This window comes from Massilia agri (assembly GCF_024753255.1).
Taxonomy (GTDB): domain Bacteria; phylum Pseudomonadota; class Gammaproteobacteria; order Burkholderiales; family Burkholderiaceae_D; genus Telluria; species Telluria agri.
In genome coordinates this window covers 1-49,400 of sequence record NZ_JANUHA010000027.1, presented here as the reverse complement: position 1 = coordinate 49,400, position 49,400 = coordinate 1, and the positions used below count along the sequence as shown (strand labels likewise).

The window sequence follows — 49,400 nt, the reverse complement described above, 5'->3', positions numbered from 1 at the left end:
TGGCGTGCGCCGCCACACTGCATCCGTGAATTGAACGCGCGGACGTTTGTAAATCCGGGCATTGCCCGGATTTACCCCGTCCACCCTACAAAATCACGTCCCGCGCTTGCCGCGCATCGCTTCCTCGGCCTTCAGGGCCGCCTTCTCTTCGGCGATGCGCGCCTTCTCCGCCATCTCGGCCGCATGCTGCGCCAGGGCCGCCGCGCGGGTCTCCGGCGTCTCCAGGCTGATCCTGCCCAGCGCCCCGGTGCGGTAGTCGTGCAGCAGCACGTGGGCCGCCTTCTCGTAGTCGAAGTCGCCGCCGCGCACGCGGAAGCCCCGGCGCGCCGCCACGTTCTCGATCACGGCGATGCCGTCCAGCCCCTCGGTCTTGAAGCCGTAGCGGGCCGTGAGCAGGTGGGGATAACGCTCCAGGAGCAGGTTGCCCAGGAACTCGGCCACCTCCTCCTCGATCAGCGCATTCGAGCCCACCGCGTGGCTGGCCGCCAGCATCAGGCCGTCGCTGGCCATGGCGATCTTCGGCCACAGCATGCCCGGGGTGTCGACCAGCACGATGTGCTTGCCGAGGTAGAGCTTCTGCTGGGTCTTCGTCACGGCCGGTTCGTCGCCGACCTTGGCCACGCGTTTCTTCAGCAGCGCGTTCATCAAGGTCGACTTTCCGACGTTCGGGATGCCCATGATCATGATGCGCAGCGGCTTGGTCGGCACGCCGCGGTGCGGGGCCAGCGACTGGCAGATCTCGGGGATGCGCGCCACGTCCGCCGGCTTCTTGGTCGTCATCGGGTAGGCGGTCACGCCGTCCTGGGCCTCGTAGTAGGCTTTCCAGGCGGCGGTCGCGACCGGGTCGGCCAGGTCGATCTTGTTCAGGATTTTCAGGCTGGGACGCTGGCGGAACTTGCGCAGTTCATCGACCAGGGGGTTGCAGCTCGCCTCGGGCAGGCGGGCGTCGAGCACTTCGATCACCAGGTCGGTGTTCTCCATCTGCTCGGCGGCTTCCTTCTTGGCCGCGTTCATGTGCCCCGGGAACCATTGAATGGACATGCTGTGCTTTCGTAATCTTCAATTCAAGGCGCTATTTTACGCTGCCGTCCGCCGCTGCAAGAAACCGCATGGCCGCATGGCGGCCAAAGCGACCCATCTCGCACTGGTCTGTTGATCCTCTGCAACGCATCCTGCGCCCGATGGCCCGACAATGGACTTTTCGCCCATTTCACGGAGAACTGTCATGCACCAGGCACCCAAGACTGCGTTGACGCGCTGGATCGTGTTCGGCACCCTGTGCGGACTGATCGCCGTCGCCTGCCTCTTCCAGCGCTTCCCTGTCCTGCCGCTCTGAGAACCTCTAAGCGTAGAACACGTCCAGCGTCGGGAATTGCGGCCTGGCGCGGATGCAGTCCCACAGGTAGATGGCAAGGCCGAGGTCGCCAGTCCACAGGGAATAGCGCAGCTGGCCGTACTCCCCGGCGTCGCGCTCGAACTGCTTCAAGGCGTGCATCGCAAAAGCGCGTGCGCGCTCGAGCCAGGCCGGCTCACCCGTGCGCCGGTACAGCACCAGGAAGGCGTAGCCGTTTCCGGCCGTCCCGTGGCACAGGTTGGAGCCCTTGCGCAGCGGGCCCGCCGCCCAGGTGGCTTCGCCGGCGCCGGCCAGGAGGTCGTCGAGTTCGCCCCCTGGAAAATCCGCCAGGGTGATGACGAAGCCCGGCGCGCCATGGCAGAACTGCAGCAGCTTCTTGGCGTTTTCCCGCTCCGTCCCGAAGAGCTGCGGGCGCCAGCTCACCCGTCCGCCTTCGATCGTCGCGCTCTTGCGCACCGTGTTGGCGATGCAGTCCTGCCAGCGCTGCCAATCGGCTGCGTCAAGCAGGTGGCGGCCCTTGACGAGGGGCGCCGCGGTCGCGACGAAGCCGTGGACGGCGTCCAGGTAGCTGCTCTCGCGGCCGTACAGGTCCTGGACCCAGTAGGCGCAGCCATGCTGCTCCGACCAGGCGAGCTGCTCCCATAGGATGGCCGCCGTCTCGCGGTACAAAGCGGCCCAGCGCGCTTCTCCGGTCCGTTCGTGCAGGAAGAGCGCGGCCAGCAGCGTGCCGGGGGCGCCCCACATCAGTTCGCGCGCCGGGTGGCTCCGGTTGGCGGCGACCAGCCGCGCCAGCTCGCCGGCCAGTTCGGGGTGGCGCGGCAGGGCCATCATCAGGATCGGCGTGTCGCCCATCAGCCAGGATGCCTGTTCGCCGGGCGCATTCGCCGCCAGCCAGGCGCGGTTGGCTGCCAGGAGATCTCGCCAGCCACCCAGCCAGTCCTGCGCGAGCGTCGCGGCGCCGCAATCCTCCAGGTACTGCAGCGCCCAGGCGACCCCGGCCGCCCCGTGGTACAGCGGCGTTTCGATGGGGTCGGGATCCTCCCCTTCGCGGTCCAGCGGGTGGACCGGCCAGTAGCGTCCGTCCCGGCACGCGGCCTCGGTCCGGGCCACGATGTGGCGGATCGCGGCGCGCGCGGCTTCTTCGTTCCAGGCCAGGGGTGTCAGGGTTTCGTGGCGTGCGGGATCATGCAGCATGTGCGTGCTCGACAGGATGCGGGATAAAAGCGCAAGTGTCGCACACTTCCTAAGGCTTGCTGCCGCAGGCGCTGGGGGGCAAGGGCTGGCCCGGATCGAAGGCGGCCAGCGCGGCGCGCGCGGCATTGCGGTCCTTCGCGTACTCGTTCAGGTAGCGGCTGCGCTCCTCGCTCTGCCATTCGGCATCCGGCCCCGGTCGCCGTTGATTTTGCTGTCATGGATGAAGACCACCGAGTGGTAGCTGCTATCGAGAACGTTGACGACAATGCGCATCGTTCTCTTCCTGCCCCGAACCGTCCTGCTGACCGTGCTCGTACCTGACAGGCGTGACTTTCCCGCCTCCCGCCGGCGCCAGGCCGGCGGCAGTGCCCAGCGTTACCGCCAGGCTCGCCACGGGTAGCGCCGTTGCAGCCCCAAGGGCGTTGGTGGCGAGCCGTTGCAGATTTTTCGCCGCGTTCACGTCGCGGTCGTGCTCGGTGCCACACACGCCGCAAGTCCAGTTGCGTTCCGCAAGGGCGAGATCTTCGTTTTTCGTGCCACACTTCGAGCACAACTTGCTGGACGGGTACCAGCGGTCCGCCAGTACCAGATCGGTGCCGTAGCGAAGCGCCTTGTATTGCAATTGACGCCGGATCTCGTAAAACCCGATATCGGCGATCACGCGCGATAGGCGGGCATTGGTCAACATACCCTTCACGTGCAGGTCCTCGATCACTATCGCTTGGTTTTCGCGACAGAGACGAGTAGTCACTTTGTGGATAAAATCGCGGCGCACCCGCGCGATGCGCGCTTGCTGGCGTGATAGCGCGTTGGCTACCTTGCCTCGATTTTTCGATACCGGCAACCGGGTGTTCTTGGGGATCCGGCCCACGACTCCGACCGCCATCTTGGCCATCTGCAGCTTGCGCGAGAGGCGGCGACTGCGGATGTGCACGCGTCGCAGCGCCGCCTCGAATGGGCGTGGCGCCGCGATCTTTTCGCCGGTCGACAGGGTTGCGGCGCTAGTCACCCCCAGGTCAACGCCGACGACCCCATCCCGGGTGCGGGACCGGCGCGCATCTTGCTCCGGCACATCGACCTGGATCGCAAGAAACCATTCCCCAGCTTCGCGCGACACGCTCGCGCCGAGTATCCTCCCCGGCCAGCGCAGCGCCTCGCGCAGCTTCACCCTGCCGACTTTGGGAAGCACCGCGCTCATTCCCTCCAAACGGAACCTGTCATTCGCAATATAGAAACTGTCGGCACAGCGGCCCTTCTTCTTGAATCGAGGTGGGCGAGCGGGACGGCCATCATGGCACTGGTCGAAGTAACGCGACCAAGCTTTGGCCAGATTCAAGAAAGGCTGCGAATGGGCGTCGCGGTGGATGCTACGCAGCCAGGGCTTTCCGTCGCCATCGAGCCAGGCGGGATCGCTGTATTTGATGCGGTTGAATTGCTTCTTGAGCGCCATCGCGTTCGGTCTCAAACCCAGCGCGGCCTGGCGCTGCCATTCGCCAAGGGCCCAGTTCCAAACGCGACGGGCAGTACCGGCCGCGCGCGAGAAATAGTCACGCTCGGCCGCACTCGCGTCAATCCTGATCCGGTGCGCCAGCAACATGTTCACTTTCCAATGCCAAGCTCAGTTGGTGACGGTTGTTGCGCTTCCGGCAAAGGCGGGCCGAGGACCCTTATTCTTCATTGTCAGCGCCGCATGTTCAGCCCGTGTACTGTAAATCGTTAGACGAGAGACGGCCGGCTGAGTTCCGTGACTAGGCAAGCGATAAGCGCGGGCTTATTCGAGCTCGGCCAGCACTTTCAGGTGGGCCACCACGCTGCGCCCCAGCGCCGACAGGGCGTAACCACCCTCGAGGCAGCTGACGATGCGGCCGTGCGCGTACTGCTTCGCCACCGCCATGACCTGGCGCGTGATCCAGGCGTAGTCGGCTTCCACCAGTCCGATGCCGCCCATGTCGTCCTCGCGGTGGCCGTCGAAGCCGGCGGAAACGAAGATCATCTGCGGCTGGTGGGCGTGCAGGGCCGGCAGCCAGAGGTCCGTCACCAGCTTGCGCACGGTGTCGCCGTCGGCAAGCGCCGGCACCGGCACGTTGACGCTGGTGGCCGTGATCGGTTCCGGGTCCGAGTAGGGATAGAAGGGATGCTGGAACAGGCTCACCATCAGCACCCTGGGATCGTTGCGGAAGGCGTCGGCGGTGCCGTTGCCGTGGTGGACGTCGAAGTCGACGATCGCCACCCGCTCGAGACCGTGCACCTCCATCGCATGGCGCGCCGCGATGGCGACGTTATTGAAAAAGCAAAAGCCCATCGCTTCGGTGGGCGTGGCGTGGTGGCCGGGCGGGCGCACCGAGCAGAAGGCGTTGTCGACCTCGCCCGCGATCACGGCGTCGGTCGCGGCCACCGCCGCGCCGGCCGCGCGCAGGGCCGCGCGGTAGCTGTCGTGGCAGAGGATGGTGTCGCCGTCGAGCGGATAATAGTCGCCGGCGGCCGGCACGTTGTCGCGCACCAGCGCCACCGCGCCCGGCGTGTGGTTGCGCAGGACGTCCTCGAGCTCGGCCAGCGGCGCGCTGCGCTGCTCGAGCAGGCCATCCAGGCGCGCCAGGATCAGCTGGTCGTCGATCGCGCGCAGGCGCTCGGGACACTCGGGGTGCCAGTCGCCCATCTCGTGCCGCAGGCAGTCGGGGTGGCTGTAGATTGCTGTGCTCATGTTCTGGGGTCTCCGTGCCTGCTCATCCATAGCGCACCCTCGTCGCCGATCTCGCATAGAATCGGTGCGAAGGCTTGTTGCCGACGGAGTACAAAGCTTGCCAATGGCGCTAATCTACCATGATGCCGCGCCGGCCTGCTCGGCACTGCGCACCGAACGGATCACTGGAACCCATCTATGTTCAACCAATTACATGCGGCCGCACGCCAGGTGGGTCAGGTCATCATCGGCAAGGACCAGCAGGTCCGGCTGGCCCTGACCTGCCTGCTGGCGGGCGGCCACCTGCTGCTCGAAGACCTGCCCGGCGTGGGCAAGACCACCCTCGCCCACGCGCTGGCGATCTCGCTCGGCCTGAAGTTCAACCGGGTCCAGTTCACCAGCGACCTGCTGCCCGCCGACGTGGCCGGCATCTCGGTCTACGAGCGCGAGACCAACGGCTTCGTGTTCCACCCCGGCCCGATCTTCACCCAGGTGCTGCTGGCCGACGAGATCAACCGCGCCACGCCCAAGACCCAGTCCGGCCTTCTGGAGGCGATGGAAGAACGCCAGGTCAGCGCCGAGGGCGTCACCCACGCCCTGCCCGAGCCCTTCTTCGTCATCGCGACCCAGAACCCGGCCAACCAGGTCGGCACCTTCCCGCTGCCCGAGTCGCAGCTGGACCGTTTCCTGATGTGCCTGTCGCTGGGTTACCCGGACGCCGCCGCCGAACGCGCCCTGCTGATGGGCGAAGACCGCCGCGCCATGCTGCGGCACCTGGCGCCGGCAATGCAGCCGTCCGAGCTGGCCCAGGCCCAGCGCGCGCTGAAGGAGATCCACGCCTCGCCCTCGCTGGTCACCTATGTGCAGGCGCTGGCCCAGGCCTCGCGCCAGAACGGCCTGTTCGCCGAAGGCCTGTCGCCGCGCGCCGCGCTCGCGCTGCTGCAGGCCGGCCGCGCCTGGGCCGCGCTGGAAGGACGCGACCACGTCATCCCCGAGGACATCCAGGCCGTGCTGGTGCCGGTCTGCGCCCACCGCCTGCGTCCCCTGCGCTCGGCGCAGGGCATGGCCGTGGCCAGCCGCGACCTCGTCCTGCAGCTGCAGAAATCGGTGCCGGTCTAATGGCGGTCGCGGGGCGCGCGGGTCGGGCCGGCTTTCGGGGCTGGCTGAGGCGCAGCACCGGCAAGTGGCTGCCGCGCCGCGGTGCCCTGGACGCGGGCGAGGTGGTGCTGAGCCAGCGCCGGGTCTTCATCCTGCCCACCCGCGCCGGCATCGGCTTCGCGGTGCTGCTGCTGGTCCTGCTCATCGGTTCGATCAACTACCAGCTGGGCCTGGGCTTCGCCCTGACCTTCCTGGCGCTGTCCTGCGCCCTGGTCGACATGGTCTTCACCTACCGCAACCTGGCCCACCTGGCCTTGCAGCAGGGCCGCATGCCCCAGGTCTTCGCCGGCCAGGAAGCGCAGTTCGAACTCCACCTGAGCAACCGCACGAAGCTGGCGCGCTACGGCATCTGGATCGACTTCGACGACGTGAAGGAGCCGCGCCATGTGGTCGACGTCAAGCCTGACGGCAGCGCGGCGGTGCTGCTGGCCGTGCCGACCACGCAACGCGGCTGGCTGCAGCCGGCGCGCGTGGTGCTGTCCACCCGCTTCCCGCTGGGCCTTTACCGCGCCTGGAGCTACTGGCGTCCGGCCGCGCGCGCCCTGGTCTATCCGCGTCCCGAAGAAGGCGCGCCGCCGCTGCCGATGTCGGGCAGCGCAAGCGGCAGCGGGCGCGCGGGCCCGACCTTGGACAATCGCGACGACTTCGCCGGCGTGCGCAGCTACCAGGCCGGCGACTCGCCGCGCCAGCTCGCCTGGCGCCAGATCGCGCGGCTCGACCCCAGCCTGGGCGGCCAGCTCGTGACCAAGCATTTCGAAGGCGCGACGGGCGACGAACTGGTGCTCGACTTCGCCACCCTGCCCGCCCATCTCGACCTGGAACTGCGCCTGTCGCGCATGACGCGCTGGGTGCTGGACGCCGAACAGCGCGCCCTGCCCTACGCCTTCCGCCTGGGCGCGCTGCACTACGATGCCGCCAATGGCGCGGCCCACCAGGCGGCCTGCCTGCGCGCGCTGGCCCTGTACGGCCTGGAGGCGGCATGAAAAACGCCGTCAAGCCGCCGCTGTTCGCGCTGCCGCTCCCGCGCGACAAGGCCGATACCCTGCTGCTGCTCGGAAGCGCGGTGCTGGTGCTGGCGCCGCACACCGCCCACCTGCCGCTGTGGGTCTCGCTGCTGTGCGCCGCGACCCTGGCCTGGCGCGGCTACATCACCCTGCGCGGCAAGCGCATGCCGTCAAGCCTGGTGCTGCTGCCGATCGCGGCCGGCGCGATGGCGGGGGTGCAGTTCAGCTATCACACCCTGCTCGGGCGCGATGCCGGCGTGGCCATGCTGGTGCTGCTGGTCGCCTTCAAGATGCTGGAGATGCACGCGCGCCGCGATCTGTATGTCGTGATCTTCCTGTGCTTCTTCCTGGTGCTGACCAACTTCTTCTACGCCCAGGGCATCGGCACCGCGGTCCTGACAGTGGCGGCGGTGCTGGCCCTGCTCACCACCCAGATCTCCTTCCAGTTCACCGGCGCCGTGCCGCCCCTGCGCGCGCGCCTGGCGATGAGCGGCAAGATGCTGCTATTCGCCGCGCCGGTCGCAGTCGCCATGTTCTTCGTCTTCCCGCGCCTGGGCGGCCCGCTGTGGAGCATGCCGGGTTCCGGCGGAAGCGGCAGCGGCAAGTCGGGGCTGTCGGAACGCATGGCGCCGGGCCAGATGTCGAACCTGGCCATGTCGGACGACCCAGCCTTCCGGGTGCGCTTCGACGGCCCCGTGCCGGACAAGTCGAAACTCTACTGGCGCGGCCTGGTGCTGGACGCATTCGACGGCACCGCGTGGACGCGCGGCGGTTCGCGGCCCGACCTCGACAATATCTCGCTGCGCGTGCGCGGCGAAGCGGTGCGCTACGAACTGACCCTCGAGCCTTCCGACACCCGCTGGCTGTTCACGCTCGACATGCCCGGCCACCTGCCCGAGATCGACGGCTACCGCAGCCAGGTCTCGCACCAGATCGAGCTGACCAGCGACCGCGCCCTGGAACAGCGCGTGCGCTATGCGATGACCTCCTACCCGGACTACACGCTCGACGGCGGCGACGCCCTGCCGGGAGCGAACCAGTGGCTGCTGCTCCCCTATGGCTACAACCCGCGGGCGCTGGCTGCGGGCCTGGCCCTGCGCAAGCTCGCCGATCCGAGGGATCGCGTCAATGCCGTGCTGCGCCAGTTCCGCGAGCAGCCCTACAGCTACACGCTGGAGCCGCCGCTGCTGGGCCGCCACTCGGTCGACGAGTTCCTGTACGGGACCCGGGCCGGCTTTTGCGAGCACTACTCGGGCGCCTTCGTGTTCCTGATGCGCGCGGCCGGCATTCCGGCGCGCGTGGTCACCGGCTACCAGGGGGGCGAACCCAATCCCATCGACGGTTTCGTCACGGTGCGCCAGTCCGACGCCCATGCCTGGGCCGAGGTCTGGATGCACGGCCGCGGCTGGGTGCGCGTGGACCCGACGGCCGCCGTGGCGCCCGAGCGGGTGCGCCGCAACCTGGCCTCCGCGGTCCAGCCGCCGGCGCCCTTCGGCATCGATGCGCTGCGCGGACTGTCGCTGTTCCGCGCCGGCGAAGACTCCCTGCTGGTCAAGCTGCGCAATGCGATCGGCGCGGTCAACAACGGCTGGAACCAGTGGGTGCTGAACTACACGCCGGAACGCCAGGCCGGGGTGATGCAAAGCCTGCAATCCCTGCTTTCGGACTGGCGCTTTGCCGGACTGGCAAGCATTAGCGTATTGATGTTGCTGCTGGCCAGAATTTTCTATCGCCGCAAGGCAATTGACCCTATCGAGGCGGTATACTCCGTCCTATGCAAGCGCCTCGCCCACCTGGGCCTGGCACGCGCAGCGGACGAAGGGCCCACCGCCTACGCGGCCCGGATCGCGGCCTCGCAACAGCTGGCGCCGCCATCACGCGAAGCCGCCGTCGAGTTCTTGCGCCGCTATAGCGCCTGGCGCTATGCGCCGCCCCAGCCGCAGGCTTCCGCGCAGCTGGCCGCCACCTTGAAGAGTCTATTGTCACAGCTTAGATGAAATCGTTTGTTCCCCTGCTTGCCGCGCTGGCCATGGCGTTTTCCCCGATCGGAAGCGCCGCAGCGAGCGCGAAGGATGTTCCCGCCCACAGCAAGACCAAGGCCTCGAAAGCCAAGGCCGGCAAGACCAAGGCCAAGGCCAAACCAGGCAAGCGCATCGCCATCAAGTCCACCCGCGTGATCAAGGCCGCCCCGGCGGCGGCCGTGATCGACTACGACGGCGAGCACAGCAACTTCCTCGAATGGCAGGCGGTGCGAGAGTTCATCGAGGAGATGGTCGCCCAGCACGGCTTCGAGCGCAGCGAGCTGGAATCGCTGTTCGGCCAGGCCCGCTTCATCGACTCGGCGGTGCAGCTCATGAAGCCTGCGCCGCCGGGCAAGCCGAAGAATTGGCAAGCCTACCGCGACCGCTTCATCGAGCCGATCCGCATCCGCGCCGGCGTGCGCTTCTGGAACGAGAACGCCCAGGCCCTGGCGCGCGCCGAGGCAGCCTATGGCGTGCCGGCCGAGATCATCGTCGGCATCATCGGCATCGAGACCATCTATGGCCGCGATACCGGCAAGTTCCGGGTGCCGGACACCCTGGCCACCCTCGCCTTCGCCTATCCGGAGACCCCGAACCGCGCGAGCCGCATGGCCTTCTTCCGCAGCGAACTGGCCAACACCCTGCTGTTCGCGCGCGAGCACAAGCTCGACCCGTTCTCGCTGCTGGGCTCCTTCGCCGGCGCGGTCGGCATGCCGCAGTTCATGCCCGGGAATATCCTGAAATTCGGCGTCGACTTCGACAAGGACGGCCAGATCGACTTGCGCAATTCTTCCGAGGATGCGATCGGCAGCGTGGCCAACTTCCTGATCCAGCACGGCTGGAACCCGGAACACCGCGGCAGCCCGGTGTTCGCCGCCGACGTGTCGCCGAACCAGGCCTGGGAACCGCTGTTGGAGCGCGGCCTGGCCGCCACCCTGCGCCCCGAGGAACTGCGCGCGGCAGGCGTGACGACAGCGACCAGCCTCCCAAGCGAGCGCCTCTATGGCCTGGTCGATCTGCAGAACGGCGCCGAGGCGACCGAGTACTGGGTCGCCAACGATAACTTCTTTGCCATCACCAAATACAACCGCAGTTACTTCTATGCCATGTCGGTGATCGAACTCGGCCGTGCAGCGGGTGCGGCGCGGGCTGAGTAAGCATTGCCGGACGGGAAAGTTTGTATCGATTTGTAACTGACTGCCCCGTCCTCCCCTGTCGTAAAGCTACCACTTCTTCTGCATACCCCCCAGGTGTATGCATCCTTATCCCGTAGATTCTCCATAGAAACATCTGCGCGGCCCTTATACCCCCTGTTTTCTTATTATTCTGTCAGCGGTTTTCATACCGTGCGGCATCAAAGCCGCGTTCACACTACACTTTTGATTGACCAAAAAATAATAACCATTTCCGTGAGTTTGTGAGAGAATTGCATTGCGGCTATTGTTGCGATGAGACAACAATTCTGAAGGGAAGACCCTGATTCTTATTACCATTAAGTATCAGATAAGAAATTAGTTGTACAATTGAATAGAAAATTACGAAATTACCAGTCTGGAGCCGGGCGCCGCATGGGGCTCCGTCCAACCCAAAAATAGGATATTGAATCATGACAAACCAAGTCGGCATCGACATGAACAGCGATTCGGAGTCCGATGAACTCCTGCAGTACAACCCGAATCGCCTGCTCGACACCCTGATCGAGAACCTCCGCCTGAAGAACGACGCAGCACTGTCGCGCGCCCTGGAAGTGGCGCCGCCGGTGATCTCGAAGATCCGCCACCACCGCCTGCCGGTCGGCGCTTCGCTGCTGATCCGCATGCATGAAGTCAGCGACCTGTCGATCCGCGACCTGCGCTATCTCATGGGCGACCGCCGCGCCAAGTTCCGCATCAGCGACAAGCAGTTCAAGCCGAAAGAAGGCGCCGCACCGAAAGAGGCGTAATCGCCCTTCGCTGCGCCGCAGGGCCCGGCGCCCTGCTGTCTGTGATGTTGTTACCGGGACATTGTTTCGATCCGGGCGTCGCCGCACCAGCAAAAAAGCCATCCCTCGGGATGGCTTTTTCGTTTGCGCATTCGCCGCCCGCGACGCCGCTTGCGGATCAGGCCGGGAATACCCCGGTCGACAGGTAGCGGTCGCCCCGGTCGCACACGATGAAGACGATGGTTGCGTTCTCCACGGTCTGCGAGATGCGCAGCGCCACTTCGCAGGCGCCGGCCGCCGAGATGCCGCAGAAGATGCCCTCCTCCGCCGCCAGCCGGCGCGCCATCTGTTCGGCCGCGGCCTGGCTCACCTGTTCGACCTGGTCCACGCGCGCCTTCTCGTAGATCTTCGGCAGGTAGGCTTCCGGCCACTTGCGGATGCCGGGGATCGAGGAACCTTCCTCCGGCTGGGCGCCGATGATGCGGACCGACTCGTTCTGTTCCTTCAGGTAGCGCGACACGCCCATGATGGTGCCGGTGGTGCCCATGGCGCTGACAAAATGCGTCACGCGCCCATCGGTGTCGCGCCAGATCTCGGGACCCGTGGTCTCGTAGTGGGCGCGCGGATTGTCGCCATTGGCAAACTGGTCGAGGATGATGCCCTGGCCGTCCTTCTGCATCTGGTCGGCCATGTCGCGCGCGTACTCCATGCCGCCCGACTTCGGGGTCAGGATGATCTGGGCCCCATAGGCCGCCATGCTCTGGCGGCGCTCGATGGACAGGTTGTCCGGCATCAGGAGGACCATCTTGTAGCCGCGGATCGCCGCCGCCATCGCCAGCGCGATGCCGGTGTTGCCGCTGGTGGCTTCGATCAGGGTGTCGCCCGGCTTGATCTGGCCGCGCTCCTCGGCGCCGCGCAGCATCGACATGGCGGCGCGGTCCTTCACCGAGCCGGCCGGGTTGTTGCCCTCGAGCTTGGCGAGGATGACGTTGTTGCGGGCGGCCGCATCCGCACCGGGAAGGCGCACCAGGCGCACCAGCGGGGTGTTGCCGATTGTGTCTTCGATGGTCTTGTAAGCCATTCCTTGCTCTTTCGCGATTTTCTAAACCGCTATTCTAATCCGGTCCGCAAGGTGGCGTACGGGACCGGCCTCGAGGCGAGGCCGGTCCGTGCTGCTGCCGGATCAGCGCTGCGGCATCGGATAGGTGGCGACGCTGACGTTGCCGTCCTTGTCCACCGCCTGCACGCCGAAGAACACATTGTCCTTCGACAGGTCGACCGTGGCCTCGGTGACGTTGCCGACCCACTTCGACCCCTGCCAGTTGGCGGCGGTGGTCTCGCGCCAGACGATGCGGTAACCGGCCACGTCCGGTTCGGGATTCGCCTGCCATACCAGGGTCGAATCGTTGGTCAGCTTGTCGGTGCGCAGCTTGACCTGCTGCGGCGCCGCCGGGGCCAGGGCCAGCGAGGCCAGCGCCGCGGCGTTCACCCGGGTCACCTTGGCGATGTAGTCAACATCATTGAACTCGATCAGGTCGCCATAGACCTTGCCATTTTCGGTACGCAGGTCCTGGTGCTGGTGCGAGAAGTCTTCCGCCGGCTCCGTGAAGCGCAGCGCGGCATAGCCCTGCTCCAGGAACGGCATGTGGTCGCCGCCGCGCAGGTAGCGGTCGGCGCGGTGGATGACGGACACCTTGAAGTCCTTCACGTAGCGCTCGCCCTGCTCCTTGGTGTGGCGGGCCAGCTGGCGCGAGAGCGAATCGCTGTCGCCGCCGGTCGCCACCAGCTGGCGCACGGCCTCGCTCATTTCCTTGGTCGCCGGAATGCTTTGCGAGAACAGGCGCACCTGCTTGTTGTCCACCTTGCCATTGTCGGCGCGCGAGCTGCCGATGATGTCGTTGGTGAACATGCCGGCGATGTTCAGATTCTTCTGGCGCGCCTGGGTCGCCCAGTGGCGGGCGCCCAGCAGCCCCTGCTCTTCCGCGGCCACGGCCATGAACACCAGGGTCGCGTCGAACTTGTATTTCGACATCACGCACGCCAGTTCCATGACGGCCGCCGTGCCCGAGGCGTCGTCATTGGCGCCGGGGGCGTCGGCGGTGTAGTTCATCACGTCGGACACGCGCGAATCGTAGTGGCCGCTGGTGACGTAGATGCGGTCCTTCGAGGCATCCTGGCTGCCCGGCAGGGTGGCGACCACGTTGACGATCTCGGTCGGACGCGAGATGCGCGCCGAGACCGGGGCAATGTGGCTGTCGAAGGACACCTGCAGATTGCTGCCGGCGCCGCAGCGCTCCAGCTCGGCCTTGATCCAGCGACGCGCCGCGCCGATGCCGCGGGTGTCGGATTCCGTTTCCGACATCGTGTGGCGGGTGCCGAAGCTCACCAGCTTGGCGACGTAGCCTTCGATGCGCTTGGGCGAGATTTCGGCGAGGATTTTCTTGATTTGCGGCTGCTGGCGGGTCAGGTCCGGCGCGGCCGGCGCGGCGCTTGCGGACGCGGCGGTGGCGAGCAAGGCGGCCAGCAGTGAGGAAGAGATGCGGGCGTGAGGCATGCGTACCTTTCTAGTCATGGTGTGCAATGTGACATGCACATCTTCTCATGCGGCTTGCTTAATGTCAGTCAATACACAAATGCAAAGCGACGCGTAGCATGTCTGTCGCAAAGTTTCTTTACATCACCTAAATTTGATCCAGGTCAACCACGCGCCGGTACACGCCTTGCTAGACTGATTTCGTAGCCAGCCCTGCTTCAACCACCGTTCCACGAGTCGTCCATCCCACCTCTCCCGGTCAGCAAGCTTGTCCACGGCAGGAATGTCCTGCTGCCGGCTGTGCACATCTCAGCAACAACCTTGAACAAGACATGAATATGAAATTGGCAAATTTTTCCATCGGTAAGCGCCTCGCGGTGGCTTTCGGCATCATCGGCGCGCTGCTCGTCCTCATGGCCCTCGTCGGCAGCATCATGCTCGACCGTATGAAGGCCAGCAGCGACACCATCGTCGAGGAGCGCATGCCGCGCATCGAAGCGGCGCAGGCGCTGCTCTCCGACGTGAACGACATCGCGATCGCCCTGCGCAACGTGATGCTGTCCGCCGATCCGGCCGACCGCGCCCAACAGGTGCAGCGGGTACTGGAGGCCCGCGCCAGCGTCGACAAGACGCTGGCCTATTTCGACCGGACGCTGGACCGGCCCAAAGGCCGCGCCCTGCTGGCGCAGATGCAGCAGGAAAATGCCCTGTACGTCGCAGGCCAGGACAAGATCGTCAAGTTCGTCAACGACGGCGACCTCGAGAGTGCGCGCGCCTTCCTCTCCAATGAGCTGCGTCCCATCCTCGGCCGCCTGAAAGGCGCGGCCAAGGAGCTGATCGGCTTCCAGAAGACCCTGACCGGCCAGGCTGCAGACGATGCCGCCACGGCCTACACCCAGTCGCGCTTGCTTACCTGGTCGCTCGGCGCCTTCGCCCTCATGTTTGCCGGCGTCGTCGCCTGGGCCATTACCGGCTCGATCGTGAAGCCGGTACGGCGCGCACTGGAAGTGGCCAACACCGTGGCGGCCGGCGACCTGACCAGCACGATCGACGTCGACACCCGCGACGAGACCGGCCAGCTGCTCGCCGCCCTGAAGGCCATGAACGAAAGCCTGGCCCGCACCGTTGGCATGGTCCGCGCGGGTACCGAGACCATCGCGACCGCGGCCAATGAAGTGGCGGCCGGTAGCCAGGATCTCTCGAGCCGCACCGAGCAGCAGGCCAGCGCGCTGGAAGAGACCGCCTCCTCGATGGAAGAAATGACCTCGACCGTGCGCCAGAGCGCCGACCACGCGCGCCAGGCCAACGAACTGGCCCATAACGCCTCCAGTATCGCGCGCCAGGGCGGCGCCGTGATCGGCCAGGTGGTGGCAACGATGGATGAAATCCGCAGCTCGGCCGACAAGATCGGCGAGATCACTGGCGTCATTGACGGCATCGCCTTCCAAACCAATATCCTGGCGCTCAACGCGGCCGTCGAAGCGGCCCGTGCCGGCGAACAAGGACGCGGCTTCGCGGTCGTGGCCACCGAGGTGCGCAACCTGGCGCAGCGTTCGGCCCTTGCTGCCAAGGAGATCAAGGAATTGATCGGCAACTCCTCGGCCAAGGTCCAGGGCGGCAGCGCCCTGGTGGCGCAAGCGGGCAGCACCATGGCCGATATCGTCGCCAGCGTCGAGAAGGTGACGGGCATCATGGGGGAGATCAGCACCGCGGCGATCGAACAGACCGCCGGGATCGAACAGATCAGCCAGGCCGTCGGCCAGATGGATGCGGTCACGCAGCAGAACGCCGCCCTGGTGGAAGAGTCTGCAGCGGCCTCGGAGACCATGCGCGAACAGGCGGTGACCCTGGCCGCCTCGGTGGCGGTGTTCCGCCTCGCCTCCCAGCCGGCCGGGGCGGCGCTCGGCCACGAAGCGAGCGGACGCCTGCGTCTAGCTGCCTGAGCGCTGCGGCGCTCTCAGCTGGCGCTGCAGTTCCTGCCCGCCTCCTTGGCGCGATAGAGTGCCGCGTCAGCCTGGGCCACCAGGTCTGCCCCGCCCTCGGCGCTCGCCGGCACCGCGGCGCACATGCCAATGCTGACGGTGACCACGCCAAGGGGAGAATCCGCGTGCGGGATGGCGCGGGACTGCAGCGCGACGCGGATGGTTTCCGCGACTTCGCGCGCGCCGGCGAGGTCGGTATCGGGCAGGATCACGACGAACTCCTCGCCGCCGTAGCGGGCCGCCAGGTCCCCGCTGCGGCGCAGGCCGCGCTGGATCGACTGGGCCACCGCCTTCAGGGTGGAGTCGCCAGCCTGGTGGCCATAACGGTCGTTGTATTTCTTGAAGAAGTCGACGTCCAGCATCAGCACGGCGAGCGAGGCGCCATTGCGGCTGGCGCGCCCCGCCTCGCGCGCCAGGGCCAGTTCGTAGTAGCGGCGGTTGAAGAGTTCCGTCAGGCCGTCGATGTAGGCCATGGTCGAGAGGGCCGTATTGGCTGTCTCGAGATGGGCCTTGGTCGACAGCAGCTCGCCCTCCAGCTGCTCGCGCAGGTTCACCTGGCGCACCACGCGGCGGCCGAGCAGCAGCAGGCCCGCGATCAGGAGCAGCAGGGCCGTGCCGGCGAACATGGCCGAATGGCGCCAGCCCGCCAGCACGGCATCCTGGTCCTGCAGCAGCGTTATTCCGACCGGATAGGCGCCGATGCGGGCGTGGCTAACGATATGCGCCTCGCCGTCGTGCTCGGCCACGGAGGTGCGCGTCGCGAAGCCCTGCCTGGCCTGCTGCAGGAAGACCGGGCTCGATGCGATATTGCGCCCGAGTTCGCGCGCGTCGAAGGGCGAACGCAGCAGCAGCGTGCCGTCGTTCAGGGTCATCAGGACCTCGCCGTCGGGGCCCAGGTCGAGGCGCTCGTAGATCTTGCGGTAGAAGTCGATCCGGATCGTGGCCAGCGCCACGCCGGCGAAGCTGCCGTTCGGATGCTCGATACGGCGCGACACCGGCAACACCCAGGCGCCGCTGGTGCGGCCGATGATCGGGCTGCCGATGTGCACGCCGCGGTCGCGCGAATGCTTGTGATACTGGAAATAGGCGCGGTCGGAGTTGTTGCGGCCGTCGAACTTGCGTCCCGAGGAATTGGCGATCCAGCGCCCGGTGTCATCGTAGACGAACAGGCCCTGCAGCGCCGGCAGATGAGCCATCTGCTTGGCCATCAGGGTGCGCAGGCGGTCGACGTTCAGCTCGGACCAGCCTTCCGCCTCGATCTTGTCGACCAGGGACACCAGCACGGTATCGGCCACGTTGAAGGAGGAGTTGGCCTGGGTGGCCAGGGTCAGCGAGGTATTCGAGGCAGCGATCCTGGCGTTGGCCAGTTCCAGCGCGCGTGCGTGAAGCAGGCTCCAGACCAGGATCACGGCTGCCGCCAGGCAGGCCAGCAGGACCAGGCTGATAGTGGCAGCCTTCACAGGGCGGCGCTTGCCGTAGAGACGGCCAAAACGGGCATTCTCTTTCCGCCCCAACTCCTTGCGCAGCAGCGCAACCGCTCCATCCCGCTTCATTGTCCACCTACCGAACCTGTACAAGCTCGCTAGTGTATTCCATATAGGCAACGAATTAACGCAGAGCGGTAGATGCGATACATATAAAACAATGACCGTATCCTGTTCGCTACAAAACAGGCGTGGAAACACAAAACCCGCGTTTCCGCGGGTTCCTCCTGCTGTCGATTACATGGCCGCTTTCTGCTCGGCCGGCTTGTCCTTCGCCTCTTTCTTGGCGGCCGCCTTCTCCGCCTTCGCCGGCTTGGCCATGCCAGCCTCCATCGGCTTGCCGTTCACCACGAGCCCCGCATCGGACAGCTTCATGGCCTTCTTGCCCTTCATGCCCTTGATGCGGTCCTGGAAATCGCCCCAGTCCTTGAACTCGCCCTTGGCGCGCTCTTCCAGGATCATCTTTGACATGCTCGGCCCCACGCCCTTGACGCCGTCCAGCGCGGCCGCGTCGGCCTTGTTAACGTCCACCTGGGCGAAGGCGAAGCCGGTCGAGGCGACCAGCGCGGCAACAGCAAATACCAGTTTCTTGATCATGTGCTTGTTCTCCGTGATTTTAGGACGATGACCAGCGAGCGCCGGCCATCCTTGCCCTAACGGAGAAGCCGGGCCGCCGTTGACGGCCCGGGCTTGAGCGAGCTCAAGCGGGGAACAGTTCCTCGCGGGTGACGGTCGCCGTGCCGAGTTTGCCGACCACGATGCCGCCCGCGCGGTTGGCGGTGGCCAGGGCTTCGTCGAGCGGCGCGCCCGCGCCCAGCATGGCGGCCAGGGTCGCGATCACGGTGTCGCCCGCGCCCGAGACGTCGAACACCTCGCGCGCGTCGGCATGCACGTGCAGCACTTCCTTCTCGCTGTACAGGCTCATGCCCTCTTCCGAACGCGTCACCAGGAGGGCCATCAGGCCCAGCTCGGCGCGCAGGCGCTGGGCCTTTTCCGTCAGTTGCTCTTCCGTCTTCCAGCCGCCAACCACGCGCTGCAGTTCCGAGCGGTTCGGGGTCAGGATGCTGGCGCCCGTATAGGGAGCGAAATCGTCGCCCTTCGGGTCGACCAGCACGATCTTGCCGGCCGCGCGCGCGGCCTTGACCATCTCGGCCACGTTCACCAGCGCGCCCTTGTTGTAGTCGGACAGGATCACGACGTCGTAGTCGGGCAGCAGGGCCTTGAACTGATCCAGCTTGTCGCGCAGCACGGTCTCGCTCGGCGCGTCCTCGAAGTCGATGCGCACCATCTGCTGCTGGCGGCCGATGACGCGCAGCTTGATGATGGTCGAGTTCGCCTCGTCGCGCTTCATATAGCTGTGGATCTTGCTTTCCGCCAGGAGCTTCTCGACTTCGTCGCCCGCCTCGTCCTGGCCGGTCACGCCCAGCAGGCCCGTGTGGGCGCCGAGGGCGGCGGCATTCCTCGCCACGTTGGCGGCGCCGCCCAGGCGTTCTTCGCGGCGCTCGATGCGCACCACGGGCACCGGGGCTTCCGGCGAGATGCGGGAAACGTCGCCGAACCAATAGCGGTCGAGCATCACGTCGCCCACGACGAGCAGGCGCACACTGGCGAGGTTGGGAGCCGCCTCGCGGCGGAAGCTGTCTGCCGCCAGCAGGCGGCTCGGGGTCAGGTTGCTCATCTTGCTCAGTTCATCACATTCAGTTCTTCGGTACGGCGCGGCGGATAGGTTTCCCAGCGGCTGCAACCCGGGCATTGCCAGTAGAACTGGCGCGCCTTGAAGCCGCAGTGGCTGCACTGGTAGCGGGCCAGCTTCTGGGTATAGCGCTGCACCAGGTTCTTCACCATCGACAGCTCTTCCCAGACGTGGGTCGGGGCGTCCATCAGGCGCGCTTCCAGCAATTTATCCAGACCCAGCAGGGTCGGGTTGCGGCGCAGCTCTTCGATCACCAGCTGTTTGGCAGCTTCCACGCCGTCGAGTTCGATGACGGCCTTGAACACGACCTCGATCAGGTCGATCGAGGACGCTTCGGCCAGGTAGGCGCGCAGCAGGTTCACGCCTTCCTGGGGGCGGCCGACCTTGCGGTAGCCGTCCATCAGGCGTCCGGCCACCAGGGCCACGTGCGGCACGCTCTGCTGCTCGACGCGGCGCCAGGTGATCAGGGCGGCCTCGGTGTCGCCCTGGGCCAGCTGCGCGTCGCCGTAGAGGATGGTGGCGCGCACGCTGGAGCGGTCGGCCTGCAGGGCCTTGTCCAGCAGGGCCATGGCCTCAACCGGCGGCAGGTGCACCAAAGCGTCCTGGGCCAGCTCGCAGTAGAACTGGGCGATTTCCTTCTGGCGTGCGCCGGCGCCGGATTCCTGCAGGCCGACGGCCACGTCGATGGCGCGGCGCCATTCTTTTTCGCGTTGGTAGATTTCCAGCAGGGCCTTGCGGGCCTGCACGGCGTAGGTGGTGTCGACCAGCAGGTTGAAGGTTTCCTCGGCGCGGTCCAGCAGGCCCGCCTTCAGGTAGTCCATGCCGAGCTCGTACCTGGCATGGGCCTTCTGCTCGCCGGGCAGGTCGGGACGCGCCAGCAGGTTCTGGTGGACGCGGATGGCGCGCTCGGTCTCGCCGCGGCGGCGGAACAGGTTGCCGAGGGCGAAGTGCATGTCGGCCGATTCCGGGTCGAGCTTGAGGATCTCGATGAAGGCGTCGATGGCCTTGTCCGGCTGGTCGTTGAGCAGGTGGTTCAGGCCCTTGAAGTAGCCGCGCGGCAGGGAGCGCGATTCGGAGACCAGTTCATTGATGTCGACGCGGGCCGCGATCCAGCCCAGGCCGAAGAAAAAGGGGATGCCGAGCAGCATCCAGATTTCGAATTCCATGTGTTCTTGTTCTGTATGTGGCGCCGCGGGGTCAGCGGGCCGGGTTCACGGCGTCCGGCGTCGGCTGGGCGTTGCCGGTGCCGGCGGCGCTCTGCAGGGCCTGGATGGTGTTCTTGTGCTGCGAGGTCTGGCGGCGCTGGCGGAACACGGTCGGGGTCAGGGCCAGGATGCCGAGGGCGGCGCCGGCGATGAAGAAGGCCAGCAGCATCAGCACCAGGGGGCCGCGCAGTTCGTAGTTGAGGAAGAAGTGCAGGTCGACTTCCTGGGTGTTCTTCAGGGCGAAGCCGAAGAACAGGACAAAAAGGATGATGCCGGCGATGGTCGAAACAAATTTCATCAGCAGTGCCCGCTGGTTGGATAGGCAAATGAGTGCACAAAGGCGAAGTGTCGCATATCCAACATGATATATGCAAAAGCCGAGGTGGCGCTGAAGCATGCATGGACGAAAAAAAAACGGCGGCCCCGAGGGGACGCCGTTTTTGTCCGCTTGCGCAGACGACTTCAGTCTTCAATGATTGGTTGCCCAACCATCGCATCCACCCGCTCGCGCAACTGCTTGCCCGGCTTGAAGTGGGGCACCCGTTTTTCGGGCACCATCACCTTGTCGCCGGACTTCGGGTTGCGGCCGATGCGCGGGGGCCGGCTGTTCAGCGCAAAGCTGCCGAAACCGCGGATCTCGATGCGCTGGCCCGTCGCCAGGGCGTTGGTCATTGCATCGAGAATGGTCTTGACGGCAAACTCGGCATCTTTCGCCACCAGCTGAGAATAACGCTCAGCCAGGCGGTTGATCAGCTCGGACTTGGTCATCTGGTCGCCTCGAAAAGGTGATTAGCCCTTGTTGTCGAATTTGGCCTTCAGCAGTGCGCCCAGGCTGGTGGTGCCCGAAGCGGCGCTGTTGTCGGCTGCCAGCTTGCTCATTGCTTCCTGGGTCTCGACATTGTCTTTCGCCTTGATCGACAGCTGGATGCTGCGAGCCTTGCGATCGATGTTGATGACCAGGGCTTCGACCTTGTCGCCCACTTTCAGGTGGGTGCCGGCGTCTTCCACGCGGTCGCGCGAGATTTCCGAAGCGCGCAGGTAGCCTTCGACTTCTTCGTTCAGCGCGATCACGGCGCCTTTCGGCTCAACCGATTTCACGGTGCCGGTGACCAGGGTGCCCTTGTCGTTCAGCGAAGCGAAGTTGTTGAACGGGTCGCCTTCCAGCTGCTTGACGCCCAGCGAGACACGCTCGCGCTCGACGTCGATTGCCAGCACGACGGCTTCCAGCTCGTCGCCCTTCTTGAACTTGCGCACGGCTTCTTCGCCGGCTTCGGTCCAGGACAGGTCCGATAGGTGCACCAGGCCGTCGATGTTGCCCGGCAGGCCGATGAACACGCCGAAGTCGGTGATCGACTTGATCGAACCCTTGACCTTGTCGCCCTTCTTGTGGGTCATGCCGAAGTCGTCCCACGGATTCGCCTTGCACTGCTTCATGCCCAGCGAGATACGGCGACGCTCTTCGTCGATTTCCAGGACCATGACTTCGACTTCGTCGCCCAGCTGGACAACCTTGTTCGGAGCCACGTTCTTGTTGGTCCAGTCCATTTCCGAGACGTGCACCAGGCCTTCGATGCCCTGCTCGACTTCCACGAACGCGCCGTAGTCGGTCAGGTTGGTGACCTTGCCGAACAGACGGGTGCCCTGCGGGTAGCGACGCGACAGACCGGTCCACGGATCGTCGCCCAGTTGCTTGACGCCCAGCGAGACGCGGTTCTTTTCCTGATCGTACTTGAGGACCTTGGCGGTGATCTCTTGACCAACCGACAGGACTTCCGACGGGTGACGCACACGACGCCATGCCAGGTCGGTGATGTGCAGCAGGCCGTCGATGCCGCCCAGGTCGACGAACGCGCCGTAGTCGGTGATGTTCTTGACGACGCCGGTGACCACGGTGCCTTCTTTCAGGGTTTCCATCAGCTTGGCGCGCTCTTCGCCCATCGATGCTTCGATGACGGCGCGACGCGACAGGACGACGTTGTTACGCTTGCGGTCCAGCTTGATGACCTTGAATTCCAGGGTCTTGCCTTCGAACGGGGTGGTGTCCTTGACCGGACGGGTGTCGACCAGCGAACCCGGCAGGAATGCGCGGATGCCGTTGGTCAGGACGGTCAGGCCGCCTTTGACCTTGCCGTTCACGGTGCCGGTGACGATCTCGCCCGACTCCATTGCTTTTTCCAGAGCCAGCCACGATGCCAGGCGCTTGGCCTTGTCGCGCGACAGGATGGTATCGCCGAAACCGTTTTCCAGCGATTCGATGGCCACGGAAACGAAGTCACCGATCTGGACTTCCAGTTCGCCCTGGTCATTCTTGAATTCGTCGACAGGAATGAAAGCTTCCGACTTCAGGCCGGCGTTGACGATCACGAAGTTGTGATCCAGGCGCACGACTTCAGCCGAAATGACTTCGCCCGAACGCATGTCCTGACGCGACAGCGACTCCTCGAACAGGGCGGCAAAGCTTTCCATACCGGTATCTTGATTGGTTGCAGTAGACATAAAGGTTATTACTCAGGTTAGCCCAGCAGGCCGGCAATGGTGCGGACTGAACTGGGGTTAGGTTGAAACACACCTGCGAAAGCGGAATTGCTTTTGCAGGCACCAACAAGGACGCCGCGCAGTGAGAATGTCATTCTGCCCACTCTCCCCTGCACGTCGTCCCGGCGAAGGCCGGGACCAAGTTTCTCAACGCAGTCGCTGCGGCGATGACTCGAGCCAACGGCGACTCATCGGACTTGGAGCAAATCATGCCAGTGGCATGGTTTGCGCCTTCGCCGGAAGTCTTCACTGCCAGTGGCAGAGAAGACGATTTGCGAAAGTATTAGTACCCTTCAAAACTCACGGATGCGCATACCACGCCAACACCTGTTCGACCGCTTCCGCAGCCGTCATGTTCGAGGTATCGAGCAGGTGCGCATCCTCTGCCGGGACCAGGGGAGCGATCGCGCGCTTGGTGTCGCGCTCGTCTCGTTCCTTCAAATCCTTCAGCAGATCGTCCATATTAGCAGAAAATCCTTTGTCAATCAATTGCTTATATCGCCGCTGAGCCCGTGCCTCGACGCTTGCCGTCAAGAACACCTTCAGTTTCGCGCCGGGAAAGATCACGGTGCCCATATCGCGCCCGTCGGCCACCAGGCCGGGGGTCTCGCGGAAGCCCAGTTGCAGGCCGTACAGGGCCTGGCGGACGGTCGGCAGGGCGGCGATCTTCGATGCCATATTGCCGACCTCCTCCGCCCGGATCGCCGCGGTGACGTTCTCGTTGTTCAGGAAGATGTCATCGCCATTGAACCGTGCCGGCAGGTGCTCGGCCAGCTTGGCGATGCCGTGCTCGTCGCGCAACTCAAGGCCGCGGCGCAGCGCCTGCAGCGCCGTCAGGCGGTACAGGGCGCCCGAGTCGAGCAGGTGGAAGCCCAGGCGCTCGGCGACCTTTGACGCGACCGTGCCCTTGCCGGACGCGGTCGGGCCGTCGATGGCGATCACGGGGATGGGATTGTTTGGCATATTGCTCTTTTTAAAACAGTTCGTTCTTGGCGATGCCCGCGAAGGCCTCGAAGTATTCCGGGAAGGTCTTGGCGACGCATTTCGGATCGTTGATCCGCATGGCGTTGCCGCGCCGCGCCTTGCCATCCAGCGAGGCCAGCGAGAAGCACATCGCCATCCGGTGGTCGTCGTAGGTGTCGATGGTAGCCGGTTTCAACTGTTCCGGCGGCGTGATACGGATGTAGTCCGGCCCCTCCTCCACTTCGGCGCCGACCTTGCGCAGTTCCGTCGCCATCGCGGACAGGCGGTCGGTCTCCTTCACGCGCCAGCTGGCGATGTTGCGCAGGGTGCTCGGGCCGTCCGCATACAGCGCGGCCACCGCGATAGTCATGGCCGCATCGGGAATGTGGTTGAAGTCCGCATCGATGGCTTTCAACACGCCGTTCGAACGCGCCTCGATCCAGTTCTCGCCGCGGGTCACGATGGCGCCCATGCGCTCGAGCGCATCGGCGAAGCGCACGTCGCCCTGGATGCTGTTCTCGCCCACGCCTTCCACGCGCACCGGGCCGCCGGCAATCGCGCCCGCCGCCAGGAAGTAGGACGCCGAGGAGGCGTCGCCCTCGACGTGGATGCTGCCCGGGGACCGGTAGCGCTGGCCCGGCTGCACGGTGAAGGAGGACCAGCCGTTCTGCTCGACCGTCACGCCGAAGCGGCGCATCAGGTTCAGGGTGATCTCGATATAGGGCTTGGAGATCAGCTCGCCGACCACGTCGATCGACACGGCATGGGTGGTGGCCATCAGCGGCGCCGACATCAGGAGCGCCGTCAGGAACTGGCTCGACACATTGCCGCGCACCGAAATACGGTTGGCTGCAATGTGGCCGCGGCGGATGCGCAGCGGCGGGAAGCCCTGTTCGCCCGTGTACTCGATCTGGGCGCCGACTTCGTTCAGCGCGTCGACCAGGTCGCCGATCGGGCGCTCGTGCATGCGCGAGACGCCGTGCAGCGTATAGTCGCCGCCGATCACGGCCAGCGCGGCCGTCAGCGGACGGATCGCGGTGCCGGCATTGCCCATGAAGAGGTCGGCCTCATGGTTCGGCAGCACGCCGCCGTTGCCGTGCACGACGACGGTGCGCTCGTCGACTTCGTCCCACCGGATGCCGAGCGAGCGCAGCGCGCCCAGCATCACCATGGTGTCGTCCGAGGCCAGCAGGTCGTGGATCGTGGTCCTCCCTTCGGACAGCGCGGCCAGCAGCAGGGTGCGGTTCGAGATGCTCTTGGAGCCAGGCAGGCGCACCGAGCCTTCCACGTGGATCACGGGTTCGAGGTCGATGTGCTGGGGGTAGTGTTTGGACTGGGTCATTCGGTATCCTGGGGTTGCGTCTGCGGCGGGGAACCGGCCTCGATGGCCTCCAACCAGGCACGGCGCGCGCGCTGCGCGTTCGCGTACACGGCTTCGAGCGCGGGCCCGTCGGCGGCGGCGAGCCGCGCGCGCAATGTAGTCAATTGTGCCAGATATGCATCCAGCTCGGTAAGCAGGGCCGCCCGGTTGGCCAGGCTGATGTCGCGCCACATCTCCGGCGAGGAGCCGGCGATGCGGGTGAAATCGCGGAAGCCGCTGGCGGCGTACTGGAACAGCAGGCTGGCGTGAGGCTTGGCGGCGATGTCGTCCACCAGCGCATAGGCCAGCAGGTGCGGCAGGTGGCTGACGGCGGCGAACACGCGGTCATGGTCTTCCGGGCTCAGGGTGTGGATGAGCGAACCGCATTCGCGCCAGGCCTTGGCGACCTGCTCGACGGCGAGCGGATCGTTTTCCGGCAGCGGCGTGAGCACGGTCTTCTTGCCCCGGTAGAGGCCGGCCATGGCCGCCTCGGGACCATTCGATTCGCTGCCCGCGATCGGGTGGCCCGGCACGAACTGGCCGAGCTTCCCGCCCAGCGCCTCGCGGGCAGCAAGCACCACGTCGCACTTGGTGCTGCCGGCGTCGGTGACGATGGTCTGCGGCTCCAGGTATGGCAGCAGCGAAGCCAGGATGGGACCGGTCTGGCCCACCGGCGCGGCAAGCAGCACCATGTCGGCGCCGCGCATCGCCTCTTCCACCGTCGTGCAGACTTCGTCGACGATGCCCAGCTCCAGCGCGCGCGCCATCGCCTGCGGATCGCGCCCGACGCCGGCCACGCTGCGTACCGCGCCGGCCGCTTTCAGCGCCAGCGCGAAGGACCCGCCGATCAGGCCGACGCCGATAACGACGAGCCGCTCGATCATCAAGCCAGGACCTTCCTGAGGGCCGCGATGAAGGTCGCGTTCTCGTCAGGCAGGCCGATCGAGATGCGCAGCCATTGCGGCAGGCCGTAGTTGCCGACCGGGCGCACGATCACGCCCTGCTTGAGCAGCGCCAGGTTCACGCGCGCGCCGGCCTGCTCGTCGTCACCGACTTTCACCAGCACGAAGTTGCCGAAGGACGGCACGAACTGCAGACCCAGCTCCTCGAATGCCGCGGTCATCTGCCGGTAGCCCTCGGCGTTGTTGCGGGCGCCCTTGTCCAGGAATTCCTTGTCGTTCAGCGCGGCGATCGCGGCCGCCTGGGCCAGCGAGTTCACGTTGAAAGGCTGGCGGATGCGGTTCATCAGGTCCGTCACCAAAGGCTGGGCGATGGCGAAGCCGACGCGCAGGCCGGCAAGGCCGTAGGCCTTGGAGAAGGTGCGCGAGACGATCAGGTTCGGGTACTTGCGCACCCACTGGCTCGATTCGAACTGGTGTTCCGGCGCCAGGTATTCGTTATAGGCCTCGTCCAGCACCACGACCACGTTGGCCGGGACCTTCTGCAGGAAGGCTTCGATTTGCGCGGCCGGGATGAAGGTGCCGGTCGGGTTGTTCGGATTGGCCACAAAGACCAGGCGGGTATCGCTTTGGATGGCGGCGGCCATGGCGTCGAGATCATGACCATAGTCCTTGGCCGGGACGACGATGGCGCGGCCGCCGACGCCCTGGGTCGCCAGCGCGTACACGGCGAAGGAATACTGCGCGTACACCACCGACTCGCCCTTCTGCACGAAGGCGTGGGCGGCGATTTCCAGGATGTCGTTGCTGCCGTTGCCCAGGGTGATCCAGTCGGCCGGCACGTCGTAGCGCGCCGAGAGCGCCGCCTTCAGTTCGAAGCCGTTGGCATCCGGGTAGCGGCCCAGGTCGGCGGCGGCCTGCGCCATCGCGGCGCGGCTCGATTCCGGCACGCCGAAGGGGTTTTCGTTCGAGGCGAGCTTGACGATCTTGGCTTCATCCAAGCCGAACTCGCGGGCGACTTCAGCGATGGGTTTGCCGGCCTGGTAGGGGGCGATGGCGCGGACGTAATCTGGACCGAATTGCGACATGATGTACTCGAATAGAAGTGGAAAGAATCAGAGACTTTGCGGGTAGGAACCCAGCACCTTGAAGAAGGCGGCGTTGTCCTTCAGCTCGGCAAGCGCGCGGGCGACGGCGGCGTCATGCACGTGGCCCTCGACGTCGACATAGAAGTAGTACTCCCAGGTGCCGATGCGCGCCGGGCGCGACTCGAAGCGCGTCATCGACACGCCGTGCCTGGCGAGCGGCGCCAGCAGGTTGTAGACGGCGCCTGCCTTGTTCGGCACGGCCAGCACGATGGCGGTGCGGTCGCGCCCCGAGGGCCCGGTTTCCAGGCTGCCGATCACGGCGAAACGGGTGCGGTTGTGCGGGTCGTCCTGGATGTGGGCCTGCACCACGCCGAGCTGGTACTGCTCGCCCGCCATCTCGCTGGCGATGGCGGCGACCGTCGGGTCCTGGCTGGCCAGGATCGCGGCTTCCGCGTTCGAGGCCACGGCGCGGCGCTCGATGCCGGGATGGTGCTGGTTGAGCCAGACCTGGCACTGCGCCAGGGCCTGCGAATGCGCGCACACGACGGTCACGCCATCCATGCTGCCGGTCTTGCTCATCAGGCTGTGGTGGACCGGGATCGAGATCTCGCCGCTGATCACGGTGGTGGTGGCGAGCAGCAGGTCGAGGGTGCGGTTGATCGCGCCCTCGGACGAGTTCTCGACCGGGACCACGCCGAAGTCGGCGGTGCCGGCCTCCGTCGCACGGAACACCTCGTCGATCGACACGCAGGGCAGCGTCTCGATGGCGCTGCCGAACTGCTGGTAGACGGCCTGCTCGCTGAAGGTGCCGGACGGTCCGAGGTAGGCGACCGTCACGCGCTTTTCCAGCGCGCGGCAGGAGGACATGATCTCGCGGAAGATGGTCTGGACGTCGCGGTCCTTCAGGGGACCCGGATTGCGTTCGGCCACGCCGCGCAGCACCTGGGCTTCGCGCTCGGGGCGGAAGACGGGGGCGTTGGTCTCGGCCTTGACGTGGCCGACCTGCTGGGCGACCTTGCCGCGCCTGCTCAGCAGATCAAGGATTTGCGCGTCGATCGCATCGATCTGTTCGCGCAGGGGGAGGAGTTTGTCGTTCATCGTTCGGTCGTTATCTATGTCGCGGGCTATTCACGCGTGCGTTGAACGCGTGGGCGGAGTGATTCAGTCCAGTGGACTGAATCACAAACGCCCACCCTACGAACAACGGACACTGCGGGCTTAACGCCCCGCGAATTCGTTCAAATAATCGACGAGGGCCTGTACGCCCTCGAGCGGCATCGCGTTGTAGATGGATGCCCGCATGCCGCCGACGGACTTGTGGCCCTTCAGTTGCAGCAGCCCGCGCGCCTTCGCGCCGGCCAGGAATTTCTCGTTCAGGGATTCGTCGCGCAGGTAGAACGGCACGTTCATGCGCGAGCGGAATTCGTGCGAGACGCGATTCTGGTAGAAGTCGTCCGCATCCAGCGCCGCATACAAGAGGCGCGCTTTTTCGATATTGATTTTCTCCATGGCCGCTACCCCGCCCAGCCTCTTCAGGTGGGCGAACACCAGCCCCGCGATATAGATCGCGTAGGTCGGCGGCGTATTGAACATGGACTCGTGCTCGGCCACGGTCTTGAAGTTGAAGGCCGAGGGGCAGATCGGCAGCGCGTCTTCCAGGAGGTCGTCGCGCACGATCACGAGCGTCAGGCCCGCCGGGCCGATGTTCTTCTGGGCGCCGGCGAAGATCACGCCGTACTTCGACACGTCGATTCTCCGCGACAGGATGTGCGAGGACATGTCGGCCACGATGGGCACCTTCGGATCGATCTCGGGCACGAAGTTGTACTCGACGCCGTCGATGGTCTCGTTGGTGCAGATGTGCAGGTAGGCCGCGCCCGGGCTGAGATTCCACGACGCCTGGGGCGGCACCCCGGTGAAGCCGCTCGCCTCGCTGCTGGCCGCCACGTTGACATGGGCGTAGCGCTTCGCTTCCTTGATCGACTTGCCCGACCACGAACCCGTGTGGACGAAGTCGATCGTCGCCGGCTGGGCGCAGCAGCCCACCAGGTTCATCGGGATGATGGCGTTCTGGCCGAGGCCCCCACCCTGCATGAACAGGATCTTGTAATTGGCCGGGACCGCCAGCAGCTCGCGCAGGTCGGCTTCCGCCTGCCTGTAGATCGAGATGAATTCCGGACCGCGGTGGCTCATCTCCATGACCGACATGCCGCTGCCGTGCCAGTCCAGCATCTCGCTGGCCGCCTGCTGCAGCACTTCCTTCGGGAGGACGGCCGGGCCGGCCGAGAAGTTGTAAACCTGGGTCGTCATGCGGTCCTTTCGTTCTTACTGTTTCTTCACTTCCTGCTGCATCTGCTGCATGCTGTCCTGCATCAGCTTGCCGAGGCGCGGATTCATGACGCGCTGGCCGATGGCCATGCCTTCGGCCGCCAGCTTCGGCGTCAGGGTCATCATCTTGCGGCCGACCGGGCTCTGGTAAAAAGCGGTCAGCTGCTTGATCTCGGCGACCGTGTAGTTGTTCGCGTACAGCGGCACCATTTCGTTGATCATATCGTCGATCATTGTCTCGTCGTTGAAGATCGCGGCGATCGATTGCGACAGGCCAGGCAGCTTCTCTTCGAACTTCGCCAGCGCTTCCTTCTTCTGCTCGTCGTTCATGCTCGTATCGGCCTGGATCATGCTGGCGACCTGCTGGCGCATCATGCCCGGCATAGCCTTCTGCATCTCCGAATACATCGCCACCATGTTCTTGCGGATCTGCATGGCGTCGAACATGGCTTTCACGGCGACGGTGGTTTGCTGCTCGGCGCCCTGCGCAGCCAAGGCAAACGAGGGGAAGGCCGCGAAGGTCGCGGCGGCGCTCAGGGCGAGGACGAATTTTTTCATGGTCTTCCTGCAGGCCGATAGGCCGGTACGGTACGAAAAAAACGGGCCGCGTCGATGCGGCCCGTCTGAAGCTTGTTTACTCCGGCGCCTGTTCGAGCTCGACCTCTTCGAGATCGGTCTCGACGATGCGCTGCAGGCCCGACAGCTTGGTGCCGTCTTCGACCGCGATCAGGGTCACGCCCTGGGTCGCGCGGCCCATCTCGCGGATCTCGGCCACGCGGGTGCGGATCAGGACGCCGCCGGTGGTGATCAGCATGATCTCGTCAGTCGCATCGACCAGGGTCGCGGCCACCACCTTGCCGTTGCGTTCCGACTGCTGGATCGCGATCATGCCCTTGGTGCCGCGGCCGTGGCGGGTGTACTCCGTGATCGGGGTACGCTTGCCGAAGCCGTTCTCGGTTGCCGTGAGCACCGACTGCTGCTCGTTCTCGGCCACCAGCAGGGCGATCACGTTCTGGCCCTCTTCCAGGTTCATGCCGCGCACGCCGCGCGCGGTACGGCCCATCGGACGCACGTCGTTCTCGTCGAAGCGCACCGCCTTGCCGCCGTCCGAGAACAGCATCACGTCGTGCTGGCCGTCGGTCAGCGCGGCGCCCACCAGCACGTCGCCCTCGTCGAGGTCGACCGCGATGATGCCGGCCTTGCGCGGGTTGCTGAAGTCCTTCAGCGGGGTCTTCTTGACGGTGCCCAGCGAGGTCGCCATGAACACGTAGTGGTCTTCCGGGAAGGTCCGGTTCTCGCCCGACAGCGGCAGGATCACGGTGATCTTCTCGCCGTCCTGCAGCGGGAACATGTTGACGATCGGCTTGCCACGCGAGTTGCGCGAGCCCTGCGGCACTTCCCACACCTTCAGCCAGTACATCCGGCCGCGGTTCGAGAAGCACAGGATGTAGTCGTGGGTGTTGGCGATGAAGAGCTGGTCGATCCAGTCTTCGTCCTTCGTCGCCGCCGCCTGCTTGCCGCGTCCGCCGCGCTTCTGGGCGCGGTATTCGGAGATCGGCTGCGACTTCATGTAGCCCGAGTGCGACAGCGTGACCACCATGTCCTGCGGGGTGATCAGGTCTTCGGTTTCCAGGTCGCTGGCGTTGTGCTCGATGGCCGAGCGGCGCTGGTCCTTGCCGTTCTCCGTGTACTCCGACTTGATGTGCGCCATCTCGTCGCTGATGATCGTCGTCACGCGCTCCGGCTTGGCCAGGATGTCGAGCAGGTCGGCGATGTGGTCCATCACTTCCTTGTACTCGTTGACGATCTTGTCCTGCTCCAGGCCGGTCAGGCGCTGCAGGCGCATCTGCAGGATTTCCTGGGCCTGCTCGTCGGACAGCTTGTACAGGCCGTCCTGCTGCATGCCGTAGTGCTTCGGCAGGTGCTCGGGACGGAAGGCTTCGATGCCACCGGCGCCGGCCAGCTCGGTACGGTTCAGCATTTCGCGCACCAGGGACGAGTCCCAGGCGCGCTGCATCAGTTCCATCTTCGCGATCGGCGGCGTCGGCGCGGCCTTGATGATCGCGATGAAGTCGTCGATGTTCGCCAGGGCGACGGCCAGGCCTTCCAGCATGTGGCCGCGCTCGCGCGCCTTGCGCAGCTCGAACACGGTGCGGCGGGTGACCACTTCGCGGCGGTGCGACAGGAAGCACTCGAGCATCTGCTTGAGGTTCAGCAGCTTCGGCTGGCCGTTGACCAGGGCCACCATGTTCATGCCGAAGGTGTCTTGCAGCTGGGTCTGCTTGTACAGGTTGTTCAGCACCACTTCCGGCACTTCACCGCGCTTCAGTTCGATGACCACGCGCATGCCCGACTTGTCGGACTCGTCGCGGATGTCGCTGATGCCTTCCAGCTTCTTGTCGCGCACGTTCTCGGCGATGCGCTCGAGCAGCGACTTCTTGTTGACCTGGTAGGGCAACTCGTCGACGATGATCGCAATGCGGCCGCCGTCCTTGCCGTATTCCTCGAAGTGGGTCTTGGCGCGCATTACCACGCGGCCGCGGCCGGTGCGGTAACCGTCGCGCACGCCCGAGACGCCGTAGATGATGCCGGCGGTCGGGAAGTCCGGCGCCGGGATCAGCTCGATCAGCTCGTCGATCGTGCACTCCGGGTTCTTCAGCAGGTGCTGGGCGCCGTTGATCACTTCCGACAGGTTGTGCGGCGGGATGTTGGTGGCCATGCCGACCGCGATACCCGAGGAACCGTTGATCAACAGGTTGGGGATACGGGTCGGCAGGACGGTCGGTTCTTTTTCCTTGCCGTCATAGTTCGGCTGGAAGTCGACGGTGTCCTTGTCGATGTCGGCCAGCAGCTCGCTCGAGATCTTGTCGAGGCGGCACTCGGTGTAACGCATTGCCGCGGCGGAGTCGCCGTCGATCGAGCCGAAATTGCCCTGCCCGTCGACCAGGGTGTAGCGCAGCGAGAAGTCCTGGGCCATGCGGACCAGGGTGTCGTAGATCGAAGCGTCGCCGTGCGGGTGGTATTTACCCATGGTGTCGCCGACCACGCGTGCGCACTTGACGTACGGACGGCTATGCGTCGTATTGCTCTCGTGCATGGAGTACAGCACGCGGCGGTGCACCGGCTTCAGGCCGTCGCGCACGTCCGGCAGAGCACGGCCCACGATCACGCTCATCGCGTAATCGAGGTAGCTCTTGCGCATTTCTTCTTCTAGGGAAATGGGAACTGTTTCTTTTGCGAATTGATCCATTGGGCGGGTCGACTGCTTTCAGGCTAATGGTTATTGAGGGAATCTCGAAAACCGTCGCGAGCGGCAGCAGTGTCGGCCGAGAAGCGCAGCTGTACGAGGAGTACAGCGAGCATCGCAAGCCGACAATGCAACGCGCAGTAGGTTTTCGAGGTTCCCTTTGACTGCAACGGATGATTCTACCATGGGGGCGTTAGTGGCAGCACAATTCCTCGGCAAAGCCCCTTTGTGGTGGGGACGGTTCCAGCATTGTCGATGTCAGCCCAGTCCGCTTGAGGTAACGTTGCAACAAAACAACATTAGTAAAATATGCTTTGTGTTTGATTTAGGTGCAGTCGTGCGTTTTTGGTGCATGTGGCAAAATGGACAGGAAATTAATTGTTTGTTTCACAATGCGAAACTGGCCCCTTCCCGAGGCATGTTATTCTCTTGACCACAACGCCCACCGCTGAGTTTCGCAAGGCATTTACCCGAAAGGAAAAAAGAACATGAATAAACTGGCAACCCTCATGCTCGCAGCTTCGGCCGCGTTCGCAGGCAATGCATTTGCCCAGAGCGATGCGCCGTATGCACCGCTGGCCACCGACATCAAGGCGCGCACCCCGTACAGCGCCTATGTGCAGGACAGCCGCGGCGTGATCGCCCGCAATCCTTTCGGCCTGTGCTGGCGTACCGGCTACTGGACCCCGGCCGACGCGGTCCCGGGCTGCGACGCGCCGCTGTGCGTCGAGCCTGAGAAACTGGAAAACGGCAAGTGCGTCGCTCCGCCGCCACCGCCGGCCCCTGCCCCGGCTCCGGTTGCAGAACCGGCACCTGCCCCGGCTCCGGCGCCGGTCCCGACCTCGGAAAAAGTGTCCTACTCGGCTGACGCTTTCTTCGATTTCGACAAGGCCGTCCTGAAGCCGGCCGGCAAGGCAGCGCTCGACGACCTGACCTCGAAGCTGGGCGACATGAACTTGGAAGTCATCATCGCCGTCGGCCACACCGACTCGATCGGCACCGATGCCTACAACCAGAAGCTGTCGATCCGCCGCGCCGAAGCCGTCAAGACCTACCTGAAGGGCAAGGGCGTCGAAGAAAACCGCATCTACACCGAAGGCAAGGGTGAGAAGCAGCCGGAAGCCGACAACAAAACGTCAAGCGGCCGCGCGAAGAACCGCCGCGTCGAAATCGAAGTCGTCGGTACCCGTACCGTCAACAAGTAATCCTTCGGGATTGCCATCCAACCCCGCCGCGGCGGGGTTTTTTTTCGTGTGCCGCAGCCCCCCTGGCCGGCTGCTGTCACAGCTGCGGACATATTTTCCGTGCGGCACTCCGTCAGCAGGCGCATTTCCAGTATTATCCAAGCTATGACTACGACTACGAACGCAGACCCGTTAGAAATCCAGAAATTCAGCGAACTGGCCCACCGCTGGTGGGACCCGACGTCGGAATTTCGTCCGCTGCATGAAATCAACCCGCTGCGCCTGGAGTGGATCAACGCGCGCGCCCCGCTGCTGGGCAAGAACGTGATCGACATCGGCTGCGGCGGCGGCGTGCTGTCCGAGGCGATGGCGCGCAAGGGCGCCAAGGTGACCGGCATCGACCTGTCCAAGAAGGCCCTGAAAGTGGCCGACCTGCACAGCCTGGAATCGGGCGTCGAGGTGCGCTACAAGCACATCGCGGCCGAAGAGATGGCGGCGGCCGAACCCGGCCAGTTCGACGTGGTCACCTGCATGGAAATGCTCGAGCACGTGCCGGACCCGGCCGCGATCGTGCAAGCCGCGGCCACGCTCGTGAAACCGGGCGGCCACGTGTTCTTCTCGACCCTGAACCGCAATCCGAAGTCCTATCTGTTCGCCGTCATCGGCGCGGAGTACGTGCTGCGCATGCTGCCGCGCGGGACACACGATTATGCAAAATTCATCACCCCGGCCGAACTGTCGCAATTCGCGCGCCTCGCCGGCCTGCAGGTCGACGGCATGAAGGGCCTGACCTACAATCCGCTGACCAGGATCTACTCGCTCAACAACGACACCGATGTGAACTACATGGTGGCGTGCAGCAAACCGCTTTAACCTCCGCCCGACCGCATCTCATTCACTCATGACTCTCCCGACCGTCCTGCCGGCACCGCGTGCCATCCTGTTCGACCTCGATGGCACGCTGGCCGACACCGCGCCCGACCTCGCGGCCGCCGTCAACTGGCTGCGCACCGAGCGCGGCCTGCCGCCGACCCCATACTCGGTGCTGCGCCCCACCGCCTCCGCCGGCGCACGCGGCATGATCGGCGCCGCCTTCGGCCTGGCGCCGGGCGACGATGGGTATGAAGAGCTGCGCCTGCAGTGGTTCGACCGCTACCAGGAGACCATGGCCGTGCACAGCTCACTGTTCGGCGGCGTGACCGAACTCCTGCTCGGCATCGAGCAGGCCGGCATGGCCTGGGGCATCGTCACCAACAAGCCGGCCCGCTTCACCGACCCGCTGATCCCGCAGATCGGCCTGTCGCACGCGGGCTGCGTGGTGTCGGGCGACACCACCGGCTTCTCCAAGCCGCATCCGGCCCCGCTGCTGGAAGGTGCGCGCCGCCTCGGCATCGATCCGACCCACTGCTGGTACGTGGGCGACGACAAGCGCGACGTCGAAGCCGGCGTCGCTGCGGGCATGGTGACGGTGGCCTGCAACTGGGGCTATTGCGGCGCCATCGAACCGTCGACCTGGGGCGCCGACTACCTGCTCGACACCCCGACCGACCTGCTGCAGACCCTGCGCAGCGTGGTGGAAGCGGCACGCGAAGCCGAACGCGCGGCCTGAATTCCCTGGAGCGGCCCTGCCCCAGCCGGGCCGCTTACATCTCTTTACGACTGATACAGCCTTCCGTCTAGGATTGGGACGGGCTCGCCATTAATCTACTCCTGCACGACAACACAACGTCAAACGGAGCAGAACATGGAAACCACCGCACGCACCACCACCCGCATCCACCCCCTGATGGCCGCAGCCGCCGCCTCAGTCGTCATCGTCAGCCTGACCGGCGCCGCCGCCATTACCGGCCTGCTGCCGACCTCGAAGAGCGCCCCGGAAGCGCAGGCCGCCCTCGCCGCCTCGCCCTACGCCGGCATGGTGCCGATGACGAATGCGCAAGGCCAGGTGGTGATGGTGCCGGCAGCCGCCGTGCAGGCCGCGCCGGTGGCGCCAAGCGCACTGGCCGCCACCCCGGTGACGCCGCAACTGGCCACCCAGCTGGCCGCCGGTACCGCGCCGATCGCAGCCCAGCCGGTCGCCTACGCCCAGCCCGCACCGCAGCCGGCGCCGGTGGTGATCAAGGAAGTCATCAAGGAAAAGCCGGTCGTGAAGGTGGTCGAGAAGACCCGCGTGGTGCACGCGAAGCCGGCCGAACCGCGCTACTACCCGCAGCAGGCTCCGGCTCCCGCACCGGCCCAGCCGAACTATGTCGGCATCGGTACCGGCGCCGTGATCGGCGGCCTGATCGGCAACCAGATCGGCGGCGGCAACGGCAAGAAACTGGCGACGGTCGCCGGCATCATCGGCGGCGGCATGATCGGTAACGAGATCGCCAACCGCAACCGCTGATCCCTTTCGTCCCTACTGGAAACCGCAGGCGCTTGTTCAGCCTGCGGTTTTTTTACGGAAGATGCAGACGATGATGTCGCTCGGGAAGATCTTGAGCACGGGGATCGCGCATATGATCGCGATGTACTGCACCCACAGCGACAGCAGCGGCACCTTGCCGACACAGCTCAGGCGCTCGCGCAGGCCCTTGGCGCGCAGGGCCGGCAGCTCGGCGCTGTCGACCAGATCGAAGCCGCGTCCGGCAACCAGCTTCGACAGGTTGTCCGGGCTGAAATAGTGCACGTGCGGCGACGGCAGGTCTTTCTGCCACAGGCGCTCGAAGGGCGTGCGCCAGCCGAAGCGGGCGATGACCTTGGACAGGCGGTAGAAGAAACCGCGGCTGCTGGGCAGGTTGAGGATCAGGATGCCCTCCGGATTCAGGCGCTGCCTGCAGTCGTCGAGGGCGCTGCGGATATCCGGGATGTGTTCGATGACGTCGTTGAAGACGATGACGTCGAAGCGCTCGTCCTCGCGCAACACGTCGGGGAAGAAGCCGGCCCGCACCGGCAGGCCACGCGCCGCGGCACGTGAACCGACTACCGCATCCGGCTCGACCCCGAGCACGTCGAAATCGTCGCGCGCACTTTCCAGGAACCAGCCGTGGGCGCTGCCCACGTCGAGCAGGGTGCGCCTTCCCGGCCGCACGTGCCGCTTGGCGAACTGGACAATGGCGCGGAAGTTCTCGAGGCGCAGCGCCTTCAGCCCGGCTTCGCGTTCGGCTTCGTTGAGTTCGAGACCGGTGTGCTGGTTGATAGCGACGGACAGATCCGCGCTTTCGTAATGACACGCCGGACAGGTCGCATGCCATGACGCGAGCCCAGCCATCTTGGTGTTACCACAGACGATACAGACCATTCCCATTTCCTTGTCGAAGAATCTGAAGAAGACCGTGAAGCCGGGCCATGATATTGCAATTTTCATATGCTGTGCGACTATTCTTTGACCACTTGACATCACAGGTGGTTTCAGCAGTCAGGCTGCGCGCGGCGACAAATTGGAGTACAATGAAGGTTCTCTCGTTGGGGGCGACCTGGTTTCGACGTGGGTTGCAAAGCAGCGCAGGGCATACCGAGGACTGGTTACCTCGTAAATACATCCAGAAATCAATAACTGCAAACGATAACTCGTACGCACTCGCAGCTTAATTGCTGCTAGGTCCACAACACCTCGCCCCTGGGGTGTGCCGCAAGGCTCGTGGACTCATTTACAGGGGCTCGCAGTAGGCCGGGTCACTTGGTCGACTGTTAAATAATAGGTGACTCGCCTGTCCAAAGGGTGCACATCCCCGTTGTCCAGGTTAAATTAATTGATAGTGCTAAGTATGTAGAACTGTCTGTAGAGTGCTTGCGGACGCGGGTTCGATTCCCGCCGCCTCCACCAACAAACACTCCAACGCGGTTTGACCGCGTCCAAGAACCCGCCTTCGTGCGGGTTTTTTACTATGGGGAGTCGTGTAAGTTGGGGTAACATAGTCCAACAACATCCAGACTCTAGCGGGGGTAACTCGCGGGGTAACTGGATTACCCTAAAAACTGTTACCCCCATCATGCCGCTGACCGACACGACGATTCGCAACACTAAGCCCGGCGACAAGCCGGCGAAGCTCTTCGATGAGCGTGGCCTGTTCCTACTTGTTACCCCTGGTGGGGGTAAGTGGTGGCGCTTCAAGTACCGTTTCGAGGGGAAAGAGAAGCTCCTTTCCTTAGGCACCTACCCTGATGTGACCTTGAAAGATGCGCGAGAGCGGCGCGACAACGCACGCAAGCTGTTGGTCGATGGCATCGACCCAAGCCACAGCCGCAAAGCCAGCAAGTCGATGCGGCTAGAGCAAGTCGCCAACAGCTTCGAGCTGGTGTCGAGAGAGTGGTACGAAAAGCACTCGCCCAATTGGGTAGAAGCGCACGGCAGCCGGATCATCCGCCGGCTCGAGCGAGACATTTTTCCGCACATCGGCTCTAAGCCTGTTGGTGATATTACGGCACCGGACCTGCTGCAGGTCTTGCGCAAGATCGAGGCCCGCGGCGCTCTCGAAACAGCCCATCGTGCATTGGGCAACTGCGGACAGGTGTTCCGATACGCCGTTGCGACCGGCCGCGCTGTCCGCGATCCAACAGGTGACCTACGAGGCGCCCTTCCCCCGGTTAAAGGCGAACACTTCGCAGCCGTTACCGAGCCGGCACAGGCCGCGCAGATCCTACGTGCGATCGCTAAATACCAAGGCTCAGCCGTTGTGTCATGCGCCCTACGCCTGGCGCCGCTGGTGTTCGTTCGACCCGGTGAACTGCGCGGCGCGGAGTGGGCCGAGATCGACCTTGATGCAGCAGAGTGGCGCATCCCCGGAGCCCGGATGAAGCTGGGTATCGACCACATCGTGCCCCTATCGGCCCAGGCCACGGCAATTCTTCGCGAGATCCAGCCGTTGACCGGCGCCGGGCGCTATGTGTTCCCGAGCGCGCGCACATCGACCCGGCCAATGAGCGACAACGCGATTCTGGCGGCATTGCGTCGCATGGGCATCGCAAAGGAAGAAATGAGCGGCCACGGTTTCCGAGCAATGGCGCGCACCATCCTAGACGAGGTAATGGGCGTGCGTCCTGACCTGATCGAGCACCAGCTCGCGCATGCCGTTCGCGATGCCAACGGCCGGGCCTACAACCGTACTGCTCATCTGCCGGCACGGCGGGAAATGATGCAGCAATGGGCGGATTATCTTGATCAACTACGAGCTATTAAAGCCAATAATTAACGTAGGTAAATTATGCAAAATCTCGAACCAGTGATGACGGAACTCTTGGATAGTGAAGCAAGACATTCAGGCGACACCGTTCCAATAGGTATGCGCACGCCTGTTACTGAATGTGGCGCAGTGATATCAGCTCTTTGCGACATATGGGATTTATGGAGTTTCGGAGAAAAAAATGAGTTTATGGATGACATATTCACGCCTCTCTGGAATGAAGAAAACACCAGTGGAGAATTTCAGATCGACCAAATAGAGATTGCTGAAAATATGACAGAATGGGAGGGAAAGCCACTGACTCCTGGCTTTAAGGAGGCACTCACGCAAATTGCTGTCGGCATGACAGCCTGCGCTTTCGCCATCCAAGCGTTCAAGGCTGAAAAGAATAGTCTCGAGGCCTGGTCATATACTTGCGAGGCAAAGCGATGGCTCGGCGTACTGCAAGGAACCATCGCTGGAAGGTCTATGGAACAAGGCTTGGAATTGAATAAGTTTTCGCTAGCTGGCCTCGATGCCAGACACAGTGAAAATAGAAAGATGAAGGCAGACGTCTTTTCTTGGTGCGACAAAAACATGCGGAATTACAAAAGCATGGATAGCGCTGCCGAAGCCATCGCAGGGAAACTAGTTCCAGTTACATTTAGGACTGCCAGGTCATGGATTGCAGATTGGAAGAAAAAACAGTCTACTGGTACACCGTAGCAGCTGCGGGCAGAACGCCATATTCGTCGGCAAAGTGTAATGTAAGCCGGCATAACTTACAGTGAAGCAGCACACCGGCTGTTCACGAATGATCGGAAATACCAAGATTGCCCTGTCGGTCCAAGTTTGGACCTTAGTACACAGGAGTAATCAAAATGCATCACCTTCCAGAAACCGGTTTTCTCCGACTCCCTCAAATCATCGGTGACAACAGCGCACACCCGCCCGTCCCGGCCGTCGTGCCGGTCTGCAAGTCGACGTGGTGGGCCGGCGTAAAGTCCGGCCGCTTTCCATCTCCAGTTAAAATTGGGCCGCGCACGACGGTCTGGCGCGTCGAGGACATCCGAGCTTTCATCGAGCGCGGTGTTTGATGATGACGACGCACGCGCCAAACGAAAACGCTCCTGGCCAGGGGAGCGCTTATCAGAATCAGGCTGGGGGGCCTGCACCGTCCACACAAAAGGTGGTCGACTGCGGAACTGAGAATATCACGGCCGTGTGTCGAGAGCTACGCGAAGCCGGTGTTGAACTTCGCGCAGCTGACGGGCGCACTCAACTAGAAACCCTCCGCCGCGCATTGGAATACCGGGGTGATCGCGGTCTCAACACCTACGAAGGAACTGCGGCCGGGTATCTCCGATTCGCCACAAGAATCTTCAATCTCAAAGAGCAGTGGAATATTTACACGCTCAGGGAGGACGTAATCGGCCCCGATGGGCTGCTGCATAAGGGCGTGGCGCGCTATGTATTGCTTGGCCGTCGCCACGACTTGAAGAAGGCGGCGGCCTCGCCGACCGAGCCCGGGGGCGGCGCATGACGGCCCGCCAACTCTCCGTGAAGAACTGGAACACTTTCCAGCACTACGCCAAGCGAAACCCGCCTTGGATCAAGCTGCACCGAGCCATCCTGGACGACTACGCATTTTGCTCCCTGCCGGACGTCTCGAAGGGACACCTCATGCTGCTGTGGCTGTTCGCCAGTCAGAACAACGGCGTGGTGCCTTACGACGTCCCGTTCCTCGAGCGGAAGCTCTTCGTCACCGGGCTGGATCTCGATCGACTGATCGGGGCTGGGTTTCTGACCGACGCCGCGCCAGCGCACCGTCAGCAGGAGGCTAGGACATGACAGACATGCAAGTCGCTAGCGGCGTGCTAGCAACGTGCTCTTTATTGACACGGGTCTCAGAAGAGCACGCTAGCCCCTGGGATGCATCTCAAAAGAGAAGAGTTAACCCAGAAAACCCGCCCAGCCAGGCGGGCGCCGGTTCCGGCCCTCTCATCCTCCGGCCTTATCAATCCGCCGCGGTCCAAAACCTCCGTCGTGCCCTGGCTGGAGGGATCACCCGCGAAATGCTCTGCAGCCCGACCGGCAGCGGTAAAACCGAGATCGGCATGGCACTGGTCCGCGGCGCCCGAGCGAAGCATAAGCGCGTTATCTTCCTATGCAACCGCGTGCACCTAGTCGAGCAGACGGCGCGCCGCTTCACCAAAGCCGGTATTGCGCACGGGATCATCCAAGGCGAGAACACTGCCCGGGTGTACGAAAGCGTGCTGGTGGCCAGCATCCAGACGGTGGTCCGGCGCGGCCTTCCCGACGTCGATCTGATCATCATCGACGAGGCGCACACGGTGGCCGGCTCGAAGGAGTACCGCGCGGTGATCGCTGCCGCCAAAGGTGTACCGGTGATTGGCCTGTCGGCCACGCCATACGCCCGAGGCCTGGGCAAGCACTACGACGAGCTGGGCGGGGCGCTGTTCCAGCATATGACGGTGGCGGCGACCATCCCGGACCTGATCGAGGCCGGCTACTTGGTCGACTGCGATGTGTACGCGCCGAGCGAGCCGGACATGACCGGCATCAAGCAGGCGCGCAACCCATCCGGAGAGATGGACTACACCGACGCCGACGTCGCACGCGCGGTCAACAAACCGGAGCTGGTGGGCGACATCGTGACGCACTGGCTGCGCCTGGCCGCTGGCACGCCGACGGTCTGCTTTGCAGCGAACATCGCCCACAGCAAGCACATCGTCGAGCGCTTCCAGGGGGCCGGGATCAGCGCCGACCACATCGACTGCTATACCGACACGGAAGAGCGCCGCAAGATCCTGCACCGCATGGAGACTGGCGAGACCATGATCCTGTCGAACGTGGGCATCCTCGCCGAGGGCTGGGACTTCCCGGCGTGCCGCACGCTGATCCTGGCACGCCCGACGCGCTCCCTGATCCGCTACATCCAGATGGCTGGGCGGGTGCTGCGCCCGCACGCCAGCAAGGACCGCGCACTGATCCTCGACCATTCCGGGTCAGTGGTGCGCCTCGGCTTCCCGACCGACGAGTTTCCGCTCGAGCTCGACGACGGCTCGCCCAAGGATGCGAAGGGCGGCCAAAAGGAGCGAGAGAAGCAACTGCCGAAGGCCTGCCCGTCCTGCAGCTACGTCAAGATCGTGCACAAGTGCCCGGTATGCGGGTTTGCGCCGGAGCGCCGATCGGACGTACAGACCCGCGCCGGCGACTTGGTGCCGCTAAAGAAGAAACCCAAGGCGTCGAAGATAGACAGGCAGGAGTTCTATTCGCAGCTGCTCGGACTCGCGCAAGAGAAGGGGCGGCAGCCGGGATGGGTGGCACATCGATACCGGGACTACTTCGGCGTCTGGCCTCGGGGTTTGCGGGACGCTCCGGCGGCGCCCGGCGAGGCGGTGCTCGGCTTTGTGAAGCACCTGCAGATCAAGGCAGCGAAAGGAAAGGGAGCGCGCCATGCAGGGGGTTAAGACTCGGACCGCCGACGAAGCGGTCGGCCGCTGGCCCGGCATCCTCCAGCAGCTAGGCGTCGACCCGGCTTTCCTCGGTAAGAAGCATGGCCCTTGCCCGATCTGCGCCGGCAAGGACCGGTACCGGTTCGACGACAAGGCCGGCCGGGGGACGTGGATCTGCTCGCATTGCGGGTCGGGCGACGGCTTCCAGCTGCTGCAGAAAGTGATGGGGTGGTCGTTCAGCGAGGCCGCCAAGCAGGTCGACCAGATCGTCGAGACGGTCCAGCCTGGGTCGATCGCACCAGAGCGTACCCAAACCAGTAAGCTTCGCGCGCTGAACCAGGTGTGGAAGACCAGCAGGGCGGTCGTGCATGGCGACCCAGTGTGGCGGTACCTAAGCCGGCGCCTGGGCATCGAGACGGTTCCGCTTGGCCTCCGCTTCCACCCTGAGCTGCGGTACACCGACGAGGCCGGCGTCGATCTGGGTCGCTTTCCGGCAATGCTCGCCCGTCTGCAGTACCCGCACGGCACCGGCGCGTCGATCCACCGCACCTACTTGACTGACGACGGCGAGAAGGCGCCGGTGCCGCAGCCGAAGAAGATCATGGCCGGCAAGCCCTTGAGTACGGCCGCTGTAAGGCTGGGTGGAGGCGGGGCGACTCTCGGCATAAGCGAGGGTATCGAAACGGCTCTGGCGGCCTCTATTCGCTTCGGCATGCCGGTTTGGGCCGCGACCAATGCGGTACTGCTGGAAGCTTGGGTGCCGCCGCAGGGCGTGGAGCGCGTGCTGATCGCCGGCGACAACGACGCCAGCTTTACCGGGCAGGCGGCTGCGTTCGGGTTAGCACGCCGGTTAGCAAAGAAAGGGCTGGTTGTGGACGTCCAGATCCCGGACGGGATCGGAAGGGATTGGGCCGATGTTAGCGTCTAAACAATTCCTCCGTGATTTCGCCTACATCGCCAACCTGTACGGCTGGGACGCCGACGACGTCGAGGATGCCAAGGCGCAGACCGGGGCGCACCCTGAGCTAAGGTTGTACTGGACACAGCTCGCCGCGGCGCACCGTGCCGGATACAAGCAGAGCCGCGACAACAACTACATGCGCCTCGGCCGGTGGCTGCAGCGTCAGGAAATCTATGTGCATGCGTTTCCTACAACGTGATAACCGAAAGGCAAGCAACATGAACATCATCAAAAACGAAATCAATGGCCTCATGGTCGACCTACACGAGATCGCCATCGCCGATACACTGCCCTACTTCTGCCCTGAAGCTCCGGGCCGCGCTGCTCGAGCAGATTGAAGCTGTGTGGCCGGTGATCACGGACGAATCGACGATAAGGCTAGTGACCTGATCGATTGCTCTTGCCCTACAGCATCGGGATAGTGGGGTGATCGCCCGTCCCAAACTCGTCGATATCGGCCTGCAGTGAAACCGTCCCGCGCACAAATGCATGACAAAAAAGGAAACTATGGAACCTTATAATTCGCCTGCCCCCGCATTATCGGCGCCAACCGCCTGCCCTTCGCCAGGGCATTCGAGCACGTGGGTAGGCATGCTGCCCGGCCAGCAGGGCCATCTCCTCGAGCTAATCCGCAACGTTTAAGCTGTGGCACCTAACTTTGAACTCTAAGATCGCACGATGAAAATTCCCGATAGCTTTGAAGAATTTGAGGAGCAATGTAAGGGGTACAGGGGCTGGCATGGTCGTATGCCTCGATTACCTACCCCTCCTGCGCCAGAGCCAGGGCTAGGCTTTCTCGACCGGCTGCGATGGCATCTGCGTGAGTACTGGTGTCCAAAGTCTAAAGAGGAGCGGCTCCTCATTAAACTCGCGAAAAAGCGATGGGACTAACAGGCGAAGATCATCTGAGGAAAGACTATTATGCTCTAGATAATGATGGTCGGTCGTGGTCCTGAGATCGTATGAAGCCACGTAAACACTGGTTTGCGCACTAACCACTGTGCTAACCTAACTGCGCTAACTCTAAGCTCTTTCAATTCACGACCTTGGCACACGGTGTATCCTGAACTGTTTGATACAAACTAAGTCAAGTCAGCTAAGGTTTGTATCAGCTACAGGCCTCAAGCAACGAAAGCTTCAGTAGCCGGCTTCACGATGCGCATCACGCTTGCCCTTGAGATCCCGTAGGTGCGCGCTAAAGCACTGATTGATTCACCCGCACCGCCCTGATACCGTTTTATTATGGCCTCGCGTTGATCGGCTGTAGTGCTAACCGGACGCCCGAGTGTCTTGCCCTCTGCTTTCGCGCGCATAAGACCGGACTGTGTGCGCTCAACCAATAAGTCACGCTCCATCTCAGCAACAGCTGCCAACATGGTTAGCATCAACTTACCTGCGGCGCTTGTCAGGTCGAGCTTCCCTAGTTGCAGTACGATCACCTCAATACCCCGGGTGGCCAGCATCTTGATCGTCGTGCCGACGTCTTGCGCATCGCGGCCCAGTCGGTCGAGCTTCGTAACCACTAAGGTTTCGCCGTCACGAATGTGGCCAAGCATCTTGGAGAACTGCGGCCGTCGCAACGCTGAGATTTTGCCCGATACTCCTTCATCCGCATGCCAGTAGTCGATATCGTAGCCGGCTGCCTCGATCTCCAAGCGCTGGTTCTCTGCCATTTGTTCCTTTGTGCTGACCCGACCGTATCCAAAAACTGCCATGTTCTTACCTTTGCCATTGTTTATCAGCGGTATTACTGTTCATTAACCCAGATCATACATATGGACATGTTCAAAAGTCAAATAGGTATTTTTTGAACACCTCCCTTTAGTTCATGTTGGACATGTGCAAAAACGGTCGTTTTTGACAAATTTGCCTTACCTAACCGACCCATACTCCAAAAGTAATAAGTTGTTTTTTTGCAAAAATGGTGACAGTTAGACCTGATGATGTGTAAATTGTAATTACAAATTGATATTTACAGGGGATCTTCATGAAACTGATGACCACAGTAGTTTGCTGCACTTTGATTGTCATGCCTGCGGCAGCTGACGAACCAAAGCTCTCACCTGAACAGGCAACTAAAGTTGCAGAATTGCAAGCACAGGCTGCAGTGATGAATGCGGAAGCTGCAGTCCTAAAAGCCCAGGGCGAATTAAGAAGTGCCAAGCTTTCTGCATTTTCTACTGAGATCGGAAAAGAGATTAAAGGTCTTAGTGGCCAGGTTTCTGGAGGTAATAACATCGATATGGCGTTGTATGCTTCTACTAGAAGTGCTTTACAGCAGCTCATCGTCAAACTTTGTTCGGACATTGGAAAAGATCAAGTTTTCGTTACAAACGCAGACGTTGCAGATGCTGTCTCTCGTCATACTGCGTTTGTAAATTATTGGAATTGGATGGAAACCCAGTTAACTGAAACAAAAGCGAACTTGGATGATTCTTACGACGCAATTCGCACCGGAAAAACGAAAGGCGCTGTTGGGGCTGGGTTGTCATCGGCTTTGTTCGCTTTAGATGCCGCCGGGGCTGTTATTAAGGGTGTAGCGGGAATAGCCACACTTTTTAAATCAGAAATAACTGTGAGCGAGAAGGCGACAGATCTAGTTACTCTTGCAGAGGTTGAGTCCGAACTATCTACCCAAGCAGACTGCAAGACTAGAGATATAGTTTTTGTTGACGAAGCACATTCTGTCTTAGAGAGCAATGTTGACGGTCTTATGAAAGGCTCAGGCGCCCTCCGGGCCAAATTAGCTGAAGTGCGCATTTCGCGAGAAAAATTGAAAAAGTTACGAGGCGATGAGAAAGCAGTCAAAACGCTAACGAAAAAAAATAACGCTGAGAAATCTTCAATTCTTGAGAAAGCAGATGCTATCCTTGCTGAAAGTGCCAAATTAGAAACTGTTGTCGAGTCGTTTCAAACGGCATTAAATACGGTTGACGCTACTAGCGGTTTGTCCCCGCTAGTAGCTGCTGCAAAGAATGAAAGGATTTACAACGCGATGCTTGTTGATAAGCGTAAGCAACTCCGCATCGCTGTACTCCGCTCTAGCGCAAACTCTATGACAAAAAAGCGTTTGCTCTTCAACGACCAAGTTGCATATGCTGGCGGCGTTGCATTGCGCGCCACTATTGTTGATTCAGATGGCAAGCGGAGCCTTGACTCAACATATTTTATTCAGTCTCCTTGGACGAAGATCGAGTTTAAGCCTGAAGGCAAGGTTTTAATGAGTAACCTGCCATAAACTTAGATATTCTCACTCCTACGACATGCGACATCCGGCGAGGTTTGAATCATGGACTATGAGCAGGCAAGATTGGCAAAGAAAGTTTTAACTTTTGAATTGAATGACAATTCAACTGTGTTGAGAAAATCTCGGCCATTTAGCATGCGTAGGAGCTCAATTGCTTTAGGGATTGCAGTAGAAACAAATACTTATAAAGTTGCAATCCGGGTTACTTCACTAGATGATTTAGATAATCATGAGCGTCAAATAATCAGAAAATTTGACGATGATGAAATAGACGTGAGGGAGACCGGCATCATTACTCCTGCTGCGCGGAGTGTATATATAGGTTGCTCAATTTCCCACCAAGATTCTGGTTCAGGAACTCTTGCCTGTGTGGTGCAGGATAGAAAAACCAGAGAGAAACTGCTTCTTTCTAATGATCACGTGCTAGGACCAACAGGAGGTGCTCGTTTGCGAGCAGCCGTTTTGCATCCTAGTTACGAGATGGGAGGACGTTTGGCAGATTCGGTGGTTGGAAAACTAGTTAAAAGTGCGCCGTTGAAGCGCGACGGCAGCATAAATTTTGTGGACGCGGCAGTCGCTTCAATAGCCCCAGGTGTTCAACTTAAAGATCATGGAACACCATTCGAGTATCGGCCAGATAAACCAATCATCCGTGTACGTCAGCAAACTAGGGTTGCAAAGCTTGGCAGTAGAACGGGCTTGACTACCGGTTTCGTCAAATGCGTTGATCTTGACGATATCCGGGTTCGTTACCCGACCGGAAGTGCTCGCTTTAACGATCAGATAGAAGTACTAACAAATTTCGCTCAACGTGGAGACAGTGGATCTATGGTTGTTGAGCACGAAACTGGAGCTCCGATCGGGTTGATATTCGCAGTTGACGAGAAGGGTGCTACCTATGTGACACCGCTTGAACTGGTGTTAGACGCGCTAAAGGTGGATTTGATATAGCTAACATTCTCTCCGATTGTCGTTATAGGTAAATTTTGGCGGCCTAACAGTTCGTCTATTACCTCCATAGAGATTCCACGGTCGCACAAATACCCTATTGCCCAATGCACGCCGTGAAGCCGCTCCAACTCAAGTGCTATTGCTAGTGTCATGTCGGTCATATTTTTCCTTTCGATGAGGGTTAGCACAGAATATCTCGTTTGCTGGACTACTATTTGAGGTGGATCAAGGACATCTATGATGGTAAGAGCTTGTGCCGTGATGTACGTTCGGATGTCTACAGAGAGCCAAGACTACTCGACAGATCATCAGCGAGCCATGATCCATCAGTATGCTGCGGCCAACTGTATGCCCATCGTTCGCGAATACGTCGATGATGGAAAAAGCGGTTTGGATATCAAGCGTAGATCTGGCCTACTATCCTTAATGCAAGCCGTTCAATCTCCGCAACCAGACTTCACACACATCATCGTGTTTGACGTGAGTAGGTGGGGCCGCTTCCAAGACATCGATGAAGCGGCTTACTACGAACACAAATGCCGACGTGCCGGTATTAAAGTCGTCTACTGCGGCGAGAAATTCTCAGATGACACAGGCCCCTACGCTGCTCTTCTCAAGAGCATAAAGCGGATCATGGCAGCCGAGTACAGCCGTGAACTATCCGAAAAGGTCTTTATTGCTCAGTCACGGTTCATTGAAATGGGGTTCAAGCAAGGTGGCTTGGCTGGGTATGGCTTCAGGCGCTTGGCGGTTAAGGCTTGTGGGGCGCCGCGAGCGATTCTAGAGCATGGCGAAGGCAAGATCACTCTTACCGATCGCGTTGTTTTAATTTGGGGACCCGATAACGAGGTCGGAACTATTCGTAGAATCTACCGGCTATACCTCGAGGACGGGATGAGCGAAGCGGGACTCGCCCGCCTGCTAAACAACGAGCATTTGCCCAGCGAACTTGGTCGTCCATGGACCCAGGTCATGATTAATTCGATCCTAACGAACGTTAAGTATTGCGGCTCCCTAGCCTACAACCGTCGGTCCTGTAGGCTCTCAACGCCAAGAACCCGAAACAGTCAGGACAAATGGATAGTAAATGCCGGGGCGGTCGCACCAATCATCGATGCAGAAATGTTCTTAGAAGTGCAGGAAGAGCGCGCGCGGCGGCAAAGACGGTATGGACACGAGGAGTTGCTCAACCTGCTGCGAGATTGCCAAGCTCGCCATGGCAAGGTCACAGCGTCAATAATCGCTGCCGACCCAGCAATGCCAGATCCGCAACTGCTCGTTCGTTCCTTCGGATCACTGATCAAGGCGTACGAAGCGGCCGGCCTACCGCGGACGAGGTCTTACGCATTCGTCGAAACTAAGCGAGTACTAGCGCGTATGCGAGAGGAGCTACTAGTGAAAGTCATCGAGCTGGCTGACGCCGCTGGAGCAGCAGTCGAACATACCTATGAACCTTTCGTCATAACACTCAACGGCAGCCTCGTCGTGAAGGTCGACGTGGTCCCTCCACGTACGCCACGCCGCGGTCTGCGTAATTGGCGCATTGCACCGGATAAGGGTGTTGACTTCTGCATCGTCGGACGGTTCGTACCGTCAGAGGCCATTTGCGACTACTACCTGGTGCCAGCGACTGTACTCACATCGGGCCCGATTTACCTCAAAGAGTCGAATCTCCACCAATATTCGGCTCATAGGTATTTCGCTCTTGTAGACATGTTCGGTCTTGTCTCGCAAGCCTGACAAAGTGGCGCCGTGAGACAGCCCAGCCTTATGAAAGCGGCTATT

General features: G+C 62.7%; 43 protein-coding genes and 1 other RNA gene. 21 read left to right on the top strand and 23 right to left on the bottom strand.

The window, feature by feature from the left end:
* Positions 1 to 93: 93 nt before the first annotated feature.
* From ylqF to NX780_RS23770, 4 genes are all read right to left on the bottom strand, one after another.
* Positions 94 to 1,041 (bottom strand): ribosome biogenesis GTPase YlqF, encoded by a 948-nt coding sequence (gene ylqF / locus NX780_RS23785; protein ID WP_258830367.1) that lies wholly within the window; start codon positions 1,039 to 1,041, stop codon positions 94 to 96.
* A gap of 301 nt (positions 1,042 to 1,342) precedes the next feature.
* On the bottom strand, positions 1,343 to 2,548 hold the full coding sequence (locus tag NX780_RS23780; protein ID WP_258830366.1) for a lanthionine synthetase C family protein: 1,206 nt from the start codon (positions 2,546 to 2,548) through the stop codon (positions 1,343 to 1,345).
* Between the two features lie 244 nt (positions 2,549 to 2,792).
* Positions 2,793 to 4,145 (bottom strand): RNA-guided endonuclease InsQ/TnpB family protein, encoded by a 1,353-nt coding sequence (locus tag NX780_RS23775; RefSeq protein WP_258830365.1) that lies wholly within the window; start codon positions 4,143 to 4,145, stop codon positions 2,793 to 2,795.
* A gap of 174 nt (positions 4,146 to 4,319) precedes the next feature.
* The gene (locus tag NX780_RS23770) at positions 4,320 to 5,249 is read right to left on the bottom strand and encodes a histone deacetylase family protein (RefSeq protein ID WP_258830364.1); all 930 of its coding nucleotides are present in this window, start codon (positions 5,247 to 5,249) and stop codon (positions 4,320 to 4,322) included.
* A gap of 177 nt (positions 5,250 to 5,426) precedes the next feature.
* Here NX780_RS23770 and NX780_RS23765 point away from each other — a divergent pair, with 177 nt between their 5' ends.
* The 5 genes from NX780_RS23765 to NX780_RS23745 all read left to right on the top strand — a co-directional run bounded on the left by NX780_RS23765 (position 5,427) and on the right by NX780_RS23745 (position 11,353).
* The gene (locus tag NX780_RS23765; protein WP_258830363.1) at positions 5,427 to 6,347 is read left to right on the top strand and encodes an AAA family ATPase; all 921 of its coding nucleotides are present in this window, start codon (positions 5,427 to 5,429) and stop codon (positions 6,345 to 6,347) included.
* The gene (locus NX780_RS23760; protein ID WP_258830362.1) at positions 6,347 to 7,369 is read left to right on the top strand and encodes a DUF58 domain-containing protein; all 1,023 of its coding nucleotides are present in this window, start codon (positions 6,347 to 6,349) and stop codon (positions 7,367 to 7,369) included. Before NX780_RS23765 ends, NX780_RS23760 begins: the two co-directional genes overlap by 1 nt.
* Positions 7,366 to 9,387, top strand: coding sequence for a transglutaminase TgpA family protein (locus NX780_RS23755; RefSeq protein WP_258830361.1), 2,022 nt, complete (start codon positions 7,366 to 7,368; stop codon positions 9,385 to 9,387). Before NX780_RS23760 ends, NX780_RS23755 begins: the two co-directional genes overlap by 4 nt.
* Positions 9,384 to 10,568 carry a lytic murein transglycosylase B gene (gene mltB / locus NX780_RS23750; protein ID WP_258830360.1) on the top strand — a complete coding sequence of 395 codons (1,185 nt, stop codon included), beginning with the start codon at positions 9,384 to 9,386 and terminating at the stop codon, positions 10,566 to 10,568. The genes NX780_RS23755 and mltB overlap by 4 nt, the downstream gene beginning before the upstream one ends.
* A gap of 449 nt (positions 10,569 to 11,017) precedes the next feature.
* The gene (locus tag NX780_RS23745; RefSeq protein ID WP_036216124.1) at positions 11,018 to 11,353 is read left to right on the top strand and encodes a hypothetical protein; all 336 of its coding nucleotides are present in this window, start codon (positions 11,018 to 11,020) and stop codon (positions 11,351 to 11,353) included.
* Between the two features lie 157 nt (positions 11,354 to 11,510).
* On the opposite strand, the gene cysM is transcribed toward NX780_RS23745, so the two are convergent.
* Positions 11,511 to 12,413, bottom strand: coding sequence for a cysteine synthase CysM (cysM, locus tag NX780_RS23740; RefSeq protein WP_258830359.1), 903 nt, complete (start codon positions 12,411 to 12,413; stop codon positions 11,511 to 11,513).
* 102 nt (positions 12,414 to 12,515) lie between these two features.
* The gene (locus NX780_RS23735) at positions 12,516 to 13,886 is read right to left on the bottom strand and encodes a M28 family peptidase (RefSeq protein ID WP_258830358.1); all 1,371 of its coding nucleotides are present in this window, start codon (positions 13,884 to 13,886) and stop codon (positions 12,516 to 12,518) included.
* Positions 13,887 to 14,203: 317 nt separating this feature from the next.
* Between NX780_RS23735 and NX780_RS23730 the strand changes: the two genes are divergently transcribed.
* Positions 14,204 to 15,808 (top strand): methyl-accepting chemotaxis protein, encoded by a 1,605-nt coding sequence (locus NX780_RS23730; protein WP_258830357.1) that lies wholly within the window; start codon positions 14,204 to 14,206, stop codon positions 15,806 to 15,808.
* 14 nt (positions 15,809 to 15,822) lie between these two features.
* On the opposite strand, the gene NX780_RS23725 is transcribed toward NX780_RS23730, so the two are convergent.
* The 15 genes from NX780_RS23725 to gyrA form a co-directional block, all read right to left on the bottom strand.
* The gene (locus NX780_RS23725) at positions 15,823 to 17,400 is read right to left on the bottom strand and encodes a GGDEF domain-containing protein (RefSeq protein ID WP_258830356.1); all 1,578 of its coding nucleotides are present in this window, start codon (positions 17,398 to 17,400) and stop codon (positions 15,823 to 15,825) included.
* Between the two features lie 168 nt (positions 17,401 to 17,568).
* Entirely contained in the window at positions 17,569 to 17,928 is a 360-nt protein-coding gene (locus tag NX780_RS23720; protein WP_258830355.1) for a ComEA family DNA-binding protein, read from the bottom strand.
* A gap of 103 nt (positions 17,929 to 18,031) precedes the next feature.
* Positions 18,032 to 19,009, bottom strand: coding sequence for a D-glycero-beta-D-manno-heptose-7-phosphate kinase (rfaE1, locus tag NX780_RS23715; RefSeq protein ID WP_258830354.1), 978 nt, complete (start codon positions 19,007 to 19,009; stop codon positions 18,032 to 18,034).
* A gap of 5 nt (positions 19,010 to 19,014) precedes the next feature.
* Positions 19,015 to 20,190 (bottom strand): lipopolysaccharide assembly protein LapB, encoded by a 1,176-nt coding sequence (gene lapB, locus NX780_RS23710; RefSeq protein ID WP_258830353.1) that lies wholly within the window; start codon positions 20,188 to 20,190, stop codon positions 19,015 to 19,017.
* Positions 20,191 to 20,221: 31 nt separating this feature from the next.
* On the bottom strand, positions 20,222 to 20,527 hold the full coding sequence (locus tag NX780_RS23705; RefSeq protein WP_258830352.1) for a LapA family protein: 306 nt from the start codon (positions 20,525 to 20,527) through the stop codon (positions 20,222 to 20,224).
* Positions 20,528 to 20,691: 164 nt separating this feature from the next.
* Positions 20,692 to 20,997 carry an integration host factor subunit beta gene (locus tag NX780_RS23700; RefSeq protein WP_027864826.1) on the bottom strand — a complete coding sequence of 102 codons (306 nt, stop codon included), beginning with the start codon at positions 20,995 to 20,997 and terminating at the stop codon, positions 20,692 to 20,694.
* Between the two features lie 21 nt (positions 20,998 to 21,018).
* Complete coding sequence (rpsA, locus tag NX780_RS23695) at positions 21,019 to 22,725, bottom strand: 30S ribosomal protein S1 (RefSeq protein ID WP_258830351.1); 1,707 nt, start codon at positions 22,723 to 22,725, stop codon at positions 21,019 to 21,021.
* A gap of 339 nt (positions 22,726 to 23,064) precedes the next feature.
* Positions 23,065 to 23,727 carry a (d)CMP kinase gene (gene cmk / locus NX780_RS23690; RefSeq protein ID WP_258830350.1) on the bottom strand — a complete coding sequence of 221 codons (663 nt, stop codon included), beginning with the start codon at positions 23,725 to 23,727 and terminating at the stop codon, positions 23,065 to 23,067.
* A gap of 10 nt (positions 23,728 to 23,737) precedes the next feature.
* On the bottom strand, positions 23,738 to 25,069 hold the full coding sequence (gene aroA, locus NX780_RS23685; RefSeq protein WP_258830349.1) for a 3-phosphoshikimate 1-carboxyvinyltransferase: 1,332 nt from the start codon (positions 25,067 to 25,069) through the stop codon (positions 23,738 to 23,740).
* Positions 25,066 to 25,971: a prephenate dehydrogenase gene (locus tag NX780_RS23680; protein ID WP_258830348.1), complete on the bottom strand. Its 906-nt coding sequence runs from the start codon at positions 25,969 to 25,971 to the stop codon at positions 25,066 to 25,068. The genes aroA and NX780_RS23680 overlap by 4 nt, the downstream gene beginning before the upstream one ends.
* The gene (gene hisC / locus NX780_RS23675; RefSeq protein WP_258830347.1) at positions 25,971 to 27,074 is read right to left on the bottom strand and encodes a histidinol-phosphate transaminase; all 1,104 of its coding nucleotides are present in this window, start codon (positions 27,072 to 27,074) and stop codon (positions 25,971 to 25,973) included. The genes NX780_RS23680 and hisC overlap by 1 nt, the downstream gene beginning before the upstream one ends.
* Before the next feature lie 27 nt (positions 27,075 to 27,101).
* Positions 27,102 to 28,172: a prephenate dehydratase gene (pheA, locus tag NX780_RS23670; protein WP_258830346.1), complete on the bottom strand. Its 1,071-nt coding sequence runs from the start codon at positions 28,170 to 28,172 to the stop codon at positions 27,102 to 27,104.
* 120 nt (positions 28,173 to 28,292) lie between these two features.
* Positions 28,293 to 29,384: a 3-phosphoserine/phosphohydroxythreonine transaminase gene (serC, locus tag NX780_RS23665; RefSeq protein ID WP_258830345.1), complete on the bottom strand. Its 1,092-nt coding sequence runs from the start codon at positions 29,382 to 29,384 to the stop codon at positions 28,293 to 28,295.
* Positions 29,385 to 29,399: 15 nt separating this feature from the next.
* A complete protein-coding gene (locus NX780_RS23660; RefSeq protein WP_258830344.1) occupies positions 29,400 to 29,960 on the bottom strand; it encodes a DUF2059 domain-containing protein in 561 nt (186 codons plus the stop codon).
* Positions 29,961 to 30,036: 76 nt separating this feature from the next.
* A complete protein-coding gene (gene gyrA / locus NX780_RS23655; RefSeq protein WP_258830343.1) occupies positions 30,037 to 32,652 on the bottom strand; it encodes a DNA gyrase subunit A in 2,616 nt (871 codons plus the stop codon).
* A 485-nt stretch (positions 32,653 to 33,137) separates the two neighbouring features.
* Here gyrA and ompA point away from each other — a divergent pair, with 485 nt between their 5' ends.
* From ompA to NX780_RS23635, 4 genes are all read left to right on the top strand, one after another.
* Entirely contained in the window at positions 33,138 to 33,854 is a 717-nt protein-coding gene (ompA, locus tag NX780_RS23650) for an outer membrane protein OmpA (protein ID WP_258830342.1), read from the top strand.
* A gap of 144 nt (positions 33,855 to 33,998) precedes the next feature.
* The gene (gene ubiG / locus NX780_RS23645) at positions 33,999 to 34,706 is read left to right on the top strand and encodes a bifunctional 2-polyprenyl-6-hydroxyphenol methylase/3-demethylubiquinol 3-O-methyltransferase UbiG (RefSeq protein WP_258830341.1); all 708 of its coding nucleotides are present in this window, start codon (positions 33,999 to 34,001) and stop codon (positions 34,704 to 34,706) included.
* 28 nt (positions 34,707 to 34,734) lie between these two features.
* A complete protein-coding gene (locus NX780_RS23640) occupies positions 34,735 to 35,442 on the top strand; it encodes an HAD family hydrolase (protein ID WP_258830340.1) in 708 nt (235 codons plus the stop codon).
* 135 nt (positions 35,443 to 35,577) lie between these two features.
* Positions 35,578 to 36,222 (top strand): glycine zipper 2TM domain-containing protein, encoded by a 645-nt coding sequence (locus tag NX780_RS23635; RefSeq protein WP_258830370.1) that lies wholly within the window; start codon positions 35,578 to 35,580, stop codon positions 36,220 to 36,222.
* Positions 36,223 to 36,258: 36 nt separating this feature from the next.
* On the opposite strand, the gene NX780_RS23630 is transcribed toward NX780_RS23635, so the two are convergent.
* Complete coding sequence (locus NX780_RS23630; RefSeq protein ID WP_258830339.1) at positions 36,259 to 37,116, bottom strand: class I SAM-dependent methyltransferase; 858 nt, start codon at positions 37,114 to 37,116, stop codon at positions 36,259 to 36,261.
* A 166-nt stretch (positions 37,117 to 37,282) separates the two neighbouring features.
* Here NX780_RS23630 and ssrA point away from each other — a divergent pair.
* The 8 genes from ssrA (at position 37,283) to NX780_RS23585 (ending at position 43,616) form a co-directional block, all read left to right on the top strand.
* Positions 37,283 to 37,641, top strand: a transfer-messenger RNA (tmRNA) gene (gene ssrA, locus NX780_RS23625).
* A 166-nt stretch (positions 37,642 to 37,807) separates the two neighbouring features.
* Entirely contained in the window at positions 37,808 to 39,007 is a 1,200-nt protein-coding gene (locus NX780_RS23620; RefSeq protein ID WP_258830338.1) for a tyrosine-type recombinase/integrase, read from the top strand.
* A 12-nt stretch (positions 39,008 to 39,019) separates the two neighbouring features.
* Entirely contained in the window at positions 39,020 to 39,703 is a 684-nt protein-coding gene (locus NX780_RS23615; RefSeq protein WP_258830337.1) for a hypothetical protein, read from the top strand.
* Between the two features lie 370 nt (positions 39,704 to 40,073).
* The gene (locus NX780_RS23605; RefSeq protein ID WP_258830335.1) at positions 40,074 to 40,520 is read left to right on the top strand and encodes a helix-turn-helix domain-containing protein; all 447 of its coding nucleotides are present in this window, start codon (positions 40,074 to 40,076) and stop codon (positions 40,518 to 40,520) included.
* Complete coding sequence (locus tag NX780_RS23600) at positions 40,517 to 40,828, top strand: hypothetical protein (RefSeq protein ID WP_258830334.1); 312 nt, start codon at positions 40,517 to 40,519, stop codon at positions 40,826 to 40,828. The genes NX780_RS23605 and NX780_RS23600 overlap by 4 nt, the downstream gene beginning before the upstream one ends.
* Positions 40,825 to 42,471 (top strand): DEAD/DEAH box helicase, encoded by a 1,647-nt coding sequence (locus NX780_RS23595; protein ID WP_307733061.1) that lies wholly within the window; start codon positions 40,825 to 40,827, stop codon positions 42,469 to 42,471. Before NX780_RS23600 ends, NX780_RS23595 begins: the two co-directional genes overlap by 4 nt.
* Positions 42,458 to 43,384, top strand: coding sequence for a DUF7146 domain-containing protein (locus tag NX780_RS23590; protein ID WP_258830333.1), 927 nt, complete (start codon positions 42,458 to 42,460; stop codon positions 43,382 to 43,384). The genes NX780_RS23595 and NX780_RS23590 overlap by 14 nt, the downstream gene beginning before the upstream one ends.
* Positions 43,371 to 43,616 (top strand): hypothetical protein, encoded by a 246-nt coding sequence (locus tag NX780_RS23585; RefSeq protein WP_258830332.1) that lies wholly within the window; start codon positions 43,371 to 43,373, stop codon positions 43,614 to 43,616. Before NX780_RS23590 ends, NX780_RS23585 begins: the two co-directional genes overlap by 14 nt.
* Positions 43,617 to 44,538: 922 nt before the next feature.
* Here NX780_RS23585 and NX780_RS23580 read toward each other — a convergent pair.
* Entirely contained in the window at positions 44,539 to 45,132 is a 594-nt protein-coding gene (locus NX780_RS23580) for a recombinase family protein (RefSeq protein ID WP_258830331.1), read from the bottom strand.
* Between the two features lie 272 nt (positions 45,133 to 45,404).
* Here NX780_RS23580 and NX780_RS23575 point away from each other — a divergent pair, with 272 nt between their 5' ends.
* The 3 genes from NX780_RS23575 to NX780_RS23565 all read left to right on the top strand — a co-directional run bounded on the left by NX780_RS23575 (position 45,405) and on the right by NX780_RS23565 (position 49,355).
* Entirely contained in the window at positions 45,405 to 46,655 is a 1,251-nt protein-coding gene (locus NX780_RS23575) for a hypothetical protein (RefSeq protein ID WP_258830330.1), read from the top strand.
* A 51-nt stretch (positions 46,656 to 46,706) separates the two neighbouring features.
* Complete coding sequence (locus tag NX780_RS23570; RefSeq protein WP_258830329.1) at positions 46,707 to 47,615, top strand: hypothetical protein; 909 nt, start codon at positions 46,707 to 46,709, stop codon at positions 47,613 to 47,615.
* A gap of 237 nt (positions 47,616 to 47,852) precedes the next feature.
* The gene (locus NX780_RS23565) at positions 47,853 to 49,355 is read left to right on the top strand and encodes a recombinase family protein (RefSeq protein WP_307733059.1); all 1,503 of its coding nucleotides are present in this window, start codon (positions 47,853 to 47,855) and stop codon (positions 49,353 to 49,355) included.
* The last annotated feature ends 45 nt before the right edge of the window (positions 49,356 to 49,400 follow it).

Coding starts and splice junctions, on each gene's coding strand:
- NX780_RS23780 (WP_258830366.1), bottom strand. CDS start 2,548: ATGCTGCATGATCCCGCACGCCACGAAACCCTGACACCCCTGGCCTGG.
- NX780_RS23730 (WP_258830357.1), top strand. CDS start 14,204: ATGAAATTGGCAAATTTTTCCATCGGTAAGCGCCTCGCGGTGGCTTTC.
- NX780_RS23720 (WP_258830355.1), bottom strand. CDS start 17,928: ATGATCAAGAAACTGGTATTTGCTGTTGCCGCGCTGGTCGCCTCGACC.
- NX780_RS23775 (WP_258830365.1), bottom strand. CDS start 4,145: ATGTTGCTGGCGCACCGGATCAGGATTGACGCGAGTGCGGCCGAGCGT.
- NX780_RS23620 (WP_258830338.1), top strand. CDS start 37,808: ATGCCGCTGACCGACACGACGATTCGCAACACTAAGCCCGGCGACAAG.
- NX780_RS23660 (WP_258830344.1), bottom strand. CDS start 29,960: ATGAAAAAATTCGTCCTCGCCCTGAGCGCCGCCGCGACCTTCGCGGCC.
- NX780_RS23575 (WP_258830330.1), top strand. CDS start 45,405: ATGAAACTGATGACCACAGTAGTTTGCTGCACTTTGATTGTCATGCCT.
- NX780_RS23755 (WP_258830361.1), top strand. CDS start 7,366: ATGAAAAACGCCGTCAAGCCGCCGCTGTTCGCGCTGCCGCTCCCGCGC.
- NX780_RS23590 (WP_258830333.1), top strand. CDS start 42,458: ATGCAGGGGGTTAAGACTCGGACCGCCGACGAAGCGGTCGGCCGCTGG.
- NX780_RS23765 (WP_258830363.1), top strand. CDS start 5,427: ATGTTCAACCAATTACATGCGGCCGCACGCCAGGTGGGTCAGGTCATC.
- NX780_RS23630 (WP_258830339.1), bottom strand. CDS start 37,116: ATGGTCTGTATCGTCTGTGGTAACACCAAGATGGCTGGGCTCGCGTCA.
- gyrA (WP_258830343.1), bottom strand. CDS start 32,652: ATGGATCAATTCGCAAAAGAAACAGTTCCCATTTCCCTAGAAGAAGAA.
- ompA (WP_258830342.1), top strand. CDS start 33,138: ATGAATAAACTGGCAACCCTCATGCTCGCAGCTTCGGCCGCGTTCGCA.
- pheA (WP_258830346.1), bottom strand. CDS start 28,172: ATGAACGACAAACTCCTCCCCCTGCGCGAACAGATCGATGCGATCGAC.
- NX780_RS23760 (WP_258830362.1), top strand. CDS start 6,347: ATGGCGGTCGCGGGGCGCGCGGGTCGGGCCGGCTTTCGGGGCTGGCTG.
- NX780_RS23700 (WP_027864826.1), bottom strand. CDS start 20,997: ATGACCAAGTCCGAGCTGATCAACCGCCTGGCTGAGCGTTATTCTCAG.
- cmk (WP_258830350.1), bottom strand. CDS start 23,727: ATGCCAAACAATCCCATCCCCGTGATCGCCATCGACGGCCCGACCGCG.
- NX780_RS23735 (WP_258830358.1), bottom strand. CDS start 13,886: ATGCCTCACGCCCGCATCTCTTCCTCACTGCTGGCCGCCTTGCTCGCC.
- lapB (WP_258830353.1), bottom strand. CDS start 20,190: ATGGAATTCGAAATCTGGATGCTGCTCGGCATCCCCTTTTTCTTCGGC.
- NX780_RS23570 (WP_258830329.1), top strand. CDS start 46,707: ATGGACTATGAGCAGGCAAGATTGGCAAAGAAAGTTTTAACTTTTGAA.
- rpsA (WP_258830351.1), bottom strand. CDS start 22,725: ATGTCTACTGCAACCAATCAAGATACCGGTATGGAAAGCTTTGCCGCC.
- NX780_RS23580 (WP_258830331.1), bottom strand. CDS start 45,132: ATGGCAGTTTTTGGATACGGTCGGGTCAGCACAAAGGAACAAATGGCA.
- NX780_RS23680 (WP_258830348.1), bottom strand. CDS start 25,971: ATGATCGAGCGGCTCGTCGTTATCGGCGTCGGCCTGATCGGCGGGTCC.
- ubiG (WP_258830341.1), top strand. CDS start 33,999: ATGACTACGACTACGAACGCAGACCCGTTAGAAATCCAGAAATTCAGC.
- NX780_RS23615 (WP_258830337.1), top strand. CDS start 39,020: ATGCAAAATCTCGAACCAGTGATGACGGAACTCTTGGATAGTGAAGCA.
- NX780_RS23565 (WP_307733059.1), top strand. CDS start 47,853: ATGATGGTAAGAGCTTGTGCCGTGATGTACGTTCGGATGTCTACAGAG.
- rfaE1 (WP_258830354.1), bottom strand. CDS start 19,009: ATGAGCAACCTGACCCCGAGCCGCCTGCTGGCGGCAGACAGCTTCCGC.
- aroA (WP_258830349.1), bottom strand. CDS start 25,069: ATGACCCAGTCCAAACACTACCCCCAGCACATCGACCTCGAACCCGTG.
- NX780_RS23770 (WP_258830364.1), bottom strand. CDS start 5,249: ATGAGCACAGCAATCTACAGCCACCCCGACTGCCTGCGGCACGAGATG.
- serC (WP_258830345.1), bottom strand. CDS start 29,384: ATGACGACCCAGGTTTACAACTTCTCGGCCGGCCCGGCCGTCCTCCCG.
- NX780_RS23585 (WP_258830332.1), top strand. CDS start 43,371: ATGTTAGCGTCTAAACAATTCCTCCGTGATTTCGCCTACATCGCCAAC.
- cysM (WP_258830359.1), bottom strand. CDS start 12,413: ATGGCTTACAAGACCATCGAAGACACAATCGGCAACACCCCGCTGGTG.
- ylqF (WP_258830367.1), bottom strand. CDS start 1,041: ATGTCCATTCAATGGTTCCCGGGGCACATGAACGCGGCCAAGAAGGAA.
- NX780_RS23595 (WP_307733061.1), top strand. CDS start 40,825: ATGACAGACATGCAAGTCGCTAGCGGCGTGCTAGCAACGTGCTCTTTA.
- NX780_RS23745 (WP_036216124.1), top strand. CDS start 11,018: ATGACAAACCAAGTCGGCATCGACATGAACAGCGATTCGGAGTCCGAT.
- NX780_RS23605 (WP_258830335.1), top strand. CDS start 40,074: ATGATGACGACGCACGCGCCAAACGAAAACGCTCCTGGCCAGGGGAGC.
- hisC (WP_258830347.1), bottom strand. CDS start 27,074: ATGTCGCAATTCGGTCCAGATTACGTCCGCGCCATCGCCCCCTACCAG.
- NX780_RS23600 (WP_258830334.1), top strand. CDS start 40,517: ATGACGGCCCGCCAACTCTCCGTGAAGAACTGGAACACTTTCCAGCAC.
- NX780_RS23725 (WP_258830356.1), bottom strand. CDS start 17,400: ATGAAGCGGGATGGAGCGGTTGCGCTGCTGCGCAAGGAGTTGGGGCGG.
- NX780_RS23705 (WP_258830352.1), bottom strand. CDS start 20,527: ATGAAATTTGTTTCGACCATCGCCGGCATCATCCTTTTTGTCCTGTTC.
- mltB (WP_258830360.1), top strand. CDS start 9,384: ATGAAATCGTTTGTTCCCCTGCTTGCCGCGCTGGCCATGGCGTTTTCC.
- NX780_RS23635 (WP_258830370.1), top strand. CDS start 35,578: ATGGAAACCACCGCACGCACCACCACCCGCATCCACCCCCTGATGGCC.
- NX780_RS23640 (WP_258830340.1), top strand. CDS start 34,735: ATGACTCTCCCGACCGTCCTGCCGGCACCGCGTGCCATCCTGTTCGAC.